The 56,835-nt window shown below is 62.7% G+C and carries 55 protein-coding genes (1 of these 55 only partly in view); 31 read left to right on the forward strand and 24 right to left on the reverse strand.

Features of this window, described 5'->3' with window-relative positions; translation table 11 throughout:
- Positions 1-105: 105 nt before the first annotated feature.
- Complete coding sequence (gene phrB / locus RO069_RS09475; protein WP_328187024.1) at positions 106-1,518, reverse strand: deoxyribodipyrimidine photo-lyase; 1,413 nt, start codon at positions 1,516-1,518, stop codon at positions 106-108.
- Between the two features lie 212 nt (positions 1,519-1,730).
- Between phrB and RO069_RS09480 the strand changes: the two genes are divergently transcribed.
- The 11 genes from RO069_RS09480 to RO069_RS09530 all read left to right on the forward strand — a co-directional run bounded on the left by RO069_RS09480 (position 1,731) and on the right by RO069_RS09530 (position 13,881).
- The gene (locus RO069_RS09480) at positions 1,731-2,222 is read left to right on the forward strand and encodes an ATP-dependent zinc protease family protein (RefSeq protein WP_328187026.1); all 492 of its coding nucleotides are present in this window, start codon (positions 1,731-1,733) and stop codon (positions 2,220-2,222) included.
- A complete protein-coding gene (gene rimK / locus RO069_RS09485; RefSeq protein WP_328187029.1) occupies positions 2,219-3,127 on the forward strand; it encodes a 30S ribosomal protein S6--L-glutamate ligase in 909 nt (302 codons plus the stop codon). The genes RO069_RS09480 and rimK overlap by 4 nt, the downstream gene beginning before the upstream one ends.
- A 68-nt stretch (positions 3,128-3,195) precedes the next feature.
- Positions 3,196-4,260: a succinylglutamate desuccinylase/aspartoacylase family protein gene (locus RO069_RS09490; protein WP_328187031.1), complete on the forward strand. Its 1,065-nt coding sequence runs from the start codon at positions 3,196-3,198 to the stop codon at positions 4,258-4,260.
- Between the two features lie 246 nt (positions 4,261-4,506).
- Positions 4,507-4,932 (forward strand): secondary thiamine-phosphate synthase enzyme YjbQ, encoded by a 426-nt coding sequence (locus RO069_RS09495; RefSeq protein ID WP_328187032.1) that lies wholly within the window; start codon positions 4,507-4,509, stop codon positions 4,930-4,932.
- Between the two features lie 54 nt (positions 4,933-4,986).
- Positions 4,987-5,601 carry a 1-acyl-sn-glycerol-3-phosphate acyltransferase gene (locus RO069_RS09500; protein ID WP_328187034.1) on the forward strand — a complete coding sequence of 205 codons (615 nt, stop codon included), beginning with the start codon at positions 4,987-4,989 and terminating at the stop codon, positions 5,599-5,601.
- Positions 5,602-5,712: 111 nt separating this feature from the next.
- Entirely contained in the window at positions 5,713-6,144 is a 432-nt protein-coding gene (locus tag RO069_RS09505) for a hypothetical protein (RefSeq protein ID WP_328187037.1), read from the forward strand.
- Positions 6,145-6,315: 171 nt separating this feature from the next.
- On the forward strand, positions 6,316-6,933 hold the full coding sequence (locus RO069_RS09510; RefSeq protein WP_328187039.1) for a hypothetical protein: 618 nt from the start codon (positions 6,316-6,318) through the stop codon (positions 6,931-6,933).
- On the forward strand, positions 6,934-8,022 hold the full coding sequence (locus tag RO069_RS09515) for a rhomboid family intramembrane serine protease (RefSeq protein WP_328187041.1): 1,089 nt from the start codon (positions 6,934-6,936) through the stop codon (positions 8,020-8,022).
- A 194-nt stretch (positions 8,023-8,216) separates the two neighbouring features.
- Complete coding sequence (locus RO069_RS09520) at positions 8,217-10,328, forward strand: PQQ-dependent dehydrogenase, methanol/ethanol family (protein WP_328187043.1); 2,112 nt, start codon at positions 8,217-8,219, stop codon at positions 10,326-10,328.
- Between the two features lie 317 nt (positions 10,329-10,645).
- Positions 10,646-12,115: an MFS transporter gene (locus tag RO069_RS09525; RefSeq protein WP_328187044.1), complete on the forward strand. Its 1,470-nt coding sequence runs from the start codon at positions 10,646-10,648 to the stop codon at positions 12,113-12,115.
- Entirely contained in the window at positions 12,115-13,881 is a 1,767-nt protein-coding gene (locus RO069_RS09530; protein ID WP_328187046.1) for a bifunctional protein-serine/threonine kinase/phosphatase, read from the forward strand. The genes RO069_RS09525 and RO069_RS09530 overlap by 1 nt, the downstream gene beginning before the upstream one ends.
- Here the strand turns inward: RO069_RS09530 and phnN are convergent.
- Both phnN and RO069_RS09540 read right to left on the reverse strand, forming a co-directional pair.
- On the reverse strand, positions 13,860-14,447 hold the full coding sequence (phnN, locus tag RO069_RS09535) for a phosphonate metabolism protein/1,5-bisphosphokinase (PRPP-forming) PhnN (RefSeq protein ID WP_328187048.1): 588 nt from the start codon (positions 14,445-14,447) through the stop codon (positions 13,860-13,862). The two genes, RO069_RS09530 and phnN, sit on opposite strands and share 22 nt — an antisense overlap.
- 84 nt (positions 14,448-14,531) lie before the next feature.
- Positions 14,532-15,740, reverse strand: coding sequence for an MFS transporter (locus tag RO069_RS09540; RefSeq protein ID WP_328187050.1), 1,209 nt, complete (start codon positions 15,738-15,740; stop codon positions 14,532-14,534).
- A 167-nt stretch (positions 15,741-15,907) separates the two neighbouring features.
- Between RO069_RS09540 and RO069_RS09545 the strand changes: the two genes are divergently transcribed.
- Positions 15,908-16,576: a phosphoribosyltransferase gene (locus RO069_RS09545; protein WP_328187051.1), complete on the forward strand. Its 669-nt coding sequence runs from the start codon at positions 15,908-15,910 to the stop codon at positions 16,574-16,576.
- Positions 16,577-16,580: 4 nt separating this feature from the next.
- On the opposite strand, the gene ftsH is transcribed toward RO069_RS09545, so the two are convergent.
- Positions 16,581-18,518: an ATP-dependent zinc metalloprotease FtsH gene (gene ftsH, locus RO069_RS09550; protein ID WP_328187053.1), complete on the reverse strand. Its 1,938-nt coding sequence runs from the start codon at positions 18,516-18,518 to the stop codon at positions 16,581-16,583.
- 160 nt (positions 18,519-18,678) lie between these two features.
- On the opposite strand from ftsH, the gene RO069_RS09555 reads away from it, so the two are divergent.
- Positions 18,679-18,954: an acylphosphatase gene (locus tag RO069_RS09555; protein WP_328187055.1), complete on the forward strand. Its 276-nt coding sequence runs from the start codon at positions 18,679-18,681 to the stop codon at positions 18,952-18,954.
- A gap of 30 nt (positions 18,955-18,984) precedes the next feature.
- Here RO069_RS09555 and RO069_RS09560 read toward each other — a convergent pair whose 3' ends face one another.
- The 7 genes from RO069_RS09560 to RO069_RS09590 all read right to left on the reverse strand — a co-directional run bounded on the left by RO069_RS09560 (position 18,985) and on the right by RO069_RS09590 (position 23,713).
- Positions 18,985-20,340, reverse strand: a complete 1,356-nt coding sequence (locus tag RO069_RS09560) for a PhoH family protein (RefSeq protein WP_328187057.1) — start codon at positions 20,338-20,340, stop codon at positions 18,985-18,987.
- A gap of 268 nt (positions 20,341-20,608) precedes the next feature.
- Entirely contained in the window at positions 20,609-21,103 is a 495-nt protein-coding gene (locus tag RO069_RS09565) for a CBS domain-containing protein (protein ID WP_328187059.1), read from the reverse strand.
- Between the two features lie 76 nt (positions 21,104-21,179).
- Positions 21,180-21,437 carry a cell division topological specificity factor MinE gene (minE, locus tag RO069_RS09570; protein WP_328187061.1) on the reverse strand — a complete coding sequence of 86 codons (258 nt, stop codon included), beginning with the start codon at positions 21,435-21,437 and terminating at the stop codon, positions 21,180-21,182.
- A 5-nt stretch (positions 21,438-21,442) separates the two neighbouring features.
- Complete coding sequence (gene minD / locus RO069_RS09575) at positions 21,443-22,252, reverse strand: septum site-determining protein MinD (protein ID WP_328187063.1); 810 nt, start codon at positions 22,250-22,252, stop codon at positions 21,443-21,445.
- Positions 22,253-22,299: 47 nt separating this feature from the next.
- Positions 22,300-23,043 (reverse strand): septum site-determining protein MinC, encoded by a 744-nt coding sequence (gene minC / locus RO069_RS09580; RefSeq protein WP_328187064.1) that lies wholly within the window; start codon positions 23,041-23,043, stop codon positions 22,300-22,302.
- Complete coding sequence (locus RO069_RS09585) at positions 23,040-23,423, reverse strand: HopJ type III effector protein (protein WP_328187066.1); 384 nt, start codon at positions 23,421-23,423, stop codon at positions 23,040-23,042. Before RO069_RS09585 ends, minC begins: the two co-directional genes overlap by 4 nt.
- The gene (locus tag RO069_RS09590; RefSeq protein WP_328187069.1) at positions 23,420-23,713 is read right to left on the reverse strand and encodes a DUF1244 domain-containing protein; all 294 of its coding nucleotides are present in this window, start codon (positions 23,711-23,713) and stop codon (positions 23,420-23,422) included. Before RO069_RS09590 ends, RO069_RS09585 begins: the two co-directional genes overlap by 4 nt.
- A gap of 91 nt (positions 23,714-23,804) precedes the next feature.
- Here RO069_RS09590 and dinB point away from each other — a divergent pair, with 91 nt between their 5' ends.
- Positions 23,805-24,872, forward strand: a complete 1,068-nt coding sequence (dinB, locus tag RO069_RS09595) for a DNA polymerase IV (protein ID WP_328187070.1) — start codon at positions 23,805-23,807, stop codon at positions 24,870-24,872.
- On the opposite strand, the gene RO069_RS09600 is transcribed toward dinB, so the two are convergent.
- Together RO069_RS09600 and RO069_RS09605 are read right to left on the reverse strand one after the other, a co-directional pair.
- Positions 24,847-25,434 carry a phosphatase PAP2 family protein gene (locus RO069_RS09600; RefSeq protein WP_328187072.1) on the reverse strand — a complete coding sequence of 196 codons (588 nt, stop codon included), beginning with the start codon at positions 25,432-25,434 and terminating at the stop codon, positions 24,847-24,849. The genes dinB and RO069_RS09600 overlap by 26 nt on opposite strands.
- Positions 25,403-26,620, reverse strand: coding sequence for a glycosyltransferase family 4 protein (locus RO069_RS09605; protein ID WP_328187073.1), 1,218 nt, complete (start codon positions 26,618-26,620; stop codon positions 25,403-25,405). Before RO069_RS09605 ends, RO069_RS09600 begins: the two co-directional genes overlap by 32 nt.
- A gap of 201 nt (positions 26,621-26,821) precedes the next feature.
- Between RO069_RS09605 and RO069_RS09610 the strand changes: the two genes are divergently transcribed.
- From RO069_RS09610 to RO069_RS09625, 4 genes are all read left to right on the forward strand, one after another.
- On the forward strand, positions 26,822-27,859 hold the full coding sequence (locus RO069_RS09610; RefSeq protein ID WP_328187075.1) for an NADP(H)-dependent aldo-keto reductase: 1,038 nt from the start codon (positions 26,822-26,824) through the stop codon (positions 27,857-27,859).
- A 249-nt stretch (positions 27,860-28,108) separates the two neighbouring features.
- A complete protein-coding gene (locus RO069_RS09615) occupies positions 28,109-28,426 on the forward strand; it encodes a hypothetical protein (protein ID WP_328187076.1) in 318 nt (105 codons plus the stop codon).
- A 118-nt stretch (positions 28,427-28,544) separates the two neighbouring features.
- Positions 28,545-30,524, forward strand: a complete 1,980-nt coding sequence (locus RO069_RS09620; protein ID WP_328187077.1) for an acetyl-CoA hydrolase/transferase C-terminal domain-containing protein — start codon at positions 28,545-28,547, stop codon at positions 30,522-30,524.
- 24 nt (positions 30,525-30,548) lie between these two features.
- Positions 30,549-31,016, forward strand: coding sequence for an FKBP-type peptidyl-prolyl cis-trans isomerase (locus tag RO069_RS09625; protein ID WP_328187080.1), 468 nt, complete (start codon positions 30,549-30,551; stop codon positions 31,014-31,016).
- Here the strand turns inward: RO069_RS09625 and RO069_RS09630 are convergent.
- Together RO069_RS09630 and RO069_RS09635 are read right to left on the reverse strand one after the other, a co-directional pair.
- The gene (locus RO069_RS09630; protein WP_328187083.1) at positions 30,932-31,759 is read right to left on the reverse strand and encodes a lysophospholipid acyltransferase family protein; all 828 of its coding nucleotides are present in this window, start codon (positions 31,757-31,759) and stop codon (positions 30,932-30,934) included. The genes RO069_RS09625 and RO069_RS09630 overlap by 85 nt on opposite strands.
- Before the next feature lie 62 nt (positions 31,760-31,821).
- Positions 31,822-32,586 (reverse strand): GNAT family N-acetyltransferase, encoded by a 765-nt coding sequence (locus RO069_RS09635; protein ID WP_328187085.1) that lies wholly within the window; start codon positions 32,584-32,586, stop codon positions 31,822-31,824.
- 342 nt (positions 32,587-32,928) lie between these two features.
- On the opposite strand from RO069_RS09635, the gene RO069_RS09640 reads away from it, so the two are divergent.
- Together RO069_RS09640 and RO069_RS09645 are read left to right on the forward strand one after the other, a co-directional pair.
- Positions 32,929-33,675 (forward strand): response regulator, encoded by a 747-nt coding sequence (locus RO069_RS09640; RefSeq protein WP_328187087.1) that lies wholly within the window; start codon positions 32,929-32,931, stop codon positions 33,673-33,675.
- A gap of 60 nt (positions 33,676-33,735) precedes the next feature.
- Positions 33,736-35,286, forward strand: coding sequence for an ATP-binding protein (locus RO069_RS09645; protein ID WP_328187089.1), 1,551 nt, complete (start codon positions 33,736-33,738; stop codon positions 35,284-35,286).
- A gap of 264 nt (positions 35,287-35,550) precedes the next feature.
- On the opposite strand, the gene RO069_RS09650 is transcribed toward RO069_RS09645, so the two are convergent.
- Complete coding sequence (locus RO069_RS09650; RefSeq protein WP_328187090.1) at positions 35,551-36,618, reverse strand: ABC transporter ATP-binding protein; 1,068 nt, start codon at positions 36,616-36,618, stop codon at positions 35,551-35,553.
- 30 nt (positions 36,619-36,648) lie between these two features.
- Positions 36,649-37,566 (reverse strand): ornithine carbamoyltransferase, encoded by a 918-nt coding sequence (gene argF / locus RO069_RS09655; RefSeq protein ID WP_328187092.1) that lies wholly within the window; start codon positions 37,564-37,566, stop codon positions 36,649-36,651.
- Between the two features lie 338 nt (positions 37,567-37,904).
- Between argF and grxD the strand changes: the two genes are divergently transcribed.
- Positions 37,905-38,231 carry a Grx4 family monothiol glutaredoxin gene (gene grxD, locus RO069_RS09660; RefSeq protein WP_328187094.1) on the forward strand — a complete coding sequence of 109 codons (327 nt, stop codon included), beginning with the start codon at positions 37,905-37,907 and terminating at the stop codon, positions 38,229-38,231.
- Between the two features lie 97 nt (positions 38,232-38,328).
- On the opposite strand, the gene RO069_RS09665 is transcribed toward grxD, so the two are convergent.
- From RO069_RS09665 to RO069_RS09680, 4 genes are all read right to left on the reverse strand, one after another.
- Positions 38,329-40,587 (reverse strand): DUF1631 domain-containing protein, encoded by a 2,259-nt coding sequence (locus tag RO069_RS09665; RefSeq protein ID WP_328187096.1) that lies wholly within the window; start codon positions 40,585-40,587, stop codon positions 38,329-38,331.
- 223 nt (positions 40,588-40,810) lie between these two features.
- Positions 40,811-41,413, reverse strand: coding sequence for a Yip1 family protein (locus tag RO069_RS09670; protein WP_328187097.1), 603 nt, complete (start codon positions 41,411-41,413; stop codon positions 40,811-40,813).
- Between the two features lie 164 nt (positions 41,414-41,577).
- Positions 41,578-42,867 carry an HlyC/CorC family transporter gene (locus RO069_RS09675; RefSeq protein WP_328187098.1) on the reverse strand — a complete coding sequence of 430 codons (1,290 nt, stop codon included), beginning with the start codon at positions 42,865-42,867 and terminating at the stop codon, positions 41,578-41,580.
- 58 nt (positions 42,868-42,925) lie between these two features.
- Positions 42,926-43,732, reverse strand: a complete 807-nt coding sequence (locus RO069_RS09680; RefSeq protein WP_328187100.1) for a cytochrome C assembly family protein — start codon at positions 43,730-43,732, stop codon at positions 42,926-42,928.
- 227 nt (positions 43,733-43,959) lie between these two features.
- Here RO069_RS09680 and ffh point away from each other — a divergent pair, with 227 nt between their 5' ends.
- The 10 genes from ffh to recJ all read left to right on the forward strand — a co-directional run bounded on the left by ffh (position 43,960) and on the right by recJ (position 54,084).
- Positions 43,960-45,345 carry a signal recognition particle protein gene (gene ffh, locus RO069_RS09685; RefSeq protein ID WP_328187101.1) on the forward strand — a complete coding sequence of 462 codons (1,386 nt, stop codon included), beginning with the start codon at positions 43,960-43,962 and terminating at the stop codon, positions 45,343-45,345.
- Positions 45,346-45,488: 143 nt separating this feature from the next.
- Positions 45,489-45,731 (forward strand): 30S ribosomal protein S16, encoded by a 243-nt coding sequence (gene rpsP, locus RO069_RS09690; protein WP_328187102.1) that lies wholly within the window; start codon positions 45,489-45,491, stop codon positions 45,729-45,731.
- Between the two features lie 21 nt (positions 45,732-45,752).
- Complete coding sequence (rimM, locus tag RO069_RS09695; RefSeq protein WP_328187104.1) at positions 45,753-46,280, forward strand: ribosome maturation factor RimM; 528 nt, start codon at positions 45,753-45,755, stop codon at positions 46,278-46,280.
- Positions 46,281-46,282: 2 nt separating this feature from the next.
- Complete coding sequence (gene trmD / locus RO069_RS09700; RefSeq protein ID WP_328187105.1) at positions 46,283-47,029, forward strand: tRNA (guanosine(37)-N1)-methyltransferase TrmD; 747 nt, start codon at positions 46,283-46,285, stop codon at positions 47,027-47,029.
- A 40-nt stretch (positions 47,030-47,069) separates the two neighbouring features.
- The gene (gene rplS / locus RO069_RS09705; protein WP_328187106.1) at positions 47,070-47,426 is read left to right on the forward strand and encodes a 50S ribosomal protein L19; all 357 of its coding nucleotides are present in this window, start codon (positions 47,070-47,072) and stop codon (positions 47,424-47,426) included.
- Positions 47,427-47,552: 126 nt separating this feature from the next.
- Complete coding sequence (gene xerD, locus RO069_RS09710) at positions 47,553-48,494, forward strand: site-specific tyrosine recombinase XerD (protein ID WP_328187108.1); 942 nt, start codon at positions 47,553-47,555, stop codon at positions 48,492-48,494.
- A 224-nt stretch (positions 48,495-48,718) separates the two neighbouring features.
- Positions 48,719-49,483, forward strand: coding sequence for a DsbC family protein (locus RO069_RS09715; RefSeq protein ID WP_328187110.1), 765 nt, complete (start codon positions 48,719-48,721; stop codon positions 49,481-49,483).
- Positions 49,484-49,578: 95 nt separating this feature from the next.
- Positions 49,579-50,880 (forward strand): homoserine dehydrogenase, encoded by a 1,302-nt coding sequence (locus RO069_RS09720; protein WP_328187112.1) that lies wholly within the window; start codon positions 49,579-49,581, stop codon positions 50,878-50,880.
- Between the two features lie 11 nt (positions 50,881-50,891).
- Positions 50,892-52,292 (forward strand): threonine synthase, encoded by a 1,401-nt coding sequence (gene thrC, locus RO069_RS09725; protein ID WP_328187114.1) that lies wholly within the window; start codon positions 50,892-50,894, stop codon positions 52,290-52,292.
- 43 nt (positions 52,293-52,335) lie between these two features.
- Positions 52,336-54,084 (forward strand): single-stranded-DNA-specific exonuclease RecJ, encoded by a 1,749-nt coding sequence (gene recJ / locus RO069_RS09730; protein ID WP_328187115.1) that lies wholly within the window; start codon positions 52,336-52,338, stop codon positions 54,082-54,084.
- A gap of 216 nt (positions 54,085-54,300) precedes the next feature.
- Here recJ and lnt read toward each other — a convergent pair whose 3' ends face one another.
- The 3 genes in view from lnt to ybeY are tightly spaced (each overlapping or abutting the next) and all read right to left on the reverse strand, a layout consistent with a single transcriptional unit that may run on beyond the window.
- Complete coding sequence (gene lnt / locus RO069_RS09735; RefSeq protein ID WP_328187116.1) at positions 54,301-55,827, reverse strand: apolipoprotein N-acyltransferase; 1,527 nt, start codon at positions 55,825-55,827, stop codon at positions 54,301-54,303.
- Positions 55,817-56,665: an HlyC/CorC family transporter gene (locus RO069_RS09740; RefSeq protein WP_328187119.1), complete on the reverse strand. Its 849-nt coding sequence runs from the start codon at positions 56,663-56,665 to the stop codon at positions 55,817-55,819. The genes lnt and RO069_RS09740 overlap by 11 nt, the downstream gene beginning before the upstream one ends.
- Positions 56,662-56,835 carry the final stretch of an rRNA maturation RNase YbeY gene (gene ybeY, locus RO069_RS09745; protein ID WP_328187120.1) on the reverse strand. The gene runs 300 nt beyond the window's last position, so 174 of the gene's 474 nt are visible here — the last part of the coding sequence; its start codon lies off the right edge, out of view; the stop codon is at positions 56,662-56,664. The genes RO069_RS09740 and ybeY overlap by 4 nt, the downstream gene beginning before the upstream one ends.

Consider the following 56,835-nt stretch of genomic DNA (forward strand, 5'->3'; position numbering starts at 1 on the left):
GAATCCATCCATGGAGGCTCTTCAAAAACGTCCCTGTTTTTGAAGGTCCCGGAAAAGGTTCTCACCTCACAGGCTTTTCTATCTTCTGTGCTATTCGCTGGCGGATTAGTCAGCTTTCTTTAGCGCCTGAAACCGCGCAATAGCCTCCTTCCGACTCTCTTTCAGATCCACGATGGGTCTGGGGTAACCGTTCGGAATCACACCACCTGCACCGGGATTGTGAATCCGCTGGGCATCGAGATCCTTCAGCTCCGGCACCCAATGCCGGATAAAGTCCCCCTTCGGATCAAACCGCTCGCTCTGGGTGACCGGGTTGAACACCCGGAAATAGGGCGCCGCATCCGTACCGGTGGAGGCGCTCCACTGCCAGCCGCCATTGTTGGACGCCAGGAACCCATCCACCAGATTCTGCATGAACCACGCCTCGCCCTGTCGCCAGTCGATAAACAGATTCTTGGTCAGGAACATCGCCGTCACCATCCGCAGGCGGTTGTGCATCCAGCCGGTTTGCCGCAACTGACGCATGGCCGCATCCACCAGGGGAATACCGGTGCGACCCTCCTTCCAGGCCTCGAAATGCTCGCCAGCGGGGTTCCAGGTCAGTTCCTCCGTCTCCGGCTTGAACGCCTTGTGCATGCTGACCCGGGGATAGTGGTAGAGGATGTGGATATAGAAGTCCCGCCAGGCAATCTCATTCACCCAGGTGCTGAAACCCTCCTGATTGCCGCCTTGCCCCTGGGCTTCCCGGGCGGCCAGCAGACACTGGCGACCGGACAGGGCACCGACGCCGAGGTAGGGGGACAGTTTGCTGGTGCCGTCGATGGCGGGGAAATCCCGGTCAGCCTTGTAGTTGCCGGCACGTTCGTCCAGGAACTGTTCAAGCTGGTCGTGGGCGGATTGCTCGTCCGGTTTGACCAGGGCAGGTGGGGGAGTGCCAAAGCCTAGGTCCTGGGCCGTGGTGGTGTAGTGCGACCACGCCACCGGGGCGCCAACCGGTTTCAGAACAGGCAGTATGGTCGGAGATGTGTCCTCCACCCACTGGCGCCAGCGGCGGGAGAAAGGTGTGAACACCGAGTAAGGCTCGTCCTGGCCGGTGCGGATGCAGCCCACCGGGGCCACGGTCTGGTCCCGGTACTTGCAGACGTCAATGTCCATGGCCTTGAGGGCATCCCGCACGGACCGGTCCCGGTGGCGTTCGTTGATGCCGTATTCTTCATTGAAATGCAGTTGGCGGATGCCATGCTGGTGGCAGTGGTCCTCCAGGGCCCGGATGCTGGCGGTGAAATCATCGCACTCGATGACCTCCAGGGGAATGCCGAGCCCGGCCAGTCGCCGGCCCACATCATCCAGCAGGCCCAGCAACAGTTGTACCTTCGCGGGTGACCAGTCGTGCTGCCGCCACTGCCCGGGGGTTACCAGGAACAGGGCCCTCACCGGGGCGTCCTGCTGGCAGGCGGCGGTCAGGGCGGGGTTGTCGGCGAGTCGCAGGTCGTTGCGGAACCAGACCAGTTGGGTCATGAGGCAGTCCTGAAATGGTGTTGGAGAATGGGATTGGCTCCCCTTTATTCGCCGCATTGCCGCGGCTGGATTATAGTGAGTGTAGATTGTTGATTCATTGATGGTTCTTCGTCGGCAGTTATGCGTATTGAGTGCATACCCATTGCCGCTTCTAATGCGCCTGTCCAACGGGCAGACCTGAGCTGGCCATCACCAACAGGGAGCAAAACACGATGCCCGGAAACACGCCATCCAAACAACGCCCCGGGGAAGGTGTCAGCAAACGGGTCCCCCTGGGCTGGCGCGAATGGCTGGCCCTGCCGGAGCTGGATATTCCCCGGATCAAGGCAAAAGTGGACACTGGCGCCCGCACCTCCTGCCTGCACACCTTCCGTACCGAACCCTACACGGTGGACGGGCAGCGTCGGGTGAAGTTCTGGGTACACCCCGAGCAGCATAACCTGCACAAGGTGGTGGAGTGCGATGCCGTCGTGATCGATGAACGGTCGGTGACCGACTCCGGTGGCCACAAGGAACTGCGGATGGTGATTGAAACCCGGGTACAGGTGGGCGAACTGAGCTGGCCTATTGAAATGACCCTGACCAATCGTGACACCATGCGTTTTCGCATGCTGCTGGGCCGCACGGCCATGGCCGGCCGCTGCACCGTTATGCCTGAAGCCTCTTACCTGGCCGGAGATCCGGTACTAAGGAATGATGAATGAAGATAGCGATTCTCTCCCGCAACCGGCACCTGTACTCCACGCGTCGCCTGGTGGAAGAGGGCATCAACCGCGGCCACGAGGTGCATGTGATCGATGCGCTGCATTGCTCCATGAACATCACCTCGGCCAAGCCGCAGATCCATTACCACGAGGAAGTGCTGGAAGAGTTTGATGTGGTTATCCCGCGAATCGGCGCGTCGGTCACCTTCTACGGCACGGCGGTGCTGCGTCAGTTCGAGATGATGGGGGTGTTCCCGGTGAACGAGTCCGTGGCCATCACCCGCTCCCGGGACAAGCTGCGCTCCCTGCAGCTGCTCGCCCGCAAAGGGGTCGGCATGCCCGTGACCGGCTTCGCCAACAAACCGGACAACGTACCGGAGCTGCTCAAGATGGTGGGCGGCGCCCCGGTGGTGATCAAGTTGCTGCAGGGCACCCAGGGCATCGGCGTGGTGCTGGCGGAAACCCGCAAGGCGGCAGAGAGCGTGATCGAAGCGTTTATGGGCCTGAAGGCCGACATCCTGGTGCAGGAATTCATCAAGGAGGCCGGTGGTGCCGACATCCGCTGCTTCGTGATCGGCGACAAGGTGATTGCCGCCATGAAGCGCCAGGGCGCCGAGGGCGAATTCCGCTCCAACCTGCACCGGGGCGGTACTGCCTCGCTGGTGCGGATCACCCCGGAGGAACGACGCACCGCCATCATGGCCGCCAAATCCATGGGCCTGAACGTGGCTGGCGTCGACCTGCTGCGCTCCTCCCGTGGCCCGCTGGTCATGGAGGTCAACTCCTCCCCGGGCCTGGAAGGCATCGAGAATGCCACCGGCAAAAACGTGGCGGGTATGATCATCAACTGGACCGAACGCAACCAGAAGCCCTGGAAAACCGGCACCAAAGGGGGCAGGGGATAACGCCCGCTGGCTGACCGTCCCCGATCCGAATACCGGCTCTACCGATCAACAAGAAGGACAACAACCCCATGGCCCGCGCTCCATTTGTCATAGCGGACACGGAAATCAAGGCCGGCACCCGGCAGACCGTCGAGGTGCCCGTCGCCAAGCTCTATACCCACACCCCGCTGCATATCCCGGTGGAAGTGGTCCATGGCCGCCGGGACGGCCCGGTGCTGATGGTCTGCGGTGCCATCCATGGCGACGAGATCAATGGTGTTGAGATCGTGCGCCGGGTGCTGAGGAACTCCGCCTTGAGGCATCTGAGGGGCACCCTGGTGGCGGTGCCTATCGTCAACATCTTCGGCTTCGTCCAACGCACCCGCTACCTGCCGGACCGCCGCGACCTGAACCGCTGTTTCCCGGGCAGCGAAAGCGGCTCACTGGGTGGCCGCATCGCCTACCTGCTGCGCACGCAGATCATGGAGAAGGTCACCCACATCATCGACCTGCACACCGGCGCCATCCACCGCTTCAACCTGCCGCAGATCCGCGCCGAACTGAAGAACCCGGAAACCGTGCGCATGGCCGAAGCCTTCGGCGCCCCCATCATCCTCAACGCCAGCCTGCGGGAAGGCAGCCTGCGGGAGTACGCCGATTCCCAGGACATCCCCGTCATCACCTTCGAAGGCGGCGAAGCCCTGCGGTTCGACGACGTGGTCATCACCAGCGGTGTGAAAGGCGTGATCCGCGTCATGCGCGCCCTGGAAATGGTCCCCAGCAAGAAAGGCCCGAAAGCCCCGCGCAAACGCTCCGAAACCGCCGCCATGTCCACCTGGGTACGTGCGGATCTCGATGGCATCATGCGACCGGTGGCCCGCCTGGGCCAGAAAGTCCGCAAGGGCCAGCGCCTGGCCATGGTGGCCGACCCCTTTGGCGAGACCGAGGTGAGTATACTGTCACCCATCTCCGGCATCGTTATCTGCGTCAACAACCTGCCGCTGGTCAACGAGGGCGAGGCTATCTACCACGTGGCCCGTTTCGACGAACTCGGCGAGGCGGAGAAGGCCATGGACTACTTCCGGTCCTCCCTGGATCCGGAAGTGACCGAGGCTGTGTTGCCGGTGCATCCCTGGGATAATGATCCGAAATAGCTTTCGTACTGCGTCTTTTGGATGTTATTTCTGGCCATAGGGTAAAGGCGCAAGCACCCTAAGTCAGATCGGCTGGGGTACAGGGGGGAAGGTTTCGTAGCAGCGCCAGGGACGGCGCGGAGCAAGGCGGGTGCCAGGGAAGGCCCCTGAATTGCGGCGAAGAAAGCTTCCCCCCTGTACCCCGGCCAGCCCCAGAGCTACGTAACCCTGGGCAACCATACTCTCAACATAACGGAGGGAGCCAACATGATCTGGGACCAGACCACCATCCAGCTTCAGGAATACCCGAGAGGCATCCACCTCATCACCAACGAGATCCTCTCAAACGGGCCGGAACTCGTTAACTGCCAGGTGGGCCTGCTGCACCTGTTCATCCAGCACACCTCCGCCTCCCTGGCCATCAACGAAAACGCCGACCCCGACGTACGCGGCGACGTCGAACGCCACCTCAACGTCATGGTGCCGGAAAACGCGCCTCACTATGAACACACCACAGAAGGCCCCGACGACATGCCCGCCCACATCAAAAGCATCCTAGTCGGCCCCAGCCTCACCATCCCCGTCAGCGACGGCCACCTGGCGCTGGGCACCTGGCAGGGCATCTACCTCTGCGAACACCGTAACCGTGGCGGCGGCCGACGTATCGTGGCGACCCTGCAGGGGCGCTGGTAACAAACCGCGCCGAATACCGTAAAATAGCCCCTCGCCATCAGAGGAGGCAGTACTGTGGCCCAGCAGCATCACCCAACAAGAACAACACCCACCAGACTCCAGCGCCTGGCCATGAAACTCATCAACCTGGCCGGCTGGCGGGTCCCACCGTTCCCGGATGTCGACAGGGCCATCGTGGTGGGCGGACCCCACACCTCCAACTGGGACGGCGTTATCGGCCTCACCGCCGCCGTCGCCCTGGGGCTGAATGCCCACTTCCTGATCAAGCACAGTGCTTTCAAGGGGCCGCTGGGGTGGTTGCTGCGCAAACTCGGCGGCATCCCCGTGGACCGCGGCAAGGCCGGGGGCGTGGTGGGGCAGGCCATTGAAACCCTCCGCCGGAGTGACCGCCTGATCCTCGTCGTGGCGCCGGAAGGCACACGCAGCAACGCCCGCCAGTGGAAAACCGGCTTCCATCACATAGCTCGGCAAGCGGGCGTGCCCATTGTGGTCACCGTGGCGGACTACGGCACCCGCGAACTGCGGTTCCCGCTGGTTCTGCAGCCCACCAGCGACCTGGAGGCGGACCTGGAACAACTGTACCAGTGCTTCGCCGGCGTCACCCCGAAACACCCCGACAAACTGTCCGACCCGGTCAGGGAGAGATTTCAGGCCCGTCATCGCCAGTAGGCGACAGATTCTCAAAGTGTGATGAAGTATGCATTTCTTATGCGCGCCAATCCGTACTATTCCCGGGTTCGTTACACGGACGTCATACAATCAACTCAAGGAGATTCAAGAGTGAACGTGAATAAACCGGTTTCCCTCATTGGCGGTATTGTTGCCTCCCTGATGCTGGCCAACAGCGCCCAGGCCAGTTGCGACATGGCTGCCGTCGGCCATATGTACCTCTCCTACGCCCGGCAGATCACCATGGAAGAAAGCCCGGCGGAAGCCTACAAGGCGGTCAAGGCGGAGCTGCAGGCCCTGGCCGAGGACCAGGAGGTGGAGAACTTCTCCATCACTTCGTCCGACATGTCCGTCAGTGCCGGTGGCTACAGCCGTGGGCTGAACCTGCATATTTCCGTGGGCGCCCAGATGGCCCCCAACGCGGATGTCATCGATGCCTTCTTCCGGGAAACCCAGCCGGAAAGCTTCTCCTACTCCGAATCCGTGTGCATGGGTTACGGCGAGGACGAAGAGGCGGAAGAAACCGAAGGCCAGGCCCTCTGATCAGGCGGCCCGTCAGGAGCCGGCACCTGCGGGTGCCGGCGAATCGATCGTAACCCGAGACGCCCCACCATACCCGGTTTAGAACACTGGACGACGCTCACGGAAATCGTTAGCCTACGATCTTTATTGTAGGCATCTTATATCGACACAATTTATCAGGGAGGATGAACCGTGGCGTCACCCATTGCCAAGGGTAAGCAGATCGGCGGCCGGGCTGGTGAAAAGCTCAAGGACATGGACCACAACGACCTGGTCAAGTCCGGCTTCTGGATATCCCAGATGTTCGTGGTGGCGGCCACTATTATTGGCGTCTACCTGGCGGCCCACGCCGGCCTCAAGCAGGCCATTATCTTCGACAGTCTGACCAGCCAGGAATCCAGCTACTACCTGCGCAAGTCCCTTCACGACGAGCTTTCAGACAACGTGGCGGCGCTGCGAGCCTACAATGACGACACCCTGTCCCGCAGCCCGCCCCAGTCGGAGCTGGAGAATAACCGGCCGGTGCTGTCCCGGTTCGTCTGGGACACCATGCGCTATTCCCCCAACACCTTCGAAATTCCCAGTCCGTTCCTCACCGGCGCCCGACGGTTTCACCTGAAGGCGGACGAGATCGTCCGCAAGGCCGAAGGGCGAGTGTATGGCGCGGGCTTTGCGTCGAAGCAACTGACCGCCCTGCTGGACGACGTGGAGGCCAACCTGCTGCCGAACCTGCGGGCAAACCACGAAGCCCTGGCCGCGGACCTGGCCGCCCAGGGTATTGATGTCACGGTTCTCAAGGAGACAGAGTAGATGAGCGCCAAGAAGTACTGCCCCACCTGTGAACGTCAGCCGCTGGAGGAACACGATTTCCACGGAGAAGAGGTGGATGTATGTCGCCAGTGCCAGGGTGTGTGGTTCGAGAAGAGCGACCTGGACAACCTCATCGCCGCCAAGTGTGACCAGGTGGAGGAAGCCGATTACACCGACAACCTCGGCGAGCACCAGCGCCAGGCCCGGTGCGACTGCCCGGACTGCGGCAAGCGCATGCAGGTGTTCCACCTGCTGGAGGAATACCACCTGGACCTGCGGGTCTGCGTTGCCTGCTCCGGTGCCTGGGCGACCCGGGAGACCGTGTCCCAGGTGGTCAACTCCTCGGCCATCAAGCATGCCCTGGAAGACATGAACCGCAATATCTCCTGGAAGACCTGGGTGTTCGAGTTCCTGTCCCGCATGCCGGTGGAATACAACGTCAAGGCCCGCCGAACCCCTTGGGTGACCTGGACACTCATCATCGTCAACGCCCTGATCTTCATGGGCTACGCGTTTGACAACCAGGCGACCTGGCAGGTCATCGAGCAGTTCGCCATGACCCCCTCCGATATCCAGGCCGGCGAGAATCTGTGGACCCTGGTCACCGCCACCTTCCTGCACGGGGGCTGGTTGCACCTGGCCGGCAACATGTACTTCCTGTGGCTGACCGGTGACAACCTGGAAGATGCCCTCGGCCACTGGCCATTTCTGCTGCTCTACCTGTTGTGTGGCGTCCTGTCTGGCCTCGTCAGCGTGCTGGCGAACCTGGGCGGCACCATCCCCTCGGTGGGGGCCAGCGGCGCCATTGCCGGCCTGTTCGGCATGTACCTGATGTGGTACCCCAACGCCAGCCTGACCTTCCTGTTCTTCTTCTGGCAGAAGAAACTGGCGCCGGTCTGGTACTTTGCTCTGTGGTTGGGCCTGAACTTCCTTGGCATGTTGCTGGGCGAGCAGGGCGTGGACTACTGGGCCCATATCGGCGGCTTCGCGGCGGGGCTGGCCATTGGTGCGGTCATGCGCGGCTATGTCTGGCGGTCGAACCCGCTGCTGGCACATCTGGCCGGGCCGGAGGTCCAGGTAAGGCGATAGCGGCGGGTGCCCGCCGCTATCCATCCGCCTCTGCTGGTTGGACAAACCCCCAGGCGTAGTCAATAGTTCCCTACAGGTAGTGACGATCAGACAACAGTTCCGTCTTCACTGCCTGCCACCTGAAACGACAAGAACAACAGGATCGCTCCACCCCGGTGGTTTGCCGGTACGGGGGAGTGAGGGAGACATGGACTATGCAATTTCTTACCCGCCTGACGGCTGTCGGGCTAGTGGGCCTGTGCGCCCTGTCGGCACAGGCCGACACCGCCGATGGCATCGATACCGCCGCTATTGTCGCCAACGACCGCACCACGGAAAACTGGCCAAGTTACGGTCTCAACTACGCGGAAACGCGCTTTTCCCGACTCGATCAGATCAACGCCGATAACGTGGGCAAGCTGGGGCTGGCCTGGTCCTATGACCTGAAATCCCGCCGGGGTGTGGAGGCCACGCCGCTGGTGGTGGACGGGGTCATGTACGTGACGGCGTCCTGGTCGGTGGTCCACGCCCTGGATGCGGCCACAGGCGAAGCCCTCTGGACCTACGATCCCCAGGTACCCCGGGAATGGGCGGTCAAGGGCTGCTGTGACGTGGTCAACCGGGGCGTGGCCATACACGACGGCAAGGTCTTCGTGGGGGCCTTTGACGGCTACCTCCACGCCATCGATGCCGACACCGGCGAACGCCTGTGGAAGGTGGATACCCTTATCGACCGGGACAAACCCTATACCATTACCGGCGCGCCCCGGGTGATCAACGGTCGGGTGATCATCGGTAATGGTGGCGCCGAATATGGCGTAAGAGGCTACCTCACCGCCTACGACGTGAAGACCGGCGAACAGGCCTGGCGCTGGTTCTCGGTGCCGGGCAACCCGGACGAGCCGTTCGAGAATGAAAGCATGAAACGGGCCGCCGAGACCTGGGACCCCGCCGGTAAGTGGTGGGAAGAAGGGGGCGGCGGCACCATGTGGGATTCCATGGCCTACGACCCGGACCTGGACCTGCTCTACGTGGGCACCGGCAACGGCACCCCCTGGAACCGGTTGCAACGCAGTCCCGCCGGTGGCGATAACCTCTACCTCGCCTCCGTGGTGGCCCTGGACCCGGACACCGGTGAATACCAGTGGCATTACCAGCATACCCCGGGGGATTCCTGGGATTACACGTCCACTCAGCATATTATCCTGGCGGACCTGGAGATCGACGGTGAAAAGCGCAAGGTGCTGATGCAGGCGCCGAAGAACGGCTTTTTCTTCGTCATCGACCGCACCAACGGCGAGTTCATCTCGGCGGAACCCTTCGTGCAGGTGAACTGGGCCGAGGGCTATGACGAGGACGGTCGCCCCATCGAGGTGGCAGGTGCCCGTTCACGCACCGACCCCTGGGAAACCATCCCGTCTCCCTACGGTGCCCACAACTGGCACCCCATGTCCTTCAACCCGGAAACCGGTCTGGTCTATATCCCGGCCCAGGGGGTTCCCCTGGTGGTGCAGAACAATCCGGGCTACGAGTACAACAAGCCGACGCCGGGCAGTCCCAACGCCGGGCTGGGCTGGAACACCGGGTATTTCTTCGCCAATGTGGCGCCGGAGGCAACGCCTTTCGGCACCCTGCTGGCCTGGGATCCGGTGAAGCAGGAGGAAGCCTGGCGCGCGGAGTACGTCTCGCCCTGGAACGGTGGCACCCTGTCCACCGCCGGCGATCTGGTGTTCCAGGGCACCGCCGATGGCCGCTTTATCGCCTATAACGCCCGCACCGGTGACCTGCTCTGGCAGACGCCGGTGGGTTCCGGCGTGGTGGCGGCGCCCTCCACCTGGGAACATGACGGGGACCAGTATGTGTCCGTTGCCGTTGGCTGGGGCGGTGTCTACGGCATCACCCAGCGTGCCACGGACACCGTGGGTCCGGGCCGGGTGTTCACCTTCCGGCTGGAAGGGGATGCGGACATGCCGGAATCCATGGTGCTGCGACAGCCCGGGGAGCTGTTACAGGGCGTGAGCTACAATCCGGACGACGTGGCGCCCGGTGGTGCACTGTATATGACCAACTGCCTGCTCTGTCATGGTGTGCCGGCGGTCAATAACGGGGGCAACCTGCCCAACCTGGGGTACTCGCACCCGGCGATGATCCGCAATATCGAGGATATTGTCTTCACCGATGCCCGCAAGGTGCTGGGCATGCCCAACTTCAAGGGCGAATTGACCGAGCGGGAGCTGGAGCAGATCGTGGCCTTTATCCAGGGCTCTGCCGATGCCGCCCGGGCGGCCATGGCGGAGCAGGAGAAGGCCGCCGCGTCGGACAACTGACATTTCCCATCAACTCCCGCGTCTGGTGCACCTCGTGAGTGCGCCAGACGCGGGCCTGCCCGTAACTGGTGCGACCCTCCGCGCCCGAAAATAGCCCTGCTATCCGTTAACTGCACGGTTTCAGTGAATTTTCTTCAGTTGGAACCGTTCTTGCAAAACGGTGATTGTCTTAGAAAACCGGTTACGGCTGCTGGCAATGGCGTCACTGCTGAAGAGTCCGACGCCTGCCTGCGTCGCCGTAACAGCCTGCGAGCCCTTCAGCGTGACCCATCCCGCCGCCCGACCGGAGAACGTTCATCCGTTTACAGGGCAGGTTTATGTCAGAACAGGCATTTCGATTCTTTTCCTTCCAGGGACGCACGCGAATCCTCCACCTTAGCTGGGTGGCCTTCTTCATCAGCTTCCTGGTGTGGTTTAACCACGCGCCCCTGATGTCCGCCATCCGTGAGCAGTTCGGACTGTCCACCTCGGAGGTCAATACCCTCCTGCTGCTGAACGTGGCGCTCACCATTCCCGCCCGAATCCTTATCGGCATGGCGGTGGATGCCCTCGGCCCCCGGCGGGTGTACAGCCTGGTGCTGGTGTTGTCCGGCCTGTTCTGTCTCGCCTTTGCCATGGCCGACTCCTTTGCCCAGCTTGCCGTGACCCGCTTCCTGCTGGGTTTTGTGGGGGCCGGCTTCGTGGTGGGTATTCGCCTGATCAGCGAGTGGTATCCGGCCCGGGAGGTGGGCTTTGCCGAGGGCATCTACGGTGGCTGGGGTAACTTCGGTGCCGCCTTCGCGGCCCTGTCCCTGCCCACCGTCGCGCTGATGTTCGGCGGTGATGACGGCTGGCGCTACGCCATCGGCAGTACCGGGGTGATCGCCATCCTGTACGCTGGTGTGTTCTATCATCAGGTGCGGGATACCCCGAAAGGCTCCACCTACTTCAAGCCCAGGAAGGGCGGCGCCATGGAGGTGACCTCCAGGGGCGATTTCCTGCTGTATTCCATAATGAACCTGCCCCTGTTCCTGGCCCTGGCGCTGATCGTCTGGCAGCTCAGCCCGGCCCGCCTGGGATTGTTGGGTGATATCACGTCCCTGGCCCTGTACGGGGTGGTGCTGGTGATGGCGGCGGTGCAGTTCCTGCGAATCTGGCAGGTGAATGGCCATGTCTTCTCCCAGGCGGTACCGGAGTTCGACCGCTATCCGTTCAAGCAGGTGGCCCTGCTGAACCTGGTGTACATGGCGGCCTTCGGCTCGGAACTGGCCGTGGTGTCCATGCTGCCGCTGTTCTTCCTGGACACCTTTGATATCTCACCGCTGATGGCCGGCGCCCTGGGCGGCACCTTTGCCCTGATGAACCTGATTGCCCGCCCCGGTGGCGGTTATATCGCCGACCGCTTCGGGCGCAAGTTCACCACCGGCCTGATGCTGTTGGGTATCTGCATCGGCTATGGCCTGATGTCCCGCATCGACGGTAGCTGGCCGTTGCCCATGGCGGTGGCCCTGGTGGTGGTCTGCTCGCTGTTTGTGCAGGGGGCCTGCGGCGCGGTCTATGCCTCGGTGCCCCTGGTCAAGCGCCGGCTGACCGGGCAGGTGGCCGGCATGACCGGTGCCTACGGCAATGTGGGCGGTGTGGTGTTCCTGGTGGTGCTGGCGGTGGTGACACCGGCCCAGTTCTTCCTGGTGCTGGGGGGCATCGCCTTCCTGATCCTGGTCATGGTCTCCGTATTCATGGAGGAGCCCGGGCCCCAGACCAGCGAGGTCATGCCCGACGGCACCGTTCGAATGATCGAGGTACCCTGATGGACCTGGTTTCCACACGCCCGGACAAACCCGCAGACAGGCCGGCACAGCCGGAACGGATGCTGGTCCGCTGCGGCCAGTACACCGACGCCGGCCGCAAGCCGGACAACCAGGACTGCCTGGGGGCGCTGGTGCCGGAAGGGGAGGCCCTGCGCATGAAAGGCATGGTGGCGGCGGTGGCCGATGGGGTCAGTGCCGCCGAAGCGGGCCGGGAGGCGGCGGAGGCCTGCGTGCGGGGCTTTATCAGCGACTACTACAGCACGCCGGATTCCTGGACCGTGGAAACCTCCGCCAGCCGGGTGCTGGGGGCGCTTAACCGCTGGCTCCATGGCCGTGGCCACCAGCGTCACGGGGATACCTCGGCCCTGGTCACCACCTTCTCGGCGGTGGTGATCCGCAACCGCATGGCCTACCTCTTCCATATCGGCGACAGTCGCATCAGCCTGGTGCGGAATGGCCGCCTGGAGCGACTGACCCGGGATCACCACGCCGCCATCGGCAACCAGCGCTTCGCCCTGTCCCGGGCCATGGGCGTCGAGCTCAATGTGGAGATCGACGTACACCGGGTCGCCCTGGAATCCGGTGACCGCCTGCTGATGACCACCGACGGCATCCACGGTGTGCTGGATGACCGCGCCATGGTTCGGTTCGGGGGCCATGGGGACCCGGAGCAGGCGGCGGAAAGTCTGGGCAAGGCCGCCTATCGCCGTGGCAGCGACGACAACCTGAGCGTCCTGGTGCTGGTGGTGGACGAACTGCCCCGGGAGGACCTGGCCTCCCACTACGAACGCCTCACCAACCTGCCGTTTCCGCCCCTGCTCAAGCCGGACCAGGTGCTGGACGGCTACCGGATCATCCGCGAGATCCATGCCAGCACCCGGACCCAGGTGTACCTGGCGGAACCACCGGGTGGCGGTGGCACGGTGATCCTCAAGACCCCGTCTCCCAACTATGTGGATGACCCGGCCTATATCGACCGTTTCCTGAACGAGATCTGGGTCAGCCGCCGGGTGAACAGCCCCCATGTGGTGCAGGGCCTGGCGTTACCGGAAGACCGGCAGTGCCTGTATGCGCTGACCGAGTATGTGCAGGGCCAGACCCTGAGGGAGTGGATGCAGGACAACCCCAACCCGCCCCTGGCCACGGTACGGGACCTGGTACGGCAGGTGGCCCTGGGCCTGCGGGCCCTGCACCGGCTGGAAATGGTGCACCAGGACCTGAAGCCGGAGAACATCATGATCGACCAGCGGGGCACCGCCAGGCTGATTGACCTGGGCTCGGTGCGCATCCGGGGGGTGGAGCAGATTGCCGGGCCCTGGGCCAACGGGGCCTGGGCGGGCACCGCCAGCTACGCGGCCCCTGAGTGCCTGGATGGCCAGCCGGGCACCCCGGCGTCGGACCGCTATTCCCTGGGCGTCATTGCCTACGAGATGCTGACGGGAACACTGCCCGTCCAGCCGCCGGACCGACCCGTGGGGCGGCGACGTTCCGGTTACCGCAGTGCCCGGGAGATCAACCCGGAAATCCCGCCCTGGGTGGATGCTTGCCTGGCCAAGGCGGTCTCCGAGAGGGTGGGCAACCGTTACCAGGCCCTGTCTGAGTTCCTGCAGGACCTGGAACACCCCAACCCGAAACTGCTGCCGTCCTCCAGCCCGCCGCTGATTGAGCGGGTACCGTCGGACACCTGGTGTTTTGTGTCCATGCTGTCGCTGTTGCTGAACCTGGTGCTACTGATGGTGCTGTATCAGACCTTGCCAGTCAGGTGATGATCGATGATTGCCAGTAGCTGCCGGGTGGCGTGGGTCAGGCTGCCATCGTTGTTTATGGTGGCGAACCGGTGTTCCAGCCGGGCCTGCAGGCGACGGGAGCGTTCGATGCGGGCGTCGATCTCGTCCGCGCTTTCCCGTCCCCGGTCCAGCAGGCGCTGCCGCTGCCGGTGAAGGTCCACGCACACCAGTATCGGTACCAGGCGGTCGCCGTACTTCGCCAGGGCCTCGTCCAGGTGGGCCCGGGATCCGTTCACCAGGACCGGGTCACCGTTAGCCAGCCATTCATCCACTGCAATGCTGATGCCGTAGCGGCGACCGTTGGCGTGCCAGTGCAGGGCGAAGTCGCCGTTGTCCATCTGCACCCGGAATGCAGCCGGGGTCAGGGCGATGTGGTCCTCTCCGACGGAGCCGGCACGCCGGGTGATATGCCGGGGGGCAATACGCAGGCGCCGGCCCGACACGTCCTGCCCCCGGCAGGCATCCAGCAGGGAATCCTTGCCCGCCCCGGACGGCCCCATAAGGTAGAACAGACGCCCCCTGTCTGGTTGGATTGCGGTTGCCATCAGTAGACCCGTTGCCTCCTGCTCCAGACGGTATCAATCATAGTAGTCGGAGGAGAGGATATCGAGCACCCCCTTGCCGGCACACTAGGCGGCGGTGGCGACCCGCTGCTGGCTCTTGCGGCTGTACCAGCACAGCACAACACCGCCGGCCATGAGTGAGGAGGTGATCGCGAAGGCCCGGCTGAAGCCGCCCATGGATTCCACGATCACCCCGGCGGCGGCCGGCCCGACCAGTTGGCCGATGGCGAAGAACAGGGTCACGAAGCTGACAGCGACCGGTGCCAGCCGTGGGTGAACGGTCTCGGTGGAGGCCGCCAGCACCGAGGTGAAAAGCCCGGACACACACAGACCCATGACAACATAGTGCACGGCGAAGGCGGGCAGGGTGGGAGACATCACCGGCAGGGCCATGGCGAGGGAGCAGGCGCCCATGGACATGACCAGGGAATTGGAGCGTCCCAGCCGGTCGGAAATCCAGCCCCACAACGGCCCGGCCACCAGGCCCAGCAGGCCCATGGCGGCAGCCAGGTTACCGGCAATCCGTGATGGTATGCCGGACTCCAGGGCATAGCTGTACATGAAGATGGTCTGTACGATATAGGTCAGCCCGACGATGCCGTAGATCAGGCCGATATTGATCACGTGGGGATTCCGATAGACCCCGGAGCGGGCCGCCGGCACCGGGTCCGCAGGGCCACCGCTGCCTCCTCCCCGTGGCGGGTTGCGCAGGAATATACCCACCACCACGCCGGCCACCACGGCGGACGCGCCGAATACGCCCCACACCATGCGCCAGCCCTGGTCCGGCCAGGTGGTGGTGAGCCAGGGCACCAGGGCCCCCGCCAGGAACAGGCCGAGGCCGACACCGCCATTGGCAAAGCCGATTACCGCGCCGCGTTTTTCCGGATACCAGCCTCCCAGCAGTGAAATCAGCGGGGTGTAACCGAACGCGGTGCCGAAACCTAACAGTGCCATCAGGGCCATGCTCAGCCAGTAGTTGTCAGACAGGGCCAGCCCGATGAAGCCGGTGGCCGCGAAGCACAGGCCGATAAAGATCGCCTGTTTGCCCCCGTAACGGGAGGCAAAGACGCCCGCCACCATCAGCATGGTCAGGTAACCCAGGGCGGTGACCGTGCCCAGGTTGGCCCCGTCGGCATAGTCCAGGCCGAGGCCTGCCAGCATGCCGGGCATCACCAGGCCATAGGCAAGGCGGGCGAAGACCACCAGGGTAATGGTGCACAACATGCCGATGGCAACCATCAGCAACATCGGGGGACGGGTCAGTTCATTCATGGGGGTTGGCTTTATCTTATTAGTAGACTATCTAAAAGTAAGTGAATCAGCACCACGGGTCAATGAGGGGCGGTCGGGGCTGGCGGAAAAAGCCCGTGGACTCCCTTGAACTGCCGGTTTCTGTCCGCACGCTGGAAGTGAGAGACCGCGCAAAAAGGGGGACAGCCATGGACTTGCCGATACCAAATCGCACAGAGGCTGGTCGTGAATTGGCTACCGCGCTTGCCACCGGGTCCGACGGCCCGCCGCCCCTGGTGCTGGCGCTGCCCCGGGGCGGGGTGCCGGTGGCGGCGCCGATAGCCGAGCGCCTGGACGCGCCGCTGGACCTGATGGTGGTCCGCAAGCTGGGTTTTCCCGGCCATGAGGAGTTCGCCATGGGGGCGATTGCCAGCGGCGGAGTGCGGATCATGAATGACGCCATGCTGCAGCGCCAGCCGGTGTCGCAGCAAGCCGTCGACCGGGTGGCCCAGTCCGAACTGGCGGAGCTGGAACGCCGGGAAAGGACCTACCGGGGTGACCGACCGGCGCCGGACCTGGCCGGGCGTTCGGTGATCCTGGTGGACGATGGCCTGGCCACCGGAGCCACCATGCGTGCCGCCATCCGCGCCTGCCGGGAGCAGGGCGCTGCCTCGGTGTTCGTTGCCGTACCCGTTGGGCCAGTGGACACCGTCGCACGACTGAAAGAAGAGGCGGACGACCTTGTATGCCTGGCCACGCCGGAGCCCTTCGCTGCCATCGGCGAATGGTACCGGACCTTTGACCAGACCAGTGACGAGGAAGTCCGTGAACTGCTGGAAAAGGCCTGGCAGCGGGAGGCGGAGCACCGCTCCCGGTGAGGCATCAGGAATGCCGGAGGTCCAGTAACCGGTCGATGCGGTCCGCCTCCAGGGTTTCCTCCTCCAGCAGGTGACGGGCCAGGGTATCCAGGCGGCCCCGGTTCTGTTCGAGCCGGTCCCGCACCTCGGCCTCGATCCCGGTGATCAGTCGGCGCACTTCGTTGTCGATCTTCTCGGCGGTGGCCTCGCTGAACTCCTTCTCGCGAGCAATCTCGTGGCCCAGGAATACCTCTTCCTGGCTGGCGCTCACCGATACCGGCCCGATGGTCTCACTCATGCCCCAGCGTGAGACCATGCGCCGCGCCAGCTTGGTGGCCTGCTCGATATCGTTCTCGGCGCCACTGCTGGTCTCGTTGAACACCAGTTGCTCGGACACGCGACCACCCAGCATCACCGCGATCCGGTCCCGGGCGTCGCTGGCGGTCATGTTGAGCCGGTCCTCGTCCGGCGCCTGCTCGGTGGCGCCCAGGGCCTGACCCCGAGGAATGATGGTCACCTTCTCCAGCGGATCGGCGGAGGGGAACAGCAGGGCGGCCAGGGCATGGCCGGACTCGTGGTAGGCGATCACTTCTTTCTCCTTATCGCCCAGGGTCTGTTCCCGTTCGGCGCCCATCAGCAGCTTGTCCCGGGCCAGGTCGAAGTGGCGCATCCTGACGGTGGAGGCCTGCTCCCGACCGGCGAACAGGGCCGCTTCGTTGGCCAGGTTTTCCAGGTCGGCACCGGAGAAGCCCACCGTACGCCGGGCCAGCGCCTCCAGCCGCACATCGTCATCCAGCGCGAGGGCGCGGGTATGGATGGCCAGGATGCTTTCCCGGGCTTCCCGGTGTGGCCGGTCCAGTATCACCTTGCGGTCGAACCGTCCCGGTCTCATCAGCGCCGGGTCCAGCACATCCGGCCGGTTGGTGGCGGCGATAACCACCACCGTTTCATGGGCGGCGAAGCCGTCCATTTCGGAGAGGATCTGGTTCAGGGTCTGTTCCCGTTCATCATGGCCACCGCCGACACCGGAACCCCGGGACCGGCCGATGGCATCCAGTTCGTCGATAAAGATAATGGCCGGCGACTCCTTGCGGGCGTCCCGGAACATCTCCCGCACCCGGGAGGCTCCCACGCCCACGAACATCTCGATGAACTCGGAGCCGGAAATGGAGAAGAAGGGCACGTCCGCCTCCCCGGCCACGGCCCGGGCCAGCACGGTCTTGCCGGTGCCGGGCGGGCCCACCATAAGCATGCCCCGTGGCAGCTTGGCGCCCAGTTTGCGGTAGTAGGCCGGGTTCTTCAGGTAGTCGACGATTTCCCACAGGTCGCGCTTGGCACCTTCCGAGCCGGCCACATCGTCAAAGGTCTTGCGGGGATCGTCACGGCTGTAGCGGCGGGCCTTGGATTTGCCCATGCTGAACAGGCCGCCGCCTTGCTGGCCACCGCCCATCTGCTTCTGCATGCGTTGCCAGAAGAAGACGATGATCCCCAGGATCAGCAGCCACGGCAGCAGCGTGACCAGCATTTGCGACCACCACTGGGGCTGTGCCGGGTCGGCCTCAATGGCCACGCCGTTGCTTTCCAGCAGCTCCAGCACCCGGGTCTCACCGATCTCCGGCACCTGGGTGACAAAGGGTTCGCCCGTTTCCCCGGTGAGTTCGCTGGCATCGCCGCCGCCGGCCAGCCGGCCCCGGATTTCGTGACCTTCGATGGTCACGCTGGCGACTTCGCCGGCCTGTACCTGTTGCTTGAACTCGGTGAACTCCATCTCCCGGACGCCGCCCCCCGACACCAACTGGATCAGCAGGAAGACCAGTAGGGCAATGATCATGAACTGGACCAGCTGCGGCATCCTGGGTGGTCCGGGGGAGCGGTGGTCCGGCTCCTGCATCGGGTCCAGGGGATCCTGCTGATGATGCTTGGGGCTTTGGTCCTGTTTGCCTCGGTGCATGCCATCGGCCATGGTCGGTCCTCCGCATCGGGAAATGATGGCGTACCACTATTACGATTTGCTCGACGAAGCGGTATTTCAACCACCCATGCCGTCTGTCGGGACATTGGGGGCCGCTGGCGGGTATGGTTTATCCTGTCGGACAGGGATTCATTACGAAGGGGAGGTAGCGATGGCAAACGAGCAACGTCACCTGCTGGTGGAAGGTCACGTACAGGGCGTTTCCTTCCGCGCCTATACCGAGCAGAAGGCCAGCGAGCTGGGCCTTGAAGGTTATGTGAGAAACCTGCCCGATGGCCGTGTGGAAGTGGTGGCCGAAGGTCCGGAAGACCGCCTGCAAACGCTGGAGGACTGGTGCTGGCAGGGGCCGCCCGCGGCCAAGGTCAGCCTGGTGAGGTCCGAGGAGCGGCCTGCCAGTGGCGGCTTCAGCGGTTTTTCCATCCGCTGAAGCCGGTCTTCCGTCCGCTCATTGGGGACGCTACAGGTTGGCCTCGGCGAATTCGGCCAGGGCCGACCGTGGCACACCCTGCAGGTGCACGTGGGCACCATGGCGGAAACCCTTGAAGCGCTCCGTCATGTAGGTCAGGCCTGAACTGAGGGCACTCAGGTAGGGGGTGTCGATCTGCGCCAGGTTCCCCAGGCAGATCACCTTGGAGCCATTGCCGGCGCGGGTGATGATGGTCTTGATCTGGTGTGGCGTCAGGTTCTGGCTTTCGTCGATGATGATCAGGCTGTGCTGGAAGCTGCGGCCACGGATGTAGTTCATGGACTTGAAGTGCAGGGGCACCTTGCTGAGGATGTAATCCACACTGGCGGTCATGTTCTCGTCATCCTCGTGGAGGGCCTCGAGGTTGTCCACGATGGCCCCCAGCCAGGGCTCCATCTTCTCCGCCTCGGTGCCTGGCAGGAAGCCGATGTCCTCGTCCAGGCCCTGGGTGGAACGGGTGGCGATAATGCGCTTGTAGGCCTTGCTCGCCACCGTCATCTCGATGCAGGCGGCCAGCGCCAGGATGGTCTTGCCGGAGCCGGCGGAGCCGGTCAGGTTCACCAGGTGCACCTCCGGGTCCAGTAGCAGGTTCAGGGCCATGGCCTGATAGATATCCCGGGGCACCAGGCCCCAGACTTCCTCGTCCATCAGGTCCTGGTGGTGCATGTCCTGCAGCACCAGGGTGTCCTCGTCCACATCCACCACCTTGCCGATAAAGCCCTGCTGGTCGATCACGAACTCGTTGATGTTCAGCTTCGCCAGTTCGCCCTCTCGCTTGAGGAGGTGCTCGGTGACCGCCTCCCGCTGCACGGTTTCCACCTTCTGGATCTTGTTCCAGAAGGAGTTGGGGAACTCGTGGTAGCCCTTGGGCAGCAGGTCGATGTCGTCCAGCAACTGATCGTTGTGGTAGTCCTGGGCCTCGACGCCGAAGCCCCGGGCCTTCAGCCGCATGTTGATGTCCTTGCTGACCAGGATGATGTCCCGGGACTTGAAGCGGGATTGCAGCTCCGCCAGGGTGTTGATGATCTTGTTGTCGTTCAGGTGCTCCGGCAGCGAATGGTTGCCGGTGTGGCCGGTGCTCATGAGGATGGACAGGGTGCCCAGTGGCTTCGCCTTCTTTGCCCGTACGATGGGCACGCCCTTCTCGATATCCTTGGGGCTGGCATCCCCCAGCAACTTGTCGATATTGCGGATGGCCTGACGGCAGTCCGCGGCAACCGCCTGCTTGCCGGACTTGAGACTGTCGAGTTCTTCCAGGACCGTCATCGGCAGGATGACATCGTGTTCTTCGAAATTGAGGAGGGCGTTGGGATCGTGAATCAGGACGTTGGTGTCGAGAACGTACATTTTTCGGCGAGCTTGCGATGCTCTGGGCATAGGGCGCGATACCTCTCTGGCAGGCGTCTGGGAGTCTGCTCGGCAGAAATGCGTGCCGCTGCGACTTCCCCGCTTTGGCCCCTTTGGCCGCTCAATTTCGTTACATAGCACCACTATGCGCCTCAATTGACCGACCAAATGGCCTCAAAGCGGGTTTGTCTCGCTTGGCACGATTTCTACCGAGCAGACTCCACACTTTCAAATCCCCGGGGGACAGGGCCCCGTGGCAGCGTCGGGTTCAGTCACCGTCGGCACAGCGCCGGGTCAGGGATTTGTCGGATATGAGTTTCAGCATGTCGTAAGTGGTTATGATTCCGGTAATTTTCTTGTCCTTTCTGACGAAGATCCGATGCAGGTGTTCTCCCATCATGATATCTGCAATGTCTCTCACCGGCGTCGTCTCGTCAACCGAAAACACCTGCGGCGTCATGATATCGCGAACTTCCACCGGCAATCGGGTCATCTCTTCCAGGAAAGCCATGCGCAGCCGGCGCACTTCCCGCTGCTCCTCGGGGGTGAGCCTGGCCCAGGCCCTGGGCTTGCGGTCCGATGACCAGCGGAACTCGGCGATGTCCTTGAGGGTGGCAATGCCGACAATGTCGCCGTGATCGTCCGCCACGGGGCTGCCGGTGATTTCGTGTTCGGTGAGAAAGCGCGCAAGGTGATCCATGGTCCAGGATTCCGGCACTGCCTTCACGCTGGGGGTCATGATGTCGCGGGCAAGAACGGTCATGGGGTCCCTGTATCCTTCTGGCGCCTGCCATGCGCCGGTGATGACCGGCCCGGCCACTCCGGCCGGGCCAGCGGGTCTATCGTCGTTCGGGCAGGGTGACGTTCAGCTCGAGAACCGAGCAGTCATCATTCCGGTCCACCTCCACCTGAACCATATCATCATCAATCTGGACGTATTTTCGGATAACCGCAAGCAATTCCTGCTGGAGCTGGGGCAGGTAGTCGGGCTGATCCCGCTTGCCCCTCTCGTGGGCCACGATGATCTGCAGGCGCTCCTTGGCAACGCTGGCCGACCCGGTGTTCCTGCGGGACCGGAAGTAGTCGAGGAAGCTCATCCTGTTTACCCCTTGAACATCCGTGCGAAAAAGCCTTTCTTCTGGAGGTTCATGAAGCGGTGTTCCCGCTCCTCGCCCAGAAGCCGTGCGACGGCATCGTCATAGGCCTGACCGGCATCACTCTGATCTTCCAGGATGACCGGGGTGCCCTGGTTGGAGGCGTTGAGCACCACCTGGGATTCGGGGATCACGCCCAGCAGGGGAATGGCCAGGATTTCCTCCACGTCCGCTACCGAGAGCATTTCGCCTTTTTCCACCCGTTCCGGGTTGTAGCGGGTCAGTAGCAGGTGTTCCTTCACCGGGTCCTGGCCCATCTCCGCCCGGCGGGACTTGCTCTGCAGGATACCCAGGATACGGTCGGAATCCCGCACCGAGGAGACCTCGGGGTTGGTGACCACAATGGCCTCATCGGCGTAGTACAGCGCCATCAGGGCACCATGCTCGATTCCCGCCGGTGAGTCGCAGACGATATAATCGAAGGTTTCCGACAGTTCGTTGAGGATCTTTTCCACGCCATCCTTGGTAAGGGCTTCCTTCTCCCGGGTCTGGGAGGCGGGCAGGATGTAGAGGGTTTCGACCCGCTTGTCGCGGATCAGGGCCTGGTTGAGGGAGGCATCCCCCTGGATGACGTTAACGAAGTCATACACCACCCGGCGCTCACAGTTCATGATCAGGTCGAGGTTGCGCAGGCCAACGTCGAAATCTATCACCACTGTCTTATGGCCACGGCGGGCCAGGCCGGTACTGATGGAGGCGCTGGTGGTGGTCTTGCCAACCCCGCCCTTTCCTGATGTGACAACAATGATTCTAGCCAAGGTTGCGATCCTGTGTGCTGATAATGGGTTTCCGGGATTGTCGCCCCTCAGGAACGCTCCAGCGGTGTCACCACCAGCAGGTCGTCCCTGAGCTGGACCTGCGCGGCGGCTTTCCAGCCGGTTTCCTGCAGGTCTTCCGAGATTTTATAGTGACCGGCGATGGACACAAGCTCTGCTTCCAGAGACTGGCAGAATACCCGGGCGCTTTCCAGCCCGTGAACCCCTGCCAGTGCCCGGCCACGCAGGGGCCCGTAGACGTGGATGTTACCTGCCGCCAGCACTTCCGCGCCAGCCTGCACCGGCGCGAGAATGATTAAATCCCCTTCAGGAGCGTACACCTGCTGGCCTGAGCGCACGGGTTGGGATATCACCCGTGCCGCGACAGGTTCCGCCGGTACGGAGGACGCGGCTTCCGGCGCGGGCTCGCTGGCCTCGGGGGTGGCATCCCGGTCCTGGCGGCTGTTGCCGGGCAGGATGGCCAGGGCGGCGTGACGGGCCAGCCGGCGCTGGTCGTCGTTGCCGCCCCTGACGCCAACCACATGGATGTTATGGCGACGGCAGATGCCCAGCAGTTTGAAGAAATCCAGTTCCCCGGTCGGGCCCTCGTAGTGATCGAGGCTGACAATAATGGGAATGTCCTTGAAGAAGCCGGGAGCCTGGCGGATCTTTTCCCGGAGTGCCATCTCGAAGGAGTCCTCGTCAAAGAAAGCCAGCTCCAGGGCAGTGAGTGAAACCGTGGTGCTCTTGAGCTGGAATGCGGGCCGTTCAGTGGCCTGCGGGGCGTCAGTCATGCTGGGTTATCCTGGTTTGGGGAAAGATGGGTCGTCAATGGCCGCAGCGCGGGGGCATCAAAGCGGATGCCGGACCAGCCGGTGGTCATGAACTGGCGGATGTTGCCATGGCTGGTGCCCGCCGGATCGTCGAGCACACCCTGGTAGTGGCGTCCGAACAGGGACAGTACCTGGGCCTCGGTCAGGTTACCGAACTGCCCCAGGGCGAACACCTTGCAGGAGCCTTCGTTTTCGCCGGCATCATTATACAGTGGGCCGTTGCGGAAGCCCGTGGGCGCATAGTCGAAATGGCGATCCACCAGCGCCAGGGTATCCTCGAAGTCGGAATGCCCGGCCTCCAGGGAGGCGAGGTGAATCCGAAGGGCTTCGTTCAGTCTCATCCCTGGTGTTCTCCATCATGGGCTTGCCTGGGGCCGGCCTGATATCTGGCCTTCCATTCATCGTAGGGCATACCATAGATATGTTCCCGCGCTTCGGGATCCGACAGTTCCACGCCCCGCTCGGCGGCTTCCGCCCGTACCCATTTGGAAAGACAGTTGCGACAGAAGCCGGCGAGGTTCATCAGGTCGATGTTCTGGACCTCGGTATGCTCCTGCAGGTGGCTGACAAGCTTGCGGAAGGCGGCAGCCTCGATTTCGGTGCGGGTCTGCCCGGAGAATTCGGTACCCATAGTGGTGCTCCATCTGGTAAATGTCTGACATTCTCGGCATGATACCTTAAGATACAAGGCTGTACATTTATACAGAGCTCCAAGCATAGCCATGCCGCGCAAGATCATCCACATCGACTGCGACTGTTTCTACGCCGCGGTGGAAATGCGGGACGACCCGTCGCTCCGGGACGTTCCCATCGCCGTGGGCGGGCAGGGCGGTCGTGGGGTGGTCACCACCTGTAACTATCGGGCCCGGGACTTTGGCGTGCGCTCGGCCATGCCCGGCGGCGAAGCCCGCAGGCTCTGCCCCGACCTGATCATGGTACCCCTGGACATGCCCCGATACCGTGACGTATCCCGCCAGGTGATGGCCATTTTCCGGGAAATCACCGACCTGGTGGAACCCCTGTCCCTGGATGAAGCCTTCCTGGATGTGAGTGAGGTGGACGCCTTCCAGGGTAGCGCGACCCTGATTGCCCGGCATATCCGCGAGCAGGTGCGCGAGCGCATCGGCATCACGGTGTCCGCCGGGGTGGCCCCCAACAAGTTCCTGGCCAAGATTGCCAGTGACTGGCGGAAGCCTGACGGGCTGTTCGTGATCACCCCGGACGAGGTGGAAGACTTCGTCAGGGAGCTGCCGGTGGAAAAGCTGTTCGGTGTGGGCCGGGTGACCGCCCGCAAGCTCCATGATATGGGCGTGACGACCTGTGGTGACCTGCAGCAGGTGGGGCAGCCGGACCTGGTCAGGGCCTTCGGCAAGCAGGGGCTTCGCCTGTGGGACATGGCCCATGGCCGCGATGAACGCCCCGTGGTGGTGACCCGGGTGGCCAAGTCGGTGAGCGTGGAGCGGACCTTTTCCCGTGACCTGCCGGGCAAGGCCGCCTGCCAGCAGGTGATGCCGGGCCTGGTGGATGACCTCAACCGCCGCCTGGAGCGCAAGAGTGGCCGCAAGCCCCTGCACAAGCTGTTTATCAAGATCCGCTACAGTGACTTTTCCACCCACACCCTGGAGCGGATCAGGGAGCCGGGAGCGGCCCCGGAGCCGGAGGTGGACGAGTTCAGCCCACTGCTGGATGAACTGGTCACGGATGAGGAGCGGCCAGTGCGGCTGCTGGGGGTGGGGGTTCGTTTCCGGGAAGACAGCGCGCCGGTTACCCAGCTACGCCTGTTTGAGTAGCGGTCATTGTCAGTAGCGGCTGCGCTCCCCATGCCGTAGTCACCAGACCCATGGCTCCGCCAATCAAGGCGCCGGCAAGAACATCGCTGGGATAGTGCAGGCCCAGCACCACCCGTGATGCGGCCACGGCCAGGGTGAACGGCAGCAGCAGGATTGCCAGGGCCGGCAGGGTCAGGGCCAGTACCGTGGTAAAGCAGACCGCGTGCAGGGTATGGCCGGATGGAAAGCTGTAGCGGTCCAGGGGCGGCGTGCCGCAATGGATCACCGGGAACGAGATGAACGGCCGCTCCCGCACCAGCCAGCGCTTGAGCAGCTTGTAGGTGATGGTGCAGGCCAGGCCCGCCCCGGTCATCAGCAGGGCGATGGCCAGCCCCTCTTCGGGGTAGATCAGGGGCAGGGAGAGGATCAGCACGTACCACAGCCAGCCGTCCCCTAGCCGGCTGACCACCTTGAACAGGGTCAGCACCGGCCGGTAGCGGAGGCTGCGGTTGATGGACCGGCACAGCGCGAACTCTGCCTGGTCCACCTGGCTAAAGAAGCGGGATACCCGGGGTGACGGCATGGTAACGGTCTCTCCTGTTCAGCTTCAGGGTGAGTTGTTCGAACTGTTCCACCTGGCTGTCCCAGTCCAGGTCCAGGGCATCAAGCCTGGCCTGGTGTCGGATATTGGCCAGCAGTGTGTTCTGCTGGGCCAGTGTCAGGGCGTGTTCCACAAAGGCTTCATCGTCGTCCAGTCGCGCCATCATGCCATTCTCGCGATGGCGGATATGCTCGCTGGCGGCGGCATCGTCGAAGGCCACCACCGCCAGGCCACTGGCCATGGCTTCGGTGACCACATTGCCAAAGGTGTCGGTCTTGCTGGGAAACAGGAACAGGTCGCCGGAGGCATAGTGCCGTGCCAGTGCCTCTCCCTTCTGGATGCCGCAGAAGACGTAGTCCGGGTGTTTCTGCTGCAGTCGCCTGCGCTGGGGGCCGTCCCCCACCAGGATGAACCTGGCTCGCGGATGGAGGGCCCGGATGCGCTCGAAACAGGATACGGCGAGCTGCAGGTTTTTCTCCGACGCCAGCCGTCCCACATACAGGACCGCGCGATCCTGGGGTTGCAGGCCCCATTCGGCCCGCAGTTCCTGGTCCCGCTTGTGAGGGGTGAACTGGCGACAGTCGACGCCCCGGCTCCACAGCCCGACCGGGTGGATGCCCATGGCGTCCACCTGGGCCGCCATGCGCCGGGTCGGCACCAGGGTCAGAGCGGTGCGGTTGTGGAACCAGCGCCCGTAGCGTTTCAGCATGCGCTCCAGGAAGGCCGCGTGATAGTGACGGCTATAGCTGTGGAAGTTGGTGTGGAAGCCGGAGCAGACCGGGATACCCAGCCGACGGGCCACGGCGACCGCCGCTACCCCCAGGGGGCCCTGGGTGGCTACGTAGACCAGGTCCGGGCGTTGCCCTTTCCAGAGGGCCAGCAGGCGCCTGCGTCGGGTCAGCCCGAACTGCAGTTCCGGATAGCCGGGCAGGGGCAGGCCCGCAACCTTGACCAGATCCTGGCAGAGGGTGGTGGTCTGGGCGGGATCCGATGTCGCAGCGCGGTCCGAACGCTGCACCGGCCTGACCACCTGTACCTGATGTCCATTCGCGCACAGCCCCCGGCAAAGGTACTTGAGGGTATTCGCCACACCGTTGATCTCCGGTGGAAAGGTTTCGGAGACCACGGCAATGCGACGATTCAGGGGCTGACTGCTGGCTTCATTCATTCAGTAACCTTGCTGGATGATTCTGTTGGTTGCGGTTAACCTCTTGATCTGTTGATGAGACAGATGGCTGTATTCCGTTATTCCACTATGGAAACCCAATGTGACAGCCAGACTTCAGCAATGTGACATTCCCTTGAAACCCGCGTCCTGACTGAGTTCCCGGGCGCGAACCTGTAACCGGAACAAGCCGTTGGAGGAAGGATGGAGATGCGAAAGCTGGGTCGTAGCGACCTGGACGTCAGTCTGATTTGCCTGGGCACCATGACCTGGGGTGAGCAGAACACCGAGCAGGAAGCCTTCGAACAACTGGATTACGCCGTGGGGGAGGGCATCAACTTCATCGATGCCGCCGAGATGTACCCGGTGCCGCCGAAGGCGGAAACCCAGGGGCTTACTGAACAGTACCTGGGCAACTGGCTGGCTCGCCGTGGCCGCCGGGACGATCTGGTGATTGCCTCCAAGGTGGCAGGGCCCGGCAATGGCCTGACCTACCTGCGGGACGGCCCCCGGCTGACCCGGGATCATATCCGCGCCGCCTGTGACGCCAGCCTGAAGCGGTTGCAGACCGACTATATCGACCTCTACCAGGTGCACTGGCCGGACCGTAACACCAACTTTTTCGGCAAACTCGGCTATCGCCACAAGGATGGCGAGGAGTACACACCCATCGAGGAAACCCTCGGTGCCCTCCACGAACTGGTGCAGGAAGGCAAGATCCGCCACATCGGCCTGTCCAACGAGACCCCCTGGGGCACCATGAAGTACCTGCAGTTGGCGGAGCAGCACGGCTGGCCACGGCCGGTCAGTATCCAGAACCCGTACAACCTGCTGAACCGGACCTTTGAGCAGGGCCTGGCGGAAGTGGCCCACCGGGAGGATGTCGGATTGCTGGCCTACTCCCCCCTGGCGTTTGGGATGCTTACGGGCAAGTACCTGGATGGCCAGTTGCCGGAGAACGCCCGTATGACGCTGTTCCAGCGGTTTGCCCGGTATAAGGGAGAACGGGCCGAGCAGGCAACACGTGCCTACTGCGACCTGGCCCGGGAGCACGGTCTTTCGCCGGCACAACTGGCCCTGGCCTGGGTCAACAGTCGCAGCTTCCTGACCAGCAACATCATCGGTGCCACCACCATGGAACAGCTACGGGAGAATATCGGTTCCGCCCGGGTAACGCTGAGTGACGAGGTGGTCAAGCAGCTTGAAGTGCTCCACCAGGAATTCACCTATCCCTGCCCCTGAACAATCGGAAGGAGGAACCCCTGAAGATATCCAGGGGTTCCTTAACAGTTTGTCACCTATTACCGCCATTTTGAGCCATTCACGCCATCCTGAAACATTCGGTTACATTTGATAACAAAATGATTCGAAGTGGCGGGGGTAGCTGTGCAAGAAATCACAGAGTTCCATGAGCAAACCATTAGACTTTAGCCATAAATTGTAAAACCTATTTTACAAAGAGCTGAAAGGCTCGCGCTGGCTGGATTTCCAATGATTATTCGTATTTTCGTCGCATTGCTGATACTCAATACGGTGGCTTTCGTCGTCCGTGCCGAGGCGGGCGAGCGGGAAACATTGCCCGACGAGGTATACAGTGGTGAGCCCGCCCAGGTTCAGGACCGTATGTCCGGAGACTTTGTCTATGACGACGAGGATGCCCTCATGGACCTGGGTTCCCGCCTGCTGAGCTGGCAACTGTCCAGTCAGCCGGGGTCGTCACGCCGTTATGCGTCGGATCCCGTCCGGGCGGATCACTCCGTTGCCCTGATCCGGGAGGGCGCCGCCCTCAACCTGCGCTGGAAGTTCTGACCCTCCTTAACACACATCTGACATCCGCCTGTCACACCTCCCTCTCCTGAATTGTCAGTTTCCCGTTGACGTGGGATCATCGCCGGACAGCACCAACGAAGGGAGACTGTTGCCTATCATGTCGGATACACCGGAGAGGTTCAGGGAAACAACCGCCGAGGCCTGTGTCGAGGCCATCATTCAACGGGTGGGCAAGACCCTTGTGGTGGGCCTGCCGCTGGGGCTGGGCAAGCCGGTACGCCTTGTCAATGCGCTCTATGAGCGGGCCCGGCAGGACAGCTCCATTGACCTGCATATCCTCACCGCCATCTCGCTGCTGGCGCCCCGGGGCAGTTCGACCCTGGAGCGTCGGTTCCTGGATCCTTTCGTCAGGCGCCTGTATGGCGACGTCCCGGAGCTTGCCTATGCCCGGGATGTGCTGGACAAGCGTCTGCCCGACAATGTGCGAGTCTCCGAGTTCTTCTTCAAGGCGGGCAGTTTCCTCAACAACGAGGACCAGCAACGCCACTATATCTGCACCAACTACACCCACGCGGTCAGGGACCTGATGGCCCAGGGGGTGAACGTGGTCTGCCAGATGGTGGCACCGGCCCGGGAGGAAGGGGGCGACCTGAGCCTGAGCTGCAACCCCGACCTGACCCTGGACCTGCTGCCGTTGCTGAGGCAACGGGAAACCGCCGGCCACCGGGTGGCGGTGGCCGGGGAGCTCAACAGCAACCTGCCCTGGCTTGGACACCAGGCGGCGGTGCCACCAACGGATTTCGATGTGCTGCTGGACCAGCCGGATACCGACTATCCCCTGTTTCCGGTGCCTGAGGGTTCCATCAGCCCGGCGGATCACCTGATCGGTTTCTACGCCAGCACGCTGCTCAGGGACGGCGGTACCCTGCAGGTGGGTATCGGTTCACTGGGGGCGGCGGTGGTCCACAGTACGATCCTCCGTCACAAGCACAACGATCAGTGGAAGGCCCTGTATGAACGGTTGCGGGTGGCCAGCCGCTTTCCTTTTGTGACCGGCGAGGGGGAAACCGGCATCTTCCGGGAAGGGCTGTACGGCTGCAGTGAGATGATGGTGGATGGCTTCATGCACCTGATGCAGGCGGGCATCCTCAAGCGGGAAGTGTTCGGCGACCTGGAGACCCAGGAACGGGCCAACCGCGGTGAGCCGGTGAACGAAACCGGAGTGGTCCTGCACGGTGGTTTCTACCTGGGCCCCGGCGATTTCTACCAGTACCTGCGGAATCTGGATGAGAGCGATCGCCGCCGTATCGCCATGACCAGCGTGAACTTTATCAATGATCTCTATGACCATCGGTTCGGCAGCCAGCGGCTGAAAGTCGCCCAGCGTCGCCATGCCCGGTTCATCAATTCGGCGATGATGCACACCCTGTCGGGGGCGGCGGTGTCCGATGGTCTGGACGATGGCCGCGTGGTCAGTGGGGTGGGCGGCCAGTACAACTTCGTGGCCATGGCCCATGATCTGCCGGGGGCCCGTTCCGTCATCACCCTGCGCAGCACCCGCCAGAGCGGTGGCGAGACGGTGTCCAATATCGTGTTCAGCTATGGGCACTGCACCATTCCCCGCCACCTGCGGGACATCGTGATCACCGAGTACGGCCTGGCGGACCTGAGGGGCAAGCCGGACGAAGAGGTCTACCTGGCCCTGATCCGCATTGCCGACGCCCGCTTCCAGCCGTCACTGCTGGCCCGGGCACAGAAGGCCGGCAAGGTCCGCAAGGACTTCCGTATACCGGACGCCTGGCGGGAGAACACCCCGGGCCATGTGACCCGGATGCTGGGCTCCGTCGGGGAGGGGGACGCGTTCCCGCCATTCCCGTTCGGCTGCGACTTTACCCCCGAGGAACTGACCCTGGCGAAAGCCCTGCAGGGACTGAAGTCGGCAACGGCGGACACCCGTGGTAAGCTGCGCACCTTTGCCAGGGCCCTGCGCGTGGATGTGAAGCGTCCGGAGCTGAAACCCTACCTGGAACGCATGGGGTTACTGTCCGGTGGAGGGCCCTCGGCCTGGCTGAACCGCCGGCTGCTGACCGTTGCCCTGGAGCAGGCCGGTGCCCTTGAACAGCCCGACGCCCCTTGAACAACTTTGAGAGTCCCGTTACTGATGCAACGACCCATGATCTATACCGTCCACTACCGCCTCAAGAACCAGACCGGGGAGGTGGTGGACACCTCGGAAGGGGGCGAGCCCCTGCACTTCCTGGAAGGTTCCGACAATGTCATTGAGGGCATCCAGAAGGCGGTCAGCGGACGCTCGCCGGGGGACTGCCTGGAAGCGACCATACCGCCTGCCCTGGCCTATGGTGAGCATAATCCGGACCTGATCAGGAAGGTGCCCCGTTCCGCCTTCGAGGGGGTGGAGAACCTGCAGGTGGGCATGAAGTTCCAGACCAATACCGGTGAGGAAGCCCAGGTGGTACAGGTGGTCGGCATTGACGGCAACCTGATCCGGGTGGATGCCAACCACCCCCTGGCGGGTTTCACTCTCTACTTCGACCTGGAGATCATCTCCGTACGCGAGGCCACCGACGACGAGGTGGCCGCCGGGCAGCCCCTGACTCCCGCTTCCTGATGACTGCTCCGTAGCCCCTCGACGATTACGTCCCGGACCCGGTTGCTGAGGTCCCGGGCGCTCTCGCCGGGCTGCGGCACCACCGGCTGGTGCCAGGTAACATGCACCGACGGTGCCGGTGCGGCCAGCATGCGTATCAGATGGTGATGGAATTCGTCGTCGCCAATAAACGGAGCGATGTGGCATGGGTCACCTTCCCTCAGGTAGGCGATGCTGACCGGCACGATGGGAACGTCCGCCGCGGTCGCGGCGCCGATCAGTCGCGGGAAGAAGGGCAGTACCGTCAGGCCCGCGGAGGTGGTGCCCTCGGGGAAGATCAGCACTGACTCGCCCGCCTCCAGGGTTCTCCGGATGTCGTCCCGCCTTTCCGCGGCTTCACCGCTGCCCCGCTTGATGAACAGCGTCCCGGCCTGCCGGGCCAGCCAGCCCACCAGCGGCCAGTTACCCACTTCCGCCTTGGACAGGAAGCGGACCTTCATGAGTCCGCCGAGGACCGGGATGTCGGTCCAGGAAATGTGATTGCTCAGCAACAGTGCGGGCCCCCGGGGTAAGGGGCCGGACTCGTGGATACGCACGCCGATGCAACGACAGCAGCTCTTGAAGCAGATCCTCGCCACCGGGGAACGGTTGAACCGTTGACGGGTCACCAGATCGGCAACCAGGAACAGGGTGGCAACGATGGCAGTGATGCTCAGGATGATTATCAGGAGGGGCAGTCTGATCAGCAGGCGCAACGCCGCCATAGTTATCTCCACATTGGTGCCGGAAGCAGGACGGGGCTGTTCCCCCGCCCGGTGCTCCGGCGTTAGCTGCCCGAACCGCCCCGGCGCATGAAGTGGCGGCTGTATCGGGCGGACAGTTCACTGACTTCCAGCAGTACCAGCACGTCCGCGCACCGGAATTCCGGGTCCCAACAGGGCTCGCCGCACACCCTGGCCCCAAGGCGCATGTAGGCGCGGATCAGCGCCGGGATGTCCACCGGCCTTTCCGAGTCAGCCTGGGTCAGGTGGGGTAGGGCGCGTCGCGGCCAGACGCGGTCGTCTTCGCAAGAAAGATACCGGTCCTGGAGGTGGCGGGCAATACGCCAGGCCCTCAGGCCGCCGTCGGTCATGCTGATACTGGCGCAGCCGATCACCCGGTCGATCCGGTGTTCGATCAGCCAGCCCGCCAGTGTGGCCCAGAGCAGGCTGATGGTGGCACCGTTGCGATAGTCCGGGTGGACACAGGTGCGCCCCAGCTCCGCCACCCGCCCGGGGCGTGACAGTAGCTGTGACAGGTCGAACTCGTTTTCCGAATAGAATCCGCCGGATTCGCCGATCTGATCCTGGCGCAGGATGCGGGTGGTGGCGACCAGTTCACCGGTGGTGCTGTCGGTGACCATCAGGTGATCACACCAGACGTCAAAGGGATCGGCGTCCAGGCCCGGGATGTCTGATCCCAGGTCCGAGTCGTATTCAGCCGAGAATACGTCGTAGCGGAGCCGCTGGGCCTGTTGCACCAGTTCCGGTTCCCGGGTGACCCGGGTCAGTAAACGACGGGAAACAGCAGCGCGAGCGGTTTGGGCAGTCATGGCAAGCTCTCTTTTTGTCCATTTCAGGACAAGGCTATGAAGGGCCTGTGACACCCCCATGACCTCACAATGACGACTTTGTGACGGCGTCAGCTCTCCGGCGCTGGCACTGGTATGGCGGTCGGCCCAGAAGCTGCTATCTTTTGTGACTGAAGGTAACAGAGCGTGGCATCATGTATTTCCCGCATCAGTATGTATAATCGTTGTTACATGATTCGGGTAAGCTGCTGACTTTACTCGTGACGGATAGCGCCCCGGACAGGCAGGCGGGGCGACATATAAAGCAAGGCCGGGGCGCCCCCATGCATGGGCGCTTCCGAACGCATAACAACATAATCAGAGATGGATGGCGTGGAACAGACAAGCGAAAGCTGGAGAATCCTCATCGTCGAGGATGACGAACGTTTGGCGGACCTCACACGGGAATACCTTGAGAGCAACGGTCTGGTGGTCAGTCATGAAAGCCATGGCGGCAACGCCGTTGAACGCATCCGTAATGAACGCCCCGACCTGGTGGTGCTGGATCTCATGCTGCCGGGGGAGGACGGTCTGTCCATCTGCCGGCGGGTGCGCCCCTTCTACCAGGGACCGATCATCATGCTGACCGCCCGCAGTGACGATCTGGACCAGGTGCTCGGCCTGGAAATGGGGGCTGATGATTACGTGGGCAAACCGGTCAAGCCCAGGGTCCTGCTGGCCCGTATACGGGCCCTGCTGCGCCGTGCCGGTGGTCCCGCCGGGGCCGAGGGCGAGGAGGCCGGGGGTGAATCCAGCGAGGAACCGGTACGCCTGCAGTTCAACGATCTGGTGGTGGACCGTTCCATGCGGGAGGCCTGGCTCAACGACGAGAGCATCGACCTGACCAGTGCCGAGTTCGACCTGTTGTGGCTGCTGGCCCGGAGTGCGGGTCGGGTGCTGAGCCGGGAGGAAATCTTCACCGCCCTGCGTGGTATCGAGTATGACGGCCAGGACCGCTCCATTGATGTCAGGGTGTCGCGGATCCGGCCCAAGATCGGGGATGATCCGGTGCATCCCCGTCGTATCAAGACGGTTCGCAGTAAAGGCTACCTGTTCGTCAAGGAAGCCTGACCGACGACTGGGTAGTGCTGCCTGAAGCACTGCCCCTGCCAGCCTCTGCCAGGCCTGCTCATGCCAGTTACCTTCACAATCAAGTTGTTCGCCCGTCTGGCCGGTCTTGCGGCGCTCATTGTGCTGATCTGTTCACTGGTCTGGAGCGGGCTGTCCGCAGTCCGGCACCAGGCCTGGCAGGAGCGCCTGACGGAGCCGCTGATGACGTGGCTGGCCCGTACCCCCATGCCGGAGCGGCAATACCACTGGCTCTCCTCCCTGTACGATTTTCAGGTGACCACCGCCGACGGGTTGGGCCTGGAGCCCGTGGTCCGTGAGAGACTGCTGTACGGGCAGACCGTGGTGCTGTCCGACCAGATCGGCCCGCGGGCCCTGGCCGCCCGGGACAATGGTGGCATCGTCACCATGCGCCTGAGCAACCTGTACCGGGACCTGGCCGAAGCCACGGCAATGACCGTGCTGTGGCACCTGAACGAGGCCCGTCCCGCCGACCGGACCGATACCGCGAGCCTGCTGGCCAGGGAGCTGAATGTCCGGATCGACGCCGTGGACGAGACCGGTCAGCTGCCGCCGCCCGAGGTTCTGGAGGAGGTATCACGGCGGGGGCTGGTATTCTTCGGCGGACCGGAGCAGGGGCAGGTGATGCTGCGGCTGGAGGACGGTTCCCTGATGCGCATGGCCATGCCGGCGGGTTTCCGGTCGCTGCCCTGGCCGGTGTTCCTGCTGCTGGTGGGGCTGGCGGCATTGGTGCTGACCCTCGCCGTGCGTCTGCTCATGCGCGACCTGGACCAGAACCTGCGAACCGTGGAGTCGGTGGCGGTGCGCATCGCCCGGGGCGAACTGGAGGCCCGCATAGAGCCGGGGCAGGGTAATTTGGTATCCCGCCTGTCCCGATCCTTCAATGGCATGGCGGACCAGATCCAGCGGCTGGTGGAGGTGCAGCGGGAGATGATCCATGCAGTGTCCCACGAACTTCGCACGCCGGTGGCCCGGATCCGTTTCGGGGTGCAGATGATCGAGACTGCCAAGGATGAGCAGACCCTGCACCGGCAGCTGGACGGCATCGACAACGATATCCAGGAACTGGATGAGCTGATTGACGAGATACTCACCTATGCCCGCCTGGAGCAGGGCGGCCCGGTGTTCAGCCTGCGCCCGGGCAGCGTGACCGATATCGTGCGCCAGGTGGTCGAGGAGCAGCAGGTTATCCATCCGCAGACCCGTATAGACGCCGTGATCCCCGAGGCATCGGAGGTCTGTGCCGAAAGCGATATCGAACCCCGCTATCTGCACCGGGCGATCCAGAACCTGGTGGGCAATGCCTGTCGCTATGCGTCGGGCGAGGTGAGGGTCCGTTGTCTGCTGGATGAGGAGAACTGCCGCATCGACGTCGAGGACGATGGCCCTGGGGTCCCCGAGGAGGACTGGGAGAAGGTCTTCAGTGCCTTTGCCCGCCTGGATGACAGCCGTACCCGGAATTCCGGTGGTTACGGGCTGGGGCTTTCCATCGTCCAGCGGATCCTGTTCTGGCACGGTGGCCAGTCCTTTGTGGGACGCAGTAACGAACTCGGCGGCGCCCGGTTCAGCCTGGTCTGGCCCCGCCGGCAGTAGGAGTCATCACCGGCCCGGGACGACTGGAGCGCGTCAACCCATAACATGATTTTACAAACAAACACCAAAGCACAACGGACCTTCCCGCCGGATTAACTAGGATGGAAGATGGCAGGGTGATTTGCCCCAGCGGGTAACGTGGTTGTTCTGCCAGGAGTGTTGTTCTTACGAACTTTCCTTGTTTCATTCGTCATTGCATGGCCGGTCATCCCCGATGACCGGTCTTTTTTTTTTGCCCGTTTGCTGGCAGGGGTTGCCGGGGCCTCAGGTGCGGGGGAAGGCGATCAGGTGCTCTGCCTCCACCCGCACGGGCACGTGTTCCCCCAGCCGGAAGTCCAGGTGGCTGCGGAACAGGGCCTCGAACTCGGTCTCGTCCGAGAGATGGAAGCGGTACAGGGTTGAGGTACCCGCAAAGGTTTTCTCGACCACCTTGGGTCTGAGGTCGGAGTCGGCATCGTAGACGATGTCGTCCGGGCGGATCAGGACATCCAGCAGGGTGCCTGGTTGCCACTGGCTGGTCCGCTTGCCGACCAGCCGGCCTAGCTCCGATTCGATGGTGCCGGGGCCCAGGGCGTGGCCCGGAATGAAGGCCCCCTGTCCCACAAAACCCGCCACGAACCGGTTCGCCGGCTCGTGATAGAGATTGTAGGGCACATCCCATTGTTGCACCTGACCGTCCCGGAGCACCGCCACCTGGTCGCACATGGCAAAGGCTTCCTGCTGGTCGTGGGTCACCAGCAGTGCACTGATGCCCAGGTCCTTGAGGATATCCCGGACATCCAGGCTCAGGCGCCGTCGCAGGTCCGCGTCCAGGCTGGAGAAGGGCTCGTCCAGCAGGATCAGCGTGGGTTCGGGGGCCAGCGCCCTGGCCAGGGCCACCCGCTGTTGCTGGCCGCCGGAGAGCTGGTGGGGGTACTGGCCCGCCAGGTCCTGCAGGTGCACCAGTTCCAGCAGGCCGGCGGTCTTGGTGTGCTTCTCCTGGCGGCTCAGTCCCTTCAGGCCGAAGGCCACATTCTCGGCAATGGTCAGGTGCGGGAACAGGGCGTAGTCCTGGAATACCATGCCAATGCGCCGTTGTTCCGGCGGCAGGGTAAAGCCGGGCAGGCTGATAGCCTGGTCATTCAGTCGGATCTCTCCCGTGCTGATGGGCAGGAAGCCGGCCAGGGCCCGCAGGATGGTGCTCTTGCCGCAGCCACTGGGACCCAGGAGACAGCCGATATCGCCATGGCCGAGGGCAAAGCGGACGTCTGAAACCACGTTCTCCGCACCGTAGCCGCAGCCCAGTGCCTGTACATCCAGCAGCCAGCTTTCGGGCGGATTGGGTGGGGACATCGTCGACTCCGCTTCGCTTGCTGTGGCGGGTTACTGCTCCAGGGTTCCCAGGATCAGGAATTCCAGCAACGCCTTCTGGGCATGCAGGCGGTTCTCCGCCTCGTCCCAGACCACGGAGCCCGGGTGATCCAGCATGTCCTCGGAAATTTCCTCGCCCCGGTGGGCCGGGAGGCAGTGCATGAACAGGGCGTCCGGGGTTGCCAGATCCATCAGTGCCGGGTTGACCTGGTAGGGGGCGAAGATGGCCCGGCGGGCATCCGCCTCCTGTTCCTGCCCCATGGAGGCCCATACGTCGGTGGCGATCAGGTTGGCGCCACGGGCCGCTTCCCGGGGATCCTCGAATACGGTGACGCAGTCCCGGTGGCTGTCCAGCAGCCCGCTGTCCGGCGCGTAGCCTTCCGGGCAGGCCACGTTCAGGTGGAAGCCGAAGATCCGGGCGGCGTTGATGTACGAGTTGCACATGTTGTTGCCATCCCCGACCCAGGTTACGGTGGCGCCGGCGATATCCCCCCGGTGCTCCCGGAAGGTCTGCATGTCGGCCAGCAATTGGCAGGGATGGAAGTCGTCGGTGAGGGCGTTGATCACCGGCACCCGGGACACACTGGCGAACCGGTCCACCTTGTCATGGGCGAAGGTACGGATCATGACCGCATCCACCATGCTGGAAATGACCCGGGCGGAATCCTCAATCGGTTCACCGCGGCCCAGTTGGGTGTCCCGGGGGGAAAGGAACATGGCACTGCCACCCAGCTGCGACATGCCCGCCTCGAACGAGACCCGGGTGCGGGTGGACGACTTTTCGAAGATCATCGCCAGTACCCGGTTACCAAGGCTGTTGCGGACCTTTCCCGCCTGCCATTCACGGCGCAGGAAGCTGGCATGGTCCAGCAGGCCCGTCAGTTCATTGAGGGTCAGGTCATTGAGTGTCAGAAAGTGTCTTACTGCCATGGCGATGTCCGTTGTCTTTCCCTGGCCGACAGCAAATAGGAAACCATCCGGGTTGCGGGGTTCGCACCGGCTATACGGCCCTGATTGTGGGGATGCCCCGGCATGGCTCGGATAACAGCGTTTGTAGCCTGTCAGGGCGTTCCTGCTTGTCCTCCGGGACCAAAAGGGTCAACAGCCCCTCGGGACGAAAAGAATCAAGTCTATAGGGTTCCCCGGGGGATGACAATCCAGTGCGGCGTGGCTGCACCTGGCGATTGTTATACCTGAGTCTGTTGGTCGGGATTGGGGTTCCCGTGTACAATGCAAGTCAGTTCGATACCGTTTGAAGAGGTGTGATTGTGGATATTAATGAGCAGATCAAAGGCCAACTGGAAGAAAATCCGATCCTTATCTACATGAAGGGGACCCCCCAGGCTCCCCAGTGCGGCTTCTCTTCCCGTACCGTGCAGGCGTTGATGGCCTGTGGTGAGCGCTTCGCGTTCGTCAACATCCTGGACAACCAGGAGCTGCGGGAGGCCCTGAAGAGCTATTCCAACTGGCCCACCTATCCCCAGCTCTACATCAACGGCGAGTTGGTGGGTGGTTGCGACATCGTGCTGGAGCTGTCCGAATCCGGAGAGCTGGCGGAAATGGTCAAGGCCGCCGCCAAGCAGCAGGAAGCCTGAACCGCCGTCCACGTCCGGGATTGGCTGACAATCCGGGCTTGCAGGCATGAAAAAAGCGCCCCTCGGGGCGCTTTTTTCGTTCCTGGCAGGAATCCGGTCAGGCCTGCTTGCGCAGGCTTCCCACCACGGCATCCAGGGCCCGGTCGATGAGGGCGCCCTGTTCCAGGATGGTGAGGCGGCCCCGCTGCATCTCGTGGGCCAGGTCGACCCGGGTTTTCTCGATGACTTTCAGGCCCATGCGGTTGACGAAGACAAAGCAGTCGGCCTCGTCGATAATCGCGGACAGCTTGCAGCGGAAGCTGGAGCCATTCACCAGGCGGAACTCCACCCACTGACCGACGTTGATCGACTCGATGTGGGGCAGATACTCCGCCACGCCGGCTTCCAGTGGCTCCTCCTGCTCCAGGGTTTCCTCGATAACCGGCTCCTCGGGCTCCATCTCATCCGGCTCCCTGGCCTCTGCCAGCGCCAGGTTGCGGAACGCCTCGGTCAGCTCATGCTTGAGCTGGGCCATCATCTCGTCCAGCCGTGACGAATTGTAGGAGACCTCCTCCAGGCCCGCCCGCAGGGCCTTGAGCAGGCGCGGTACCACCCGTACCCACTGATCACGCTCGTCATCGTCCAGGTGTGGGTAGAGGCACCAGATCAGGTCGTCCACGACACGCACCGATTGCTCCCAGCGATGCTCCACATCGTTGCGCAGATAGGCCAGGAACATGACCCGGCTCCAGCCGTTCACCAGAATGTCGTGAATGGTCGGGGGCACGGGACGGCGGGCCAGTTTTTCCCGGAGCAGGCGGTCCACCGTGTCCTGGGCTTTCTGGGACTTGATGCGGCCTCGTTCGGACTCCCGGGTGCGCTGTTCCACCAGGGAGGCCTTGCGATTCTCCCGGGTCAGGAACTGGTCGAATTCCTCGCCGAGGGTCTCGAACAGCTGGATGTCGCCGTCGAACTCGTCGAGGATCCGGGCGACGATGTTGTGGATCTGCTCGTAGAGTTTATCGCGGGATTTCTCATCCGCGTTGCTCCAGCCGATACCGGCCCGGGCCAGGGAATTCAGCAACTTCCTGGCGGGGTGATTGGCGCGGCTGAAGAAGGACTTGTCCTTGATCACCACCTTCAGGATGGGAATCTGGAGGCGGCTGATCAGTACCTGGATCGGGGCGGACAGGTTGTAGTCGTCCAGGATGAACTCGAACAGCATGGAGACCAGGTTGATCAGGTCCTCGTCCATCTCCTGGAGGGCGGCGTGCTTGCCTTCCTCCGGCTGCTGGCTTTCCAGGACATGTTCAATCAGGTCCCGCAGGTCCACGGTAACCGGTTCGCCGGCGCTCAGGTTGCCCTGGGGGGCGTTCTGCCGGGCGGTATTGGCGGACGCCTGGGACAGCATGTGCAACAGTTCGGCGCCGCCGACGATATGGATCTCGGTGCCGCCATGACCCTGAGGGCCGCCATAGTAGCTGGTGCTGTAGCTGCGGTGGCCCCGCTGTTCAGCCAGTAGCTGACGGATCTGCTGGAACAGGGCGTCGTTTTCCCGGACCTGGTAACTTTCCTGTGCTTCGGCGGCCCGGGGCTGGTCGCCGCCGGTGGTGGCCTGGTGGCCGGAGGATGACGGACCACCACTGGTCTGCGGGGATTCCTGGCGGTTCTTACCCTGATAACGGAAATTGGGCACGATGCCGGCCTGGACCAGGATGCGGTTGGCCTCGTCCATCAGCATGCCGAGGTTGGCCACCACATAGCGGTCGAACTGTTTGAGTACAATGAGCCGTTCGCGGATCTGGATCTCGAACGCACCGGCGGCCTCGGCAAAGGCGCGACAGACATGGTCCGGCAACATCGGGTTGACCGGCCGCTCCTCGGAGGCATTCGGGTAGATCACGGTGAATCGTGTCTGCAGTTGCAGCAGCGGCCCCTGGAAATAGACGCGGGCCTTGGAAATCATGGCGTTAAGGGCGACCTGCTCTTCCAGGTCGTCGTCCTGAACCAGGGACAGGCTCTCCGCCGAGGCGCTCTCCTGATGCTGGAGATTATCCTGGGACTGCTGGTCGGCGTTCGCCAGGGGAGGGTGATCGAACAGCCCACCCACGGAGTGCTGGAACTGTTTCTCCACACCCTTGCGCTTGATGCGGATTTCCCGCATCGCCTCGAAATAGCGGTTCTGCTCGTTGTTGCTGCGGGCATTATTGGCAAGCTCGAACAGGGAATCGTCCACGGCATCGAACGCGCCCTGCAGAAGGTCGCCAAGGCCGGCTACCACGGTGTCCCGGATCCGGGACACTTCCGGAGGAACTGATACCGGCGACCCTGCACCCGGACGGTCGTGCAGGTAATGTATGCCGGATTGTCTGTTCATGGCTGACTCCTGATACGCCTCAACCGGATACGTTACCGAGCTTACTCTCTGGATTGGTACTTTATATGCGTAATCTATCGCAAAATATACTGAGGTTACACGATTAATTATTGTTAACCGGATTGCGGGTTCAAATTCCGGATATCCGGTGTCTCCATTACGCTCCTAATAAACAGGCCGGCCCTTGCGGGTCGGCCTGTTCAAAAACTGATGGCTGTCAGGATCAACTGACGTACTGCGGCCCGATTCCCATGCTCCAGACCACCACGCTGATGGCCAGTAGACCGACAAACATGACCAGGCCCACGGTGAGTACGGATGAGGCAAACATGAAACCCCGTTCTTCCGGAATCTTCATGAGAATGGGCAGGCCCTCGTACAGCAGGTACACCGCGTAGGCGATTGCGGCGGTGCCAACGGCCATATTCACCCAGATATTGGGGTATACCGCGATCACGCCCAGCAGGAAGATGGGGGTGGCGGTATAGGCGGCCAGGGTGACACCACGGGGGGTGGATTCCTTCACGTCATAGGTGGCGGCGAAGAAATCAATGAACTTGCCGATGATGTAGATCCCGACCAGCATGGCCATGTAGGCAAGGGCGCAGAGCTGGAGCGCACTGCCGGTGGTCAGCCGTATCAACTGGGAGCCGCCCACCTGCCAGCCGACCTGTGTGGTGCCGTAAAAGGCGGCAGCGGCCGGAATCAGGGCCAGTAGCAGGATGTGGCCGAAATAGAGCTTGCTGACCGATTCCGAGTCTTCCCGGATCGCTTTCCACTCTTCATCAGGGTGAGTGAACAAACCAACGGTATGTGAAAGGCTCATGGACCTTCTCCTCATCTATTATTGTTGTTGACTGTTGTTGCTGCTGGATACGCAACTATTCACACAACTCAAGTTTTGGGTAGGGGGGTAGGTCCGGTCAAGAAACTGGTTAAATCATGATCTTTCTAAAAAAACGTAGTTAGATCGCATGGATATAAGGGTGGTCAGGCGGTTTTCTTCCGGCGGAAGGGTTTCTTCCGTGGCAGGGGGTGCACGATGGCGGCCTTCACCACATTGTCCTTGATCTGCAGCACCTCGGTGCGATAGCCCCGGATAACCAGGCACACGTTGGTGTCGGGGATGGTTTCCAGGGTTTCCGTGATCAGGCCGTTGAGGGTCTTGGGGCCATCGGTGGGCAGTTTCCAGCCCAGGTCCCGGTTGATGATGCGCACGGCGGCGGTGCCGTCGATGATATAGGTGCCATCGTCCTGGGGAATGATGTCCGGGCTGGTTTCCGAGTAGTCGGTGGTGAAGTCCCCGACAATCTCCTCGAGTATGTCCTCCAGCGTGGCGAGGCCCAGGACGTCGCCGTACTCGTCGACCACGATGCCAAAGCGACGTTTGGCTTTCTGGAAGTTGATCAGCTGGGTGTTCAGCGGCGTGCTTTCCGGAATGAAATAGGGCTCCCGGGAGAGCTGCATCAGCATGGCCTTGTTGACGTCTTCCTGCATCAGCAGGCGGGAGATGTTGCGCAGGTGCAGCACCCCCTGGATGTTGTTGATATCCCCTTTGTAGATGGGCAGGCGGGTGTGCTGGCTGGTGCGGAGCTGGCGCAGGATGTCGTCGATGTCGTCTTCCAGGTCCACCCCCACAATCTCGTTGCGCGGCACGATGATGTCGTTGACCGTGACCTTTTCCAGGTCGAGGATGCTGACCAGCATGTCCTTGTGCTTGGACGGAATCAGCGCGCCGGATTCGTTGACCAGGGTGCGCAGTTCCTCCCGGGAGAGGTGGTCGGAACTGGCGTCTTCCGGAGAAATCCTCAGCAGCTTCAGGATGATGCCGGTAAACAGGTTTACGGCCCATACCACCGGATAAAGAATTTTCAGCAAAGGGCCAAGTATGTAGCTGGCCGGAAACGCGATCTTTTCGGGAAACAGGGCTGCCAGGGTCTTCGGGGTGACTTCCGCAAAAATAAGGATGACGACCGTCAGCAGTATGGTGGCAACGGCAATGCCCGCGTCCCCCCAGAGGCGGATGGCGATCACCGTGGCAATGGACGAGGCAAAGATGTTGACGAAGTTGTTGCCGATCAGGATCACGCCGATGAGCTGGTCGGTGCGCTGGAGCAGCCCCTGGGCGCGACGGGCCCCGCGATGGCCGGTCTTGGCCATGTGCTTGAGCCGGTACCGGTTCAGGGACATCATCCCGGTCTCGGAACTGGAGAAGAAGGCGGACAGGACGATCAGGCCGGCAAGGAGGATGAACAGCGCCGTAAGCGATGCCTCGTTCAAGGGAGCGGGTCCTTATATTGCGGATGAACGGGAAAAATAGGAACGGGGCCGGCGGGTGTCAACCGGTCCGGTGGAAGATCAGTTCCAGCACGAATTTGCTGCCGTAGTAGGCCAGCATCAGCAGGGCACAGCCCGCCAGGGTCCAGCGGCTTGCGGTGATGCCGCGCCAGCCCTGGGTCTGGCGACCGATCAGCAGGGCGGCAAACACCGCCAGCGAGATCAGCGAGAAGATCGTTTTGTGGGCCAGGTCCTGGGCGAACAGGTCGCTGACGAACAGTGCGCCGGTGACGATGGCCAGGACCAGCAGGATCACGCCGGCCCAGAGCAGCTCGAACAGCATGGACTCCATGGTCTGCAGCGGTGGCAGGTTGCGGACCAGGGGGCTGTTGTAGTTGCGCTTGAGCTGGCGGTTCTGGAAATAGAGCAGCAACGCCTGTCCCGCCGCCAGGGTAAACAGGCTGTAGGCGGTGACCGACAGGGCAATGTGGGACAGGATGCCCCAGTCATCCCGTTGTATGAAACGGGGCGGCGTATGGGTGAGCAGGGCGAATACCACGGTCAGGCAGGCCAGGGGGTAGGCCCCCAGGAACAGACTGTCCACGGGCTTGGTCAGGTTCATGACCAGCAGGATCGCCACCACCAGCCAGGAAATCAGCAGGGAGCTCTGGAAGAACCCCAGGTTCAGGGCGCCGCCGGTAAACAGGGTCTGCCAGAGCAGCATGCCGTGGGCCACCAGGCCCAGCCCGCCGATCACCGTCACAATGTGCTTGTTGACGTTGATGCGTCCGCGAAAGCCCAGGGCCTGAAAGGCGGTACCAATGCTGTAGAGGAACAGGGTGGTGACAGCGAGAATCAGCGTTCCCATGGCATTCCTGGCTGGTGGTTATGTGATATGGTCCGGGCTTCCTGCGTTCAGGAGATGGAATTTGCCGGGCTGGTCGTTTCAGCGCGTTAGTCTGGTTATAATGTCGCGATTGTGCAACCGGAATCAACCGGTAAGTGCCTGACGTTATTCTATAGGGTCGTTGTTTCGCCGGCCCGGTACAGCGTCGGCAACAGGCAATTCATTTTTCAGGGCTTACGGGTACCACCATGTTTGAAAACCTGACAGACCGACTCTCGGGGAGTCTCAGGAAAATTTCCGGCCAGGCCAAACTGACCGATGACAATATAAAGGAGACCCTGCGGGAAGTCCGCATGGCCCTGCTGGAGGCCGATGTGGCCCTGCCGGTGGTCAAGTCCTTTGTCGAGGGTGTGCGTCAGCGGGCCGTGGGGCAGGAGGTCCAGCGCAGCCTGACCCCGGGCCAGGTGTTCGTGAAGGTGGTCCAGCAGGAGCTGGAACAGGTGATGGGTTCCGGCGATGAAAAGCTGAACCTGTCCGTGCGCCCGCCGGCGGTCATCATGATGGCCGGCCTGCAGGGGGCGGGTAAGACCACCACGGTGGCCAAGCTGGCCCGGCTGCTGAAGGAGCGTGAAAAGAAATCGGTGATGGTGGTCAGTGCCGACGTCTATCGCCCGGCCGCCATCAATCAACTGGAAACCCTGGCCGGTGAGGTGGGGGTGGAGTTCTTCCCCAGTTCCACCGACCAGGACCCGGTGGCCATTGCCGAGGGCGCCATCGATGCGGCCCGCAAGAAGCACCTGGACGTAGTGATCGTGGATACCGCCGGTCGCCTGCATGTGGACGAGCAGATGATGGGCGAGATCGGTCGCCTGCACAAGGCGGTGGACCCGGCTGAAACCCTGTTCGTGGTGGACGCCATGACCGGTCAGGATGCGGCCAACACCGCCAAGGCGTTCAGTGACGCCCTGCCGCTGTCCGGTGTGGTGCTGACCAAGACCGATGGCGACGCCCGGGGCGGCGCCGCACTGTCCGTGCGTCACATCACCGGCAAGCCCATCAAGTTCATGGGTGTGGGCGAGAAATCCGATGCCCTGGAGCCGTTCCATCCGGATCGGGTTGCCTCGCGCATTCTGGGCATGGGGGACGTGCTCTCCCTGATAGAGGACGCCGAGCGCAAGCTGGACAAGAAGAAGGCCGACAAGCTCACCAAAAAGATCAAGAAGGGTAAGGGCTTCGACCTGGAGGATTTCCGCGACCAGCTCCAGCAGATGAAGAACATGGGCGGCATGGCCGGCCTGCTGGACAAACTGCCCGGCATGGGGCAGATGGCCCAGGCGGCCCAGAGTCAGGTCAACGACAAGACCTTTGGCCAGATGGAGGCGATCATCTGCTCCATGACGCCGAAGGAGCGCCGTTTTCCGGACAGTATCAACAACTCCCGCAAGCGCCGTATCGCGGCCGGTTCCGGTACTCAGATACAGGACATCAACCGTCTGCTCAAGCAGCATAAGCAGATGCAGAAAATGATGAAGAAGGTCGGCAAGAAAGGCGGCATGCAGAACATGATGCGGGGCATGCAGGGTATGATGCCGCCGGGCGGCGGCGGTGGTGCGCCGCCATTTGGCCGTATGTAGAAATCGGGACTAGCTGCCTGTTTTCTTTGCCGGGGAATTAGCATAGAATAGCGCCCCTTTCGAGTATGGGTCGACGTGCAGCTGCCAAGGCAGCAGGCACGCATCGTACAAAGTTCGTACAACTGAACAGGATATTGGTCGAAATGGTAACAATCCGTTTGGCTCGTGGCGGCGCCAAGAAGCGTCCGTTTTACCACTTGGCAGTAACCGACAGCCGTCGGGCTCGCGATGGTCGTTTCATCGAGCGCGTTGGTTTCTTCAACCCGATCGCCCGCGGTCAGGAAGAGCGTCTGCGTGTTGATCAGGAGCGTGTTGACTACTGGATCAGCCAGGGCGCCCAGCCTTCCGAGCGTGTCGCTCAGCTGCTGAAGACTGCCGCCAAGTAACACGTTCACCGGGGTCCTGGCATGGCACAGCATCCACAGGAAACTGTGATCGGCCGGATTACCTCGGTCTTCGGGGTCAAGGGGTGGCTCAAGGTCTACTCCTATACCGATCCCGTTGACGGCATACTGAACTACCGTCACTGGACGCTGATCCAGGATGGCAGACGGTTTGCCGCGGAGCTTGAAACCGGTCGCCGCCAGGGGCAGGGGATCGTGGTAAAGCTCAAGGATATTGACGACCGTGACCTGGCCCGGACCTACGGCGGTGCCGAGATCCGGGTGCCAACCTCCGAGCTTCCGGAACTTCCGGAAGGGGAGTACTACTGGCACCAGTTGGAGAAACTGGCCGTGTTCACGGTGGAGGGTGAGCGCCTGGGTAAGGTGCATCACCTGATGGAAACGGGCTCCAACGATGTTCTGGTGGTCAGGGCCGACGAGGCCTCCATCGACCAGCGCGAGCGCCTGATTCCCTATCTTCCGGACCAGGTGGTTCGTGAAGTGGATCTGGCGGCGGAACGCCTGGTGGTGGACTGGGACCCGGAGTTCTGAGGGTGTGGATTGGCGCTGTCAGTCTGTTCCCGGAAATGTTCGGTGCGGTGACCGATGTGGGTATCACCGGCAGGGCGGTACGGGATGGTCTGCTGACCTTCCGTAGCTGGAACCCCCGGGAGTTCACCCATGACCGGCATCGTACCGTGGATGACCGGCCTTATGGGGGCGGCCCCGGCATGCTGATGAAAATCCAGCCGCTGCGGGATGCCATCCACGCCGCTCGCGAGGAAGCGCCGGGCAGCGCCTGTGTGGTTTACCTGTCGCCCCAGGGCGAGAGGCTGGACCAGCAGGTGGTGGAATCCCTGGCGTCGCAGGACAGTCTGATCCTGGTGGCAGGTCGCTACGAGGGTGTTGACGAACGCCTGATCTCGACGGAAGTCGATCGGGAAGTGTCACTGGGAGATTTTGTCCTCTCCGGTGGCGAACTGGCGGCCATGGCCGTCATTGATGCGGTTACACGCCTCATCCCCGGAGCGCTGGGTCATGCGCAGTCAGCGGAGCAGGATTCCTTTGCTGACGGGTTGCTGGATTGTCCGCACTACACCCGGCCCGAGGTTTACGAAGGTCAGGCGGTGCCGGATGTATTGTTAGGCGGTCACCACGAACAGATCCGGCGCTGGCGGCTGAAAGAGTCGCTGAGGCGAACCCGGGAGCGACGCCCCGACCTGCTGGAGCAGCGGGTGCTGACGGACGAAGAGCGTGAGCTGCTGGACGAGATTTTAAACGAACCGGGTGCCTCTGATTGAATCAGGGCATTGAGAGATTGGGTATCAGGAGCACATTACGATGAGTGGTAAGAACGACATCATCAGTCAGATCGAAGCGGAGCAGATGACCAAGGAAATCCCCGAGTTTGCACCGGGCGATACCGTGGTTGTCCAGGTTCGCGTTACCGAGGGTAACCGTGAGCGTCTGCAGGCGTTTGAAGGCGTGGTTATCGGCAAGCGCAACCGGGGTATGAACTCCTCTTTCACCGTTCGCAAGGTTTCCTACGGTGTGGGCGTTGAGCGTACCTTCCAGACGTTCTCCCGTCTGATCGACAGCATTTCCGTGAAGCGTCGCGGCGATGTTCGTCAGGCCAAGCTGTACTACCTCCGCGAGCTGTCCGGCAAGGCCGCACGGATCAAGGAAAAGCTGAACTGAGTTCCAGTTCGGTTGGCATTAGAAACGGTGGGTTCGTGAACCTGCGACGGTTTCCGGAAAAGGGCGGCTCTGGCTGCCCTTTTTTGCGTTATGGGCATACGTTTTCTGGCGGGGAGGTGACGCCGCATGGCCGGCAAGTCTGAGAAAACCTCCATCAGGGATGAGGACCAGCGTCTGATCCAGGGGTTCCTGGACGCTCTCTGGCTGGAAGACGGTCTGGGGGAGAAGACCCGGGCCGCCTACGGCAGCGACCTGCGCAAGCTGTCCCAGTGGTTGGCGGAGCGGCCCGGGTCGCCACGGTTGCAGCAGGTGGGACGCGATGACCTGTTGGGCTGGATATCCGCGGCGTTTGTGGAAGGGCGCAAGAACGCCACCGCCGCCCGTCGGCTGTCGGGGATCCGGCGCTTCTACCGCTACCTGTTGCGGGAGAAGCTGATCGCCGAGGATCCCACCCTGCGTATCGAAAGCCCCCGTCTGTCCCGCCGGCTGCCGGATTCCCTGTCCGAGGGGGACGTGGAAGCGCTGCTGGACGAACCCCTGGGGGACCGGGTGCAGGACGGGCGACTGGAGCTGAGGGACCGTGCCATGCTGGAGATCCTCTATGGCTGCGGGCTGCGGGTCAGCGAGCTGGTGTCTCTGCGGGTGGATCAGGTCAACCTGCGACAGGGTGTGGTCCGGGTCATCGGCAAGGGTGACAAGGAACGGCTGATTCCCCTGGGTGAAGAGGGGGTGGACTGGCTCCTGCGTTACATGAACGAGGCCAGGGGCGATCTGCTCCGGGGTCGGATGTCCGATGACCTGTTTCCCGGCAACCGGGGCACGGCCATGACCCGGCAGGCCTTCTGGTATCGTATCCGACACTACGCCCAGCGCGCCGGCATCCGCAAGAAACTGTCCCCCCATACCCTGCGCCATGCCTTTGCCACCCACCTGCTGAACCATGGCGCCGACCTGCGGGTGGTGCAGATGCTGCTGGGCCATGCGGACCTGTCCACCACCCAGATCTACACCCACGTGGCGCGGCAACGGCTACAGGATCTCCATCAGAGCCATCACCCCCGTGGATAGGACTGAACTTTTTCACCTCGCCCCAGTCACATTACCGGTATCGGGCAATTGCTTCGACACCATCGCTTTGGTTAACTATGGCCCCGGTGGTTGTCGGAATGGCTTGCCCTGTGGTCGCCAGAATGGCTTGAAGGTGACACGACTTCCGGCAGGGACGCAGCCCCAATAGCGGGGTTGCTGATTGCCGCGCATTGACTTCATTTACCCAGTACGCAGGATGATCCATGAGCCTTTCGTTCTTCCGTTTTTTTTCCCTTCCATCATCATTTGCCCTGACCGCAGGACTGGTGCTGGGCCTGGCCACCATTGCGCCCACTGCCTACGCTGAAAGTGCCGAGGACGTGATCACCCAGCGGCTGGGGGACACCGTGCCAGGCCTGAAGGTGAACAGCGTGACCGAGTCGGCGGTGCCGGGCCTGTATGAGGTCCGGACCAACAATCGCAGCATGATCTACGCCACGGAAGACGGCGAGTACATCATTGCCGGTGAAATGCTGCAGCTTACCGACGAGGGTGTCGTCAATATCACTGAGAAGGGCAGGTCGGGCGAGCGTGCGAAGCTCCTCTCCGAGTATGACGAGGGCCAACTGATTACCTATCCGGCCGATGGTGAGGAAAAGGCGGTGGTGGGCGTATTCACCGATATCGACTGCCCGTACTGCCGCAAGTTGCACGATGAGATGGCCCGTCTCAACGAATTGGGTATCACCGTGAATTACTATGCCTATCCGCGCTCGGGGCCAGGAACGCCCTCATTCCGCAAGTATGAGTCGGTATGGTGTGCCGATGACCAGCAGGCGGCCATGAACCAGGCCAAGGCTGGCGAAACGGTGCCCCAGGCGTCCTGCGACAACCCGGTGGCGGAGCAGTTCCAGCTGGGCGGTCAGGTTGGCGTTTCCGGCACTCCGGCGATCGTGCTGGAGGATGGCAAGATGATCAACGGCTACGTGCCGGCGGACAAGCTGGCCGAGGGCCTGGGCCTTATGTGAGCGTCCACCGGTAATGGCACGGCCGATGCTGTTCTGAGCCTTGCTAATCGGTATACTATGCCCGCTATTCATTCATCGGGCATTGAGGTGGAAGCTTGAAAGAAGTCAGGGTCGGAATCTGCGGACTAGGAACCGTCGGTGGCGGAACATTCAATGTGCTGGCCCGCAACGCCAGCCTGATTTCCGGTCGTGCCGGTTGCAACATCCGCACGGTACGGGTGGCGACCCGTACCTGGCGGGATGATATCGACCTGGGGGAGATTCCCTTCAGCACCGATATCATGGATGTGGTCAATGATCCTGACGTGGATGTGGTGGTCGAGCTGATCGGCGGCTATGAAGCGGCGCGGGAACTGGTCCTGGCGGCCATTGCCAAGGGCAAGCACGTGGTCACCGCCAACAAGGCGCTGATCGCGGTCCATGGCAACGAGATCTTTGATGCCGCCGACAAGGCCGGCGTTGTGGTGGCCTATGAAGCCGGAGTTGCCGGCGGTATCCCGGTTATCAAAGCCATCCGCGAGGGCATGGCCGCCAACCGTATCGATACCCTCGCCGGTATCATCAACGGTACCGGGAACTACATCCTCACCGAGATGCGCAAGGGCCGGGCTTTCAATGAAGTGCTGCAGGAAGCCCAGGACCTGGGCTACGCCGAGGCCGATCCCACCTTTGATGTGGAAGGGGTCGATGCCGCCCACAAGCTCACCATCATGGCCTCCGCCAGTTTCGGTGTACCACTCCAGTTCGACCGTGCCTACACCGAAGGCATCTCCCGCCTGACCCCCTACGACATAGCCCATGCCGAACTGCTGGGCTATCGCGTCAAGCACCTGGGTATTGCCCGCCGCCGTGAGGGCGGCATCGAGCTGCGGGTGCATCCCACCCTGGTGCCCCAGAGCCACCTGATTGCCCAGGTGGATGGCGTGCTGAACGCCGTACTGGTGGACGGCGATGCCGTCGGGCAGACCATGTACTACGGTCCGGGTGCCGGTGACGAGGCCACCGCCTCCGCCGTGATCGCCGATATCGTGGATGTTGCCCGGGCCATCCAGGGTGGTGGCGAAGGTCGCGTGCCTTACCTCGGCTTTGCGCCGGAGGCCATCGAGGATCTGGAAGTGCTGCCCATGGAATTCACCCAGTCTGCCTATTACCTGCGTATCCAGGCCCTGGACCGCCCGGGTGTTCTGGCCAAGGTGGCCTCCATCCTCAGTGAGCACGGCATCAACATCGAGTCCATCATGCAGAAGGAATCCGAGGTCCAGGATGGCCGGATTCCGGTGATCATCCTGACCCATACGGTCCAGGAGCGTCAGGTCAACCAGGCCATCGAGGAACTGGAAGCCCTGGATGAGGTGGACGACCAGGTGGTTCGCATCCGCGCTGAAAACTTCAACTGACAGGTACGCACGTGAGATACATCAGTACACGGGGCGAGGCCCCCGCCCTGGGCTTCGAGGACGTTCTGCTGACCGGTCTGGCGACCGATGGCGGGCTCTATGTGCCGGAATCGCTGCCCCATTTCAGCCTGGAGGAAATCCGTAGCTGGCGCGGGCTGTCCTATAGCGAGCTGGCCTTCAATATCATGTACCCGTTCGTGGACGACGCCATTCCGGAAGCCGATTTCCGACGGATGCTGGAAGACACCTACGATGTGTTCGCCCACAAGGCGATCGCGCCGCTGGTGCAGCTGGATGCCAACGAGTGGGTACTGGAACTGTTCCGTGGCCCGACCCTGGCGTTCAAGGATTTTGCCCTGCAACTGCTGGGGCGCCTGCTGGACTACGTGCTGGAGAAGCGCGGCGAGCATGCGGTGATCATGGGGGCCACCTCCGGCGACACCGGGTCCGCCGCGATCGAGGGCTGCCGTCGCTGTGAGCATGTGGATATCTTCATCCTGCATCCCCACGAGCGGGTGTCTGAAGTCCAGCGCCGGCAGATGACCACGGTACCGGGTGACAACATCCACAACATCGCCGTGAAGGGCAATTTCGACGACTGCCAGCGGATGGTGAAGGCCAGCTTCGGCGATCAGTCCTTCCTGGGTGGCAAGGCCCGGCTGGCCGCGGTCAACTCCATCAACTGGGCGCGGATCATGGCCCAGATTGTTTACTACTTCCAGGCGTCCCTGTCCCTGGGTGGCCCCGACCGTTCCATGGCCTTCTCGGTGCCCACTGGCAACTTTGGTGACATCTTCGCGGGTTACCTGGCGAAGAAGATGGGTCTGCCCATCTCGCAACTGGTGATCGCCACCAACCGCAACGATATCCTCCACCGCTTCATGAGCGGCAACCGGTACGAACAGCTTAAGCTGGAGCATACCCTGTCGCCGAGCATGGATATCATGGTATCCAGCAATTTCGAGCGCCTGCTGTTCGATCTGCACGGTCGTGACGGCGCCGCCGTCAAACTGCTGCTGGAGAATGCCGCCAAGGGGCCGGTCAGTATCGAGGACTACCGATGGCGCCATGCTCGCAAGCTGTTTGACAGCGATGCGGTGGACGACAGGACCACCTGCGAGACCATCCGTCAGGTCTACGAAGACAACGAATATCTGCTGGATCCCCACACCGCCATTGGTGTGAGGGCGGCCCGAAACTGTCGCCGTGACCGGAGTGTTCCCATGATTACCCTGGGCACGGCCCATCCGGCCAAGTTCCCGGATGCCATCGCCGAGGCCGGGCTCTCCGTGAAGCCGCCATTGCCGGCCCATATGGCCGACCTGTTCGAACGGGAAGAACGTTACACTGTGCTGGAGAACAACCTGACGTCCGTCCAGGATTTCATGGCCAAGCACTGGAAGTTTGCCTGATGATCCCGGGAAGCACTGCCTTCCCGGGCACCGTTGAGTGTCTATGACTCCCAAGAAGATCCTGCGTCGCCCCGGCCCGGACACGGATCCGGACTGGGGCCGTGACCTGCCGCCCTTGTTACGGCGGCTCTATGCGGCCCGGGGGGTGTCCTCCGATGCCGAACTGACCTATACCCTCAAGCACCTGGCATCCCCCATGCAACTGCAGGGTATCGACCGTGCCGTGGAACTGCTGGCCGATGCCATCGGGCAGCAGCAGAAAGTGCTGGTCCTGGGGGACTTCGATGCCGACGGCGCCACCAGCACGGCTGTGGCCATGCTGGGACTGTCGATGCTCGGGCTGGGCCAGATCGATTTCCGTGTACCGAGTCGTTTTGCTGATGGTTACGGGCTGACGCCGGGGATTATTCACCGGCTGGTGGAGGAGGGTGAGACGCCTGACCTCCTGGTGACCGTGGACAATGGTATATCTGCCCACGAAGGTGTGCGGGCCGCCCGGGAGGCGGGCATGAAAGTGGTGGTCACCGATCACCACCTGGCCGGTGACAGCCTGCCGGAGGCGGATGCCATCGTGAATCCCAACCAGCCGGGGTGCCCCTTCCTGAGCAAGCATGCTGCCGGGGTGGGGGTGATGTTCTATGTGCTCACGGCCCTGCGCAAACACCTGCGGGAACAGGGCAGGCTGCCGCAGTCGGAACCCAACCTGGGTAGCCTGCTGGACCTGGTGGCCCTGGGCACGGTGGCGGATGTGGTGCCCCTGGACCACAACAACCGTATCTTCGTGGAACAGGGCCTGCGCCGTATCCGGCAGGGCCTGGCCCGGCCCGGTATCCTGGCACTGCTGGAGGTGGCGGGCCGGGATCACACTGTCATCAGTTCCACCGACCTGGGCTTTGTGCTGGGGCCGCGACTGAATGCCGCCGGCCGTCTCGACGACATGAGCATCGGCATTGCCTGCCTGCTGGCGGATGATCCCGACGAGGCCCGGCGCCTGGCCCGGGAACTGGATACCTTCAACCGGGAGCGCCGATCCATTGAAAAGGACATGAAGGCCCAGGCCCAGGACCTGCTGGCGTCCATGTCACTGGATATCGAGGGACTGCCCTGGGGGCTGGCCCTGTTCGACCCGGACTGGCACCAGGGGGTGATCGGTATCCTGGCGGCCCGCATCCGCGAGCAGACCCACCGGCCCACCATTGCCTTTGCCCCGGACGAGGATGGCGAACAACTCAAGGGCTCGGCCCGGTCCATTCCCGGTCTGCATATCCGTGATGCCCTGGCGGTGGTGGATACCCGTCACCCGGGACTGCTGAAGAAGTTTGGTGGTCACGCCATGGCGGCCGGTATGACCATCGCCGGCGACGACCTGGAGCGCTTCAGTCAGGCCTTCGACGAGACGGTGAGGGACTCCCTGACGGAAGCAGACCTGGAGGCGGCGGTGGTCACCGACGGGCCCCTGAGCCCCGGGGAACTGTGCCTGGAAACCGCCCACCTGCTGAAGCGTGCTGGGCCCTGGGGGCAGCACTTCCCGGAACCCATGTTCGATGGCGAGTTCCGGGTGATCAGCCAGCGTATTGTGGGGGAGAACCACCTGAAGCTGGTGCTGCAACCGGTGGACGGTCATGAGGCGGTGGACGGCATCGCCTTCAATACCGGGCCGGAAGTCCCCGACTATACCCGCAGCGGCGCCCGGGTGGTCTACAAGCCGGACGCCAATACCTTCCGGGGACGTACCAGCCTGCAATTGTTGATTGATTACCTTGAACCCTGCTCTGCACAGACCTCACGTTAACCATTCCCTGGAGAGGGTCTACACTGAGTTCGCGTTAAACCTTCCCTCTCCCCTTGAGGGAGAGGGCCAGGGAGAGGGGGAGCGCCCGAAGGGCGCCCGAGATCGGACTTAGGAGTTAACTTTTCCCCCTCTCCCCAACCCCTCTCCCTCCAGGGGAGAGGGGCTACAGCCTACGTTCACCATTCCTGGGGAGTCAGACAGGGCAAGGGGGCGCCATCAGGGCTTGGGAATCACCCGCTCGCGGACGAATACGATCAGAATCGCCACCAGCGTCAGCACCGGCCAGGAGCCGGTCAGCATGAAGGGCGTATTACCACTGGCGGTACGGATCTCACCGTTCATGACCGCGCGTTCAAACTGGGGGATCTGCTCTGTGATCTGCCCTTTTTCATCAATAACGGCGGTCACCCCGTTGTTGGTGCCCCGCAGCATGTAGCGCCCGGTCTCCAGGGCCCGCATCCGGGCCATCTGCAGGTGCTGGTGGGGGCCGATGGAGTCCCCGAACCAGCCATCGTTACTGATGGTCACCAGCATATTGCCTCGGCGGGCGTTCCTGGCGACGAAATCCGCATAGGCTACCTCGTAACAGATGGCGGGCGTGAGCCTGGCGTCGCCGGCCTTCAGCGGGTCCTGGTACTCCGGGCCACGGCTGAAACTGGACATGGGCAGGTCGAAGAACCCGATAATGCCCCGCAGCCATTGCTCCAGGGGAACATACTCCCCGAAAGGCACCAGTTTTTGCTTGTGGTAGACCCCGTCGCCCTGTTCGCCGATGGCCATGATGGCGTTGTGGAAGGTGTAGTCCTCCCGCGCGGCACTGTAGGTGTACCAGGGGATGCCGCTGATCAGCGTACTGCCTTCACCGAGTTTGGACTGGATATGCTCGATGATCGGGCCGGCCTGGTCCTGGGTGATGGGGATCGCGGTTTCCGGCCACAGGATGATATCCCGGTTCCAGTCGTCCTCGGTGAGCCCCAGGTAGATCACCAACTGGTCCCGCAGGAAATCCGGATCCCACTTGATCTGCTGGGGAATATTGCCCTGCATGGTGGCGAAGCTCAGGGTGTCATCGGACACCTGGGTCCAGGGGATGCGATTCAGCGCCGGGCCGGCGAGCCAGACGGCCAGGGTACAGGCGCCGAGGATGGCTGCCCGCGTCAACTGTCTGGACCGGACCAGCCCGTAGAGGCCATACAGGGCGGCGCCGGTGGCCGTCACCATCAGGGTGATGCCGTGGACGCCGGTGATTGGGGCCCAGCCCGCCAGCGGGCCGTCCACATGGGCGGTCCCCAGGTATAGCCAGGGGAAACCCGTCAGCAACCAGCCACGAATCCAGTCCGCCAGCACCCACACCGCCGGAAACAGGATCAGGCGACGTATCGGGCTGTCCTTCGCCAACTTGCCCCAGAACCAGAACGCCAGCCCGTGCACCAGGGCCAGGCCGGCCACGAAAAGCGCCATCAGGGTGATCGCGATGGGGGTTGAGGTATTGCCATACTCGCTGATGCTGATATAGATCCAGGTTACACCGGAGGCAAACAGCCCCAGCCCCGTCAGCCAGCCGGCCAGAAACAGGTGGCGGACTGCCAGGGGCAGGGCGGCGAACACGATCAGGGCAGTGGACAGGGGGCCAATCCACCACCAGTCCCAGGGGGAGAGCGTCAGTGTCTGTAGCGCGCCGGCCAGCAACAGGAGCAGGCCGTTGAGCCAGCGCGGTGTGCTGGCCAGGGGGTTACTCAGCATCGTCCCGGGTCACCTGCAGTAACCGGATGACCCGGTTGTCGGCGTTGGCGATGGTGAAGGTGAAGCCGTGGAAACTGGTGGCTTCGCCCCGGCGGGGCAGGTGGCCGAACTCCTTGAGCACGATGCCGCCAATGGTGTCGAATTCCTGCTGGTCCATTTCGGTCCCGAAGAACTCGTTGAAGTCCTCCACCGAGGTCACCGCTTTCACCGCCCAGGAGCCGTCGCCGTGGGGCTTGATGTTGGTTTCCTCGTCGAAGTCGTGCTCGTCCTCGATTTCGCCGACGATCTGTTCCAGCACGTCTTCAATGGTGATCAGGCCAGCGGTACCGCCGTACTCATCCACCACGATGGCCATGTGGTTGCGGTTCTCCTTGAACTCCTTGAGAAGCTGATTGAGACGCTTGCTCTCGGGCACAAAGGTGGGCGGACGCAGGATCTCGCGGATGCGGTTCCAGTTGAGGTCGTTATTGAGCGCCAGGGGCAGCAGGTCCTTGGCCAGCAACACGCCAATGACATCGTCCTGGCTGTCGCCGATCACCGGGAACCGGCTGTGGGCGGAGTCGATGATTTCCTGCAGGAAGGCCTTGGGCTCCTGGGAAGCCTTGACGGTGACCATCTGGGAACGGGGAATCATGATTTCGTCGACGCGCATGTCGATGACCTGCATGGCGCCTTCGATGATGCTCATGGCATCGGTGTCGATAATGTTGTGCTCTTCGGCATCGCGAAGGATCTCCAGCACGTCCTCGACGGACTCAGGCTCGCTGGAGAAAGCCTGGGATATTCGCTCCAGCCAGGACTTTCGGTCCTGGCCGCGACTCGACTGATCGTCGCTCATGAGTGTGGTTCCGATTCCTCTGTCTCATAGGGGTTGCCGTAGCCAAGGTCGGCCAGCAACCGGATTTCCAGGGCTTCCATAACCTCGGCCTCGTCATCTTCCATATGGTCGTAACCCTGAAGATGCAACAGGCCGTGGATGACCATATGGGCCCAGTGTGCCTCTGATGT

Origin of the sequence: Marinobacter sp. OP 3.4 (assembly GCF_036224885.1) — a bacterium.
Lineage (GTDB): Bacteria > Pseudomonadota > Gammaproteobacteria > Pseudomonadales > Oleiphilaceae > Marinobacter.

Excerpts from the sequence above, each read along its gene's own strand:
- phrB (WP_328187024.1), bottom strand. The coding sequence starts at position 1,518 with ATGACCCAACTGGTCTGGTTCCGCAACGACCTGCGACTCGCCGACAAC.
- RO069_RS09480 (WP_328187026.1), top strand. The coding sequence starts at position 1,731 with ATGCCCGGAAACACGCCATCCAAACAACGCCCCGGGGAAGGTGTCAGC.
- rimK (WP_328187029.1), top strand. The coding sequence starts at position 2,219 with ATGAAGATAGCGATTCTCTCCCGCAACCGGCACCTGTACTCCACGCGT.
- RO069_RS09490 (WP_328187031.1), top strand. The coding sequence starts at position 3,196 with ATGGCCCGCGCTCCATTTGTCATAGCGGACACGGAAATCAAGGCCGGC.
- RO069_RS09495 (WP_328187032.1), top strand. The coding sequence starts at position 4,507 with ATGATCTGGGACCAGACCACCATCCAGCTTCAGGAATACCCGAGAGGC.
- RO069_RS09515 (WP_328187041.1), top strand. The coding sequence starts at position 6,934 with ATGAGCGCCAAGAAGTACTGCCCCACCTGTGAACGTCAGCCGCTGGAG.
- RO069_RS09520 (WP_328187043.1), top strand. The coding sequence starts at position 8,217 with ATGCAATTTCTTACCCGCCTGACGGCTGTCGGGCTAGTGGGCCTGTGC.
- RO069_RS09525 (WP_328187044.1), top strand. The coding sequence starts at position 10,646 with ATGTCAGAACAGGCATTTCGATTCTTTTCCTTCCAGGGACGCACGCGA.
- RO069_RS09530 (WP_328187046.1), top strand. The coding sequence starts at position 12,115 with ATGGACCTGGTTTCCACACGCCCGGACAAACCCGCAGACAGGCCGGCA.
- phnN (WP_328187048.1), bottom strand. The coding sequence starts at position 14,447 with ATGGCAACCGCAATCCAACCAGACAGGGGGCGTCTGTTCTACCTTATG.
- RO069_RS09540 (WP_328187050.1), bottom strand. The coding sequence starts at position 15,740 with ATGAATGAACTGACCCGTCCCCCGATGTTGCTGATGGTTGCCATCGGC.
- RO069_RS09545 (WP_328187051.1), top strand. The coding sequence starts at position 15,908 with ATGGACTTGCCGATACCAAATCGCACAGAGGCTGGTCGTGAATTGGCT.
- ftsH (WP_328187053.1), bottom strand. The coding sequence starts at position 18,518 with ATGGCCGATGGCATGCACCGAGGCAAACAGGACCAAAGCCCCAAGCAT.
- RO069_RS09555 (WP_328187055.1), top strand. The coding sequence starts at position 18,679 with ATGGCAAACGAGCAACGTCACCTGCTGGTGGAAGGTCACGTACAGGGC.
- RO069_RS09560 (WP_328187057.1), bottom strand. The coding sequence starts at position 20,340 with ATGTACGTTCTCGACACCAACGTCCTGATTCACGATCCCAACGCCCTC.
- RO069_RS09565 (WP_328187059.1), bottom strand. The coding sequence starts at position 21,103 with ATGACCGTTCTTGCCCGCGACATCATGACCCCCAGCGTGAAGGCAGTG.
- minE (WP_328187061.1), bottom strand. The coding sequence starts at position 21,437 with ATGAGCTTCCTCGACTACTTCCGGTCCCGCAGGAACACCGGGTCGGCC.
- minC (WP_328187064.1), bottom strand. The coding sequence starts at position 23,043 with ATGACTGACGCCCCGCAGGCCACTGAACGGCCCGCATTCCAGCTCAAG.
- RO069_RS09585 (WP_328187066.1), bottom strand. The coding sequence starts at position 23,423 with ATGAGACTGAACGAAGCCCTTCGGATTCACCTCGCCTCCCTGGAGGCC.
- RO069_RS09590 (WP_328187069.1), bottom strand. The coding sequence starts at position 23,713 with ATGGGTACCGAATTCTCCGGGCAGACCCGCACCGAAATCGAGGCTGCC.
- dinB (WP_328187070.1), top strand. The coding sequence starts at position 23,805 with ATGCCGCGCAAGATCATCCACATCGACTGCGACTGTTTCTACGCCGCG.
- RO069_RS09600 (WP_328187072.1), bottom strand. The coding sequence starts at position 25,434 with ATGCCGTCACCCCGGGTATCCCGCTTCTTTAGCCAGGTGGACCAGGCA.
- RO069_RS09605 (WP_328187073.1), bottom strand. The coding sequence starts at position 26,620 with ATGAATGAAGCCAGCAGTCAGCCCCTGAATCGTCGCATTGCCGTGGTC.
- RO069_RS09610 (WP_328187075.1), top strand. The coding sequence starts at position 26,822 with ATGGAGATGCGAAAGCTGGGTCGTAGCGACCTGGACGTCAGTCTGATT.
- RO069_RS09615 (WP_328187076.1), top strand. The coding sequence starts at position 28,109 with ATGATTATTCGTATTTTCGTCGCATTGCTGATACTCAATACGGTGGCT.
- RO069_RS09620 (WP_328187077.1), top strand. The coding sequence starts at position 28,545 with ATGTCGGATACACCGGAGAGGTTCAGGGAAACAACCGCCGAGGCCTGT.
- RO069_RS09625 (WP_328187080.1), top strand. The coding sequence starts at position 30,549 with ATGCAACGACCCATGATCTATACCGTCCACTACCGCCTCAAGAACCAG.
- RO069_RS09630 (WP_328187083.1), bottom strand. The coding sequence starts at position 31,759 with ATGGCGGCGTTGCGCCTGCTGATCAGACTGCCCCTCCTGATAATCATC.
- RO069_RS09635 (WP_328187085.1), bottom strand. The coding sequence starts at position 32,586 with ATGACTGCCCAAACCGCTCGCGCTGCTGTTTCCCGTCGTTTACTGACC.
- RO069_RS09640 (WP_328187087.1), top strand. The coding sequence starts at position 32,929 with ATGGATGGCGTGGAACAGACAAGCGAAAGCTGGAGAATCCTCATCGTC.
- RO069_RS09645 (WP_328187089.1), top strand. The coding sequence starts at position 33,736 with ATGCCAGTTACCTTCACAATCAAGTTGTTCGCCCGTCTGGCCGGTCTT.
- RO069_RS09650 (WP_328187090.1), bottom strand. The coding sequence starts at position 36,618 with ATGTCCCCACCCAATCCGCCCGAAAGCTGGCTGCTGGATGTACAGGCA.
- argF (WP_328187092.1), bottom strand. The coding sequence starts at position 37,566 with ATGGCAGTAAGACACTTTCTGACACTCAATGACCTGACCCTCAATGAA.
- RO069_RS09665 (WP_328187096.1), bottom strand. The coding sequence starts at position 40,587 with ATGAACAGACAATCCGGCATACATTACCTGCACGACCGTCCGGGTGCA.
- RO069_RS09670 (WP_328187097.1), bottom strand. The coding sequence starts at position 41,413 with ATGAGCCTTTCACATACCGTTGGTTTGTTCACTCACCCTGATGAAGAG.
- RO069_RS09680 (WP_328187100.1), bottom strand. The coding sequence starts at position 43,732 with ATGGGAACGCTGATTCTCGCTGTCACCACCCTGTTCCTCTACAGCATT.
- ffh (WP_328187101.1), top strand. The coding sequence starts at position 43,960 with ATGTTTGAAAACCTGACAGACCGACTCTCGGGGAGTCTCAGGAAAATT.
- rpsP (WP_328187102.1), top strand. The coding sequence starts at position 45,489 with ATGGTAACAATCCGTTTGGCTCGTGGCGGCGCCAAGAAGCGTCCGTTT.
- rimM (WP_328187104.1), top strand. The coding sequence starts at position 45,753 with ATGGCACAGCATCCACAGGAAACTGTGATCGGCCGGATTACCTCGGTC.
- rplS (WP_328187106.1), top strand. The coding sequence starts at position 47,070 with ATGAGTGGTAAGAACGACATCATCAGTCAGATCGAAGCGGAGCAGATG.
- xerD (WP_328187108.1), top strand. The coding sequence starts at position 47,553 with ATGGCCGGCAAGTCTGAGAAAACCTCCATCAGGGATGAGGACCAGCGT.
- RO069_RS09715 (WP_328187110.1), top strand. The coding sequence starts at position 48,719 with ATGAGCCTTTCGTTCTTCCGTTTTTTTTCCCTTCCATCATCATTTGCC.
- recJ (WP_328187115.1), top strand. The coding sequence starts at position 52,336 with ATGACTCCCAAGAAGATCCTGCGTCGCCCCGGCCCGGACACGGATCCG.
- lnt (WP_328187116.1), bottom strand. The coding sequence starts at position 55,827 with ATGCTGAGTAACCCCCTGGCCAGCACACCGCGCTGGCTCAACGGCCTG.
- RO069_RS09740 (WP_328187119.1), bottom strand. The coding sequence starts at position 56,665 with ATGAGCGACGATCAGTCGAGTCGCGGCCAGGACCGAAAGTCCTGGCTG.